This window comes from Hydrogenophaga sp. IBVHS1, from assembly GCF_002127265.1.
Taxonomy (GTDB): Bacteria; Pseudomonadota; Gammaproteobacteria; order Burkholderiales; family Burkholderiaceae_C; genus Hydrogenophaga.
This window is the reverse complement of sequence record NZ_NFUU01000001.1, coordinates 500,351-554,713: the sequence shown is the minus strand read 5'-3', so window position 1 is coordinate 554,713 and position 54,363 is coordinate 500,351. Positions and strand designations below refer to the sequence as shown.

Annotated in this window: 60 protein-coding genes, 1 tRNA gene and 1 riboswitch (2 of these 62 only partly in view); of the genes, 23 read left to right on the top strand and 38 right to left on the bottom strand. The window is 64.2% G+C overall.

Annotated features, from left to right (window positions below):
* A protein-coding gene (gene nadB, locus CAP37_RS02800; RefSeq protein WP_086122769.1) for an L-aspartate oxidase crosses the window boundary here: on the top strand, positions 1–772 show its end. 836 nt of this gene lie to the left of the window's left edge; only the last 772 of its 1,608 coding nucleotides appear in the window; its start codon lies beyond the left edge, outside the window; it ends in the stop codon at positions 770–772.
* A 6-nt stretch (positions 773–778) separates the two neighbouring features.
* Here the strand turns inward: nadB and nadA are convergent, their stop codons facing one another.
* Positions 779–1,897: a quinolinate synthase NadA gene (gene nadA, locus CAP37_RS02795; protein ID WP_086122768.1), complete on the bottom strand. Its 1,119-nt coding sequence runs from the start codon at positions 1,895–1,897 to the stop codon at positions 779–781.
* A 29-nt stretch (positions 1,898–1,926) separates the two neighbouring features.
* Entirely contained in the window at positions 1,927–2,790 is an 864-nt protein-coding gene (gene nadC, locus CAP37_RS02790) for a carboxylating nicotinate-nucleotide diphosphorylase (protein WP_086122767.1), read from the bottom strand.
* Positions 2,791–2,862: 72 nt separating this feature from the next.
* Here nadC and panB point away from each other — a divergent pair, with 72 nt between their 5' ends.
* The 4 genes from panB to CAP37_RS02770 all read left to right on the top strand — a co-directional run bounded on the left by panB (position 2,863) and on the right by CAP37_RS02770 (position 5,724).
* The gene (gene panB, locus CAP37_RS02785; RefSeq protein ID WP_373271040.1) at positions 2,863–3,750 is read left to right on the top strand and encodes a 3-methyl-2-oxobutanoate hydroxymethyltransferase; all 888 of its coding nucleotides are present in this window, start codon (positions 2,863–2,865) and stop codon (positions 3,748–3,750) included.
* 83 nt (positions 3,751–3,833) lie between these two features.
* Positions 3,834–4,535, top strand: a complete 702-nt coding sequence (locus CAP37_RS02780; protein WP_086122766.1) for a hypothetical protein — start codon at positions 3,834–3,836, stop codon at positions 4,533–4,535.
* Positions 4,536–4,589: 54 nt separating this feature from the next.
* The gene (gene panC, locus CAP37_RS02775; RefSeq protein ID WP_086122765.1) at positions 4,590–5,441 is read left to right on the top strand and encodes a pantoate--beta-alanine ligase; all 852 of its coding nucleotides are present in this window, start codon (positions 4,590–4,592) and stop codon (positions 5,439–5,441) included.
* A gap of 16 nt (positions 5,442–5,457) precedes the next feature.
* Positions 5,458–5,724, top strand: coding sequence for a DUF1272 domain-containing protein (locus CAP37_RS02770; RefSeq protein ID WP_086122764.1), 267 nt, complete (start codon positions 5,458–5,460; stop codon positions 5,722–5,724).
* Here the strand turns inward: CAP37_RS02770 and CAP37_RS02765 are convergent.
* The 4 genes from CAP37_RS02765 to CAP37_RS02750 all read right to left on the bottom strand — a co-directional run bounded on the left by CAP37_RS02765 (position 5,721) and on the right by CAP37_RS02750 (position 8,039).
* Positions 5,721–6,743 carry an NAD(P)H-dependent glycerol-3-phosphate dehydrogenase gene (locus CAP37_RS02765; protein WP_086122763.1) on the bottom strand — a complete coding sequence of 341 codons (1,023 nt, stop codon included), beginning with the start codon at positions 6,741–6,743 and terminating at the stop codon, positions 5,721–5,723. The genes CAP37_RS02770 and CAP37_RS02765 overlap by 4 nt on opposite strands.
* A 27-nt stretch (positions 6,744–6,770) precedes the next feature.
* Positions 6,771–7,229 carry a protein-export chaperone SecB gene (gene secB / locus CAP37_RS02760; RefSeq protein ID WP_086122762.1) on the bottom strand — a complete coding sequence of 153 codons (459 nt, stop codon included), beginning with the start codon at positions 7,227–7,229 and terminating at the stop codon, positions 6,771–6,773.
* Positions 7,230–7,336: 107 nt separating this feature from the next.
* The gene (gene grxC, locus CAP37_RS02755) at positions 7,337–7,594 is read right to left on the bottom strand and encodes a glutaredoxin 3 (protein ID WP_086122761.1); all 258 of its coding nucleotides are present in this window, start codon (positions 7,592–7,594) and stop codon (positions 7,337–7,339) included.
* A 34-nt stretch (positions 7,595–7,628) separates the two neighbouring features.
* Entirely contained in the window at positions 7,629–8,039 is a 411-nt protein-coding gene (locus tag CAP37_RS02750; protein ID WP_086122760.1) for a rhodanese-like domain-containing protein, read from the bottom strand.
* Positions 8,040–8,122: 83 nt separating this feature from the next.
* On the opposite strand from CAP37_RS02750, the gene gpmA reads away from it, so the two are divergent.
* The 3 genes from gpmA (at position 8,123) to CAP37_RS02735 (ending at position 11,291) form a co-directional block, all read left to right on the top strand.
* On the top strand, positions 8,123–8,866 hold the full coding sequence (gene gpmA / locus CAP37_RS02745; RefSeq protein ID WP_086122759.1) for a 2,3-diphosphoglycerate-dependent phosphoglycerate mutase: 744 nt from the start codon (positions 8,123–8,125) through the stop codon (positions 8,864–8,866).
* A 150-nt stretch (positions 8,867–9,016) separates the two neighbouring features.
* Positions 9,017–10,492, top strand: coding sequence for a S41 family peptidase (locus CAP37_RS02740; protein ID WP_086124785.1), 1,476 nt, complete (start codon positions 9,017–9,019; stop codon positions 10,490–10,492).
* Between the two features lie 46 nt (positions 10,493–10,538).
* Positions 10,539–11,291, top strand: a complete 753-nt coding sequence (locus tag CAP37_RS02735; RefSeq protein ID WP_086122758.1) for a HesA/MoeB/ThiF family protein — start codon at positions 10,539–10,541, stop codon at positions 11,289–11,291.
* 10 nt (positions 11,292–11,301) lie between these two features.
* Here CAP37_RS02735 and CAP37_RS02730 read toward each other — a convergent pair whose 3' ends face one another.
* From CAP37_RS02730 to CAP37_RS02610, 25 genes are all read right to left on the bottom strand, one after another.
* Positions 11,302–11,808: a thermonuclease family protein gene (locus CAP37_RS02730; protein WP_256926859.1), complete on the bottom strand. Its 507-nt coding sequence runs from the start codon at positions 11,806–11,808 to the stop codon at positions 11,302–11,304.
* A 4-nt stretch (positions 11,809–11,812) separates the two neighbouring features.
* Positions 11,813–12,034 carry a hypothetical protein gene (locus tag CAP37_RS02725; protein ID WP_086122757.1) on the bottom strand — a complete coding sequence of 74 codons (222 nt, stop codon included), beginning with the start codon at positions 12,032–12,034 and terminating at the stop codon, positions 11,813–11,815.
* A gap of 89 nt (positions 12,035–12,123) precedes the next feature.
* The gene (locus CAP37_RS02720; RefSeq protein ID WP_086122756.1) at positions 12,124–12,567 is read right to left on the bottom strand and encodes a VOC family protein; all 444 of its coding nucleotides are present in this window, start codon (positions 12,565–12,567) and stop codon (positions 12,124–12,126) included.
* 74 nt (positions 12,568–12,641) lie between these two features.
* Positions 12,642–13,481 (bottom strand): helix-turn-helix domain-containing protein, encoded by an 840-nt coding sequence (locus CAP37_RS02715; protein ID WP_086122755.1) that lies wholly within the window; start codon positions 13,479–13,481, stop codon positions 12,642–12,644.
* A 51-nt stretch (positions 13,482–13,532) separates the two neighbouring features.
* Positions 13,533–14,039 (bottom strand): 6,7-dimethyl-8-ribityllumazine synthase, encoded by a 507-nt coding sequence (locus tag CAP37_RS02710; RefSeq protein ID WP_086122754.1) that lies wholly within the window; start codon positions 14,037–14,039, stop codon positions 13,533–13,535.
* Positions 14,040–14,129: 90 nt separating this feature from the next.
* Positions 14,130–14,321: riboswitch (FMN riboswitch) on the bottom strand.
* 74 nt (positions 14,322–14,395) lie between these two features.
* Positions 14,396–15,229, bottom strand: a complete 834-nt coding sequence (locus tag CAP37_RS02705) for a DUF429 domain-containing protein (protein WP_086122753.1) — start codon at positions 15,227–15,229, stop codon at positions 14,396–14,398.
* 8 nt (positions 15,230–15,237) lie between these two features.
* Positions 15,238–15,660: a BLUF domain-containing protein gene (locus CAP37_RS02700; RefSeq protein ID WP_086122752.1), complete on the bottom strand. Its 423-nt coding sequence runs from the start codon at positions 15,658–15,660 to the stop codon at positions 15,238–15,240.
* A 25-nt stretch (positions 15,661–15,685) separates the two neighbouring features.
* The gene (folE, locus tag CAP37_RS02695) at positions 15,686–16,414 is read right to left on the bottom strand and encodes a GTP cyclohydrolase I (RefSeq protein WP_086122751.1); all 729 of its coding nucleotides are present in this window, start codon (positions 16,412–16,414) and stop codon (positions 15,686–15,688) included.
* 69 nt (positions 16,415–16,483) lie between these two features.
* Positions 16,484–18,256 carry an ATP-dependent DNA ligase gene (locus CAP37_RS02690; RefSeq protein ID WP_086122750.1) on the bottom strand — a complete coding sequence of 591 codons (1,773 nt, stop codon included), beginning with the start codon at positions 18,254–18,256 and terminating at the stop codon, positions 16,484–16,486.
* Complete coding sequence (locus tag CAP37_RS02685; RefSeq protein ID WP_256926858.1) at positions 18,253–19,281, bottom strand: ligase-associated DNA damage response exonuclease; 1,029 nt, start codon at positions 19,279–19,281, stop codon at positions 18,253–18,255. Before CAP37_RS02685 ends, CAP37_RS02690 begins: the two co-directional genes overlap by 4 nt.
* Positions 19,278–20,543: a cardiolipin synthase ClsB gene (gene clsB / locus CAP37_RS02680; RefSeq protein ID WP_086122748.1), complete on the bottom strand. Its 1,266-nt coding sequence runs from the start codon at positions 20,541–20,543 to the stop codon at positions 19,278–19,280. Before clsB ends, CAP37_RS02685 begins: the two co-directional genes overlap by 4 nt.
* A 47-nt stretch (positions 20,544–20,590) precedes the next feature.
* Positions 20,591–21,319, bottom strand: a complete 729-nt coding sequence (locus tag CAP37_RS02675) for an endonuclease/exonuclease/phosphatase family protein (RefSeq protein ID WP_086122747.1) — start codon at positions 21,317–21,319, stop codon at positions 20,591–20,593.
* Positions 21,320–21,342: 23 nt separating this feature from the next.
* Positions 21,343–21,801, bottom strand: a complete 459-nt coding sequence (nudB, locus tag CAP37_RS02670; RefSeq protein WP_086122746.1) for a dihydroneopterin triphosphate diphosphatase — start codon at positions 21,799–21,801, stop codon at positions 21,343–21,345.
* Between the two features lie 7 nt (positions 21,802–21,808).
* On the bottom strand, positions 21,809–22,111 hold the full coding sequence (locus tag CAP37_RS02665; protein WP_086122745.1) for a YqjK family protein: 303 nt from the start codon (positions 22,109–22,111) through the stop codon (positions 21,809–21,811).
* Positions 22,108–22,479 (bottom strand): phage holin family protein, encoded by a 372-nt coding sequence (locus tag CAP37_RS02660; protein WP_086122744.1) that lies wholly within the window; start codon positions 22,477–22,479, stop codon positions 22,108–22,110. Before CAP37_RS02660 ends, CAP37_RS02665 begins: the two co-directional genes overlap by 4 nt.
* A gap of 20 nt (positions 22,480–22,499) precedes the next feature.
* On the bottom strand, positions 22,500–22,820 hold the full coding sequence (locus CAP37_RS02655; protein ID WP_086122743.1) for a YqjD family protein: 321 nt from the start codon (positions 22,818–22,820) through the stop codon (positions 22,500–22,502).
* A gap of 141 nt (positions 22,821–22,961) precedes the next feature.
* Positions 22,962–24,761: an aspartate--tRNA ligase gene (gene aspS / locus CAP37_RS02650; protein WP_086122742.1), complete on the bottom strand. Its 1,800-nt coding sequence runs from the start codon at positions 24,759–24,761 to the stop codon at positions 22,962–22,964.
* A gap of 48 nt (positions 24,762–24,809) precedes the next feature.
* Complete coding sequence (locus tag CAP37_RS02645; RefSeq protein ID WP_086122741.1) at positions 24,810–25,490, bottom strand: DUF502 domain-containing protein; 681 nt, start codon at positions 25,488–25,490, stop codon at positions 24,810–24,812.
* Between the two features lie 8 nt (positions 25,491–25,498).
* Positions 25,499–25,858, bottom strand: coding sequence for an FmdB family zinc ribbon protein (locus CAP37_RS02640; RefSeq protein ID WP_086122740.1), 360 nt, complete (start codon positions 25,856–25,858; stop codon positions 25,499–25,501).
* A gap of 137 nt (positions 25,859–25,995) precedes the next feature.
* On the bottom strand, positions 25,996–27,561 hold the full coding sequence (gene ubiB / locus CAP37_RS02635) for a ubiquinone biosynthesis regulatory protein kinase UbiB (RefSeq protein WP_086122739.1): 1,566 nt from the start codon (positions 27,559–27,561) through the stop codon (positions 25,996–25,998).
* The gene (locus CAP37_RS02630; RefSeq protein WP_179190114.1) at positions 27,558–28,166 is read right to left on the bottom strand and encodes an SCP2 domain-containing protein; all 609 of its coding nucleotides are present in this window, start codon (positions 28,164–28,166) and stop codon (positions 27,558–27,560) included. Before CAP37_RS02630 ends, ubiB begins: the two co-directional genes overlap by 4 nt.
* A 31-nt stretch (positions 28,167–28,197) precedes the next feature.
* The gene (locus tag CAP37_RS02625; RefSeq protein WP_086122738.1) at positions 28,198–29,193 is read right to left on the bottom strand and encodes a Tim44 domain-containing protein; all 996 of its coding nucleotides are present in this window, start codon (positions 29,191–29,193) and stop codon (positions 28,198–28,200) included.
* 45 nt (positions 29,194–29,238) lie between these two features.
* Entirely contained in the window at positions 29,239–29,970 is a 732-nt protein-coding gene (gene ubiE / locus CAP37_RS02620) for a bifunctional demethylmenaquinone methyltransferase/2-methoxy-6-polyprenyl-1,4-benzoquinol methylase UbiE (RefSeq protein ID WP_086122737.1), read from the bottom strand.
* Positions 29,971–29,987: 17 nt separating this feature from the next.
* Positions 29,988–30,401, bottom strand: a complete 414-nt coding sequence (locus CAP37_RS02615) for a gamma-butyrobetaine hydroxylase-like domain-containing protein (protein WP_086122736.1) — start codon at positions 30,399–30,401, stop codon at positions 29,988–29,990.
* Between the two features lie 22 nt (positions 30,402–30,423).
* Positions 30,424–34,302, bottom strand: a complete 3,879-nt coding sequence (locus CAP37_RS02610) for a DUF3683 domain-containing protein (RefSeq protein ID WP_086122735.1) — start codon at positions 34,300–34,302, stop codon at positions 30,424–30,426.
* Positions 34,303–34,477: 175 nt separating this feature from the next.
* On the opposite strand from CAP37_RS02610, the gene ugpB reads away from it, so the two are divergent.
* The 5 genes from ugpB to ugpQ all read left to right on the top strand — a co-directional run bounded on the left by ugpB (position 34,478) and on the right by ugpQ (position 39,376).
* A complete protein-coding gene (gene ugpB, locus CAP37_RS02605; RefSeq protein WP_086122734.1) occupies positions 34,478–35,794 on the top strand; it encodes a sn-glycerol-3-phosphate ABC transporter substrate-binding protein UgpB in 1,317 nt (438 codons plus the stop codon).
* Positions 35,795–35,882: 88 nt separating this feature from the next.
* Complete coding sequence (gene ugpA, locus CAP37_RS02600; protein ID WP_086122733.1) at positions 35,883–36,770, top strand: sn-glycerol-3-phosphate ABC transporter permease UgpA; 888 nt, start codon at positions 35,883–35,885, stop codon at positions 36,768–36,770.
* A 2-nt stretch (positions 36,771–36,772) separates the two neighbouring features.
* A complete protein-coding gene (ugpE, locus tag CAP37_RS02595; RefSeq protein ID WP_086122732.1) occupies positions 36,773–37,624 on the top strand; it encodes a sn-glycerol-3-phosphate ABC transporter permease UgpE in 852 nt (283 codons plus the stop codon).
* A gap of 19 nt (positions 37,625–37,643) precedes the next feature.
* Positions 37,644–38,648, top strand: a complete 1,005-nt coding sequence (locus CAP37_RS02590; protein ID WP_086122731.1) for a sn-glycerol-3-phosphate import ATP-binding protein UgpC — start codon at positions 37,644–37,646, stop codon at positions 38,646–38,648.
* A complete protein-coding gene (gene ugpQ, locus CAP37_RS02585; protein WP_086122730.1) occupies positions 38,645–39,376 on the top strand; it encodes a glycerophosphodiester phosphodiesterase in 732 nt (243 codons plus the stop codon). The genes CAP37_RS02590 and ugpQ overlap by 4 nt, the downstream gene beginning before the upstream one ends.
* 12 nt (positions 39,377–39,388) lie before the next feature.
* Here ugpQ and CAP37_RS02580 read toward each other — a convergent pair whose 3' ends face one another.
* On the bottom strand, positions 39,389–39,658 hold the full coding sequence (locus tag CAP37_RS02580) for a hypothetical protein (protein WP_086122729.1): 270 nt from the start codon (positions 39,656–39,658) through the stop codon (positions 39,389–39,391).
* Positions 39,659–39,706: 48 nt separating this feature from the next.
* On the opposite strand from CAP37_RS02580, the gene hemA reads away from it, so the two are divergent.
* The 5 genes from hemA to CAP37_RS02555 all read left to right on the top strand — a co-directional run bounded on the left by hemA (position 39,707) and on the right by CAP37_RS02555 (position 44,555).
* Positions 39,707–41,005, top strand: coding sequence for a glutamyl-tRNA reductase (gene hemA, locus CAP37_RS02575; protein WP_086122728.1), 1,299 nt, complete (start codon positions 39,707–39,709; stop codon positions 41,003–41,005).
* 71 nt (positions 41,006–41,076) lie between these two features.
* On the top strand, positions 41,077–42,165 hold the full coding sequence (prfA, locus tag CAP37_RS02570; RefSeq protein WP_086122727.1) for a peptide chain release factor 1: 1,089 nt from the start codon (positions 41,077–41,079) through the stop codon (positions 42,163–42,165).
* Positions 42,162–42,995: a peptide chain release factor N(5)-glutamine methyltransferase gene (gene prmC, locus CAP37_RS02565; RefSeq protein ID WP_086122726.1), complete on the top strand. Its 834-nt coding sequence runs from the start codon at positions 42,162–42,164 to the stop codon at positions 42,993–42,995. The genes prfA and prmC overlap by 4 nt, the downstream gene beginning before the upstream one ends.
* Positions 42,996–43,047: 52 nt before the next feature.
* Positions 43,048–43,371 (top strand): Grx4 family monothiol glutaredoxin, encoded by a 324-nt coding sequence (grxD, locus tag CAP37_RS02560; RefSeq protein ID WP_086122725.1) that lies wholly within the window; start codon positions 43,048–43,050, stop codon positions 43,369–43,371.
* A 179-nt stretch (positions 43,372–43,550) separates the two neighbouring features.
* Positions 43,551–44,555: an AAA family ATPase gene (locus tag CAP37_RS02555; RefSeq protein WP_086122724.1), complete on the top strand. Its 1,005-nt coding sequence runs from the start codon at positions 43,551–43,553 to the stop codon at positions 44,553–44,555.
* 82 nt (positions 44,556–44,637) lie between these two features.
* On the opposite strand, the gene CAP37_RS02550 is transcribed toward CAP37_RS02555, so the two are convergent.
* Positions 44,638–45,267 (bottom strand): lytic transglycosylase domain-containing protein, encoded by a 630-nt coding sequence (locus CAP37_RS02550; RefSeq protein ID WP_086122723.1) that lies wholly within the window; start codon positions 45,265–45,267, stop codon positions 44,638–44,640.
* Positions 45,264–47,009 carry a proline--tRNA ligase gene (locus CAP37_RS02545; RefSeq protein ID WP_086122722.1) on the bottom strand — a complete coding sequence of 582 codons (1,746 nt, stop codon included), beginning with the start codon at positions 47,007–47,009 and terminating at the stop codon, positions 45,264–45,266. The genes CAP37_RS02550 and CAP37_RS02545 overlap by 4 nt, the downstream gene beginning before the upstream one ends.
* 179 nt (positions 47,010–47,188) lie before the next feature.
* Here CAP37_RS02545 and CAP37_RS02540 point away from each other — a divergent pair, with 179 nt between their 5' ends.
* Together CAP37_RS02540 and CAP37_RS02535 are read left to right on the top strand one after the other, a co-directional pair.
* Positions 47,189–47,833 (top strand): RNA pyrophosphohydrolase, encoded by a 645-nt coding sequence (locus CAP37_RS02540; protein WP_086122721.1) that lies wholly within the window; start codon positions 47,189–47,191, stop codon positions 47,831–47,833.
* Positions 47,830–48,366 carry a CNP1-like family protein gene (locus tag CAP37_RS02535; RefSeq protein ID WP_086122720.1) on the top strand — a complete coding sequence of 179 codons (537 nt, stop codon included), beginning with the start codon at positions 47,830–47,832 and terminating at the stop codon, positions 48,364–48,366. Before CAP37_RS02540 ends, CAP37_RS02535 begins: the two co-directional genes overlap by 4 nt.
* Positions 48,367–48,390: 24 nt before the next feature.
* On the opposite strand, the gene proB is transcribed toward CAP37_RS02535, so the two are convergent.
* From proB to rplU, 4 genes are all read right to left on the bottom strand, one after another.
* Positions 48,391–49,524, bottom strand: a complete 1,134-nt coding sequence (gene proB / locus CAP37_RS02530; RefSeq protein ID WP_086124783.1) for a glutamate 5-kinase — start codon at positions 49,522–49,524, stop codon at positions 48,391–48,393.
* 73 nt (positions 49,525–49,597) lie between these two features.
* Entirely contained in the window at positions 49,598–50,671 is a 1,074-nt protein-coding gene (gene cgtA, locus CAP37_RS02525; protein ID WP_086122719.1) for an Obg family GTPase CgtA, read from the bottom strand.
* A 140-nt stretch (positions 50,672–50,811) separates the two neighbouring features.
* Complete coding sequence (gene rpmA, locus CAP37_RS02520; RefSeq protein WP_086122718.1) at positions 50,812–51,069, bottom strand: 50S ribosomal protein L27; 258 nt, start codon at positions 51,067–51,069, stop codon at positions 50,812–50,814.
* A 13-nt stretch (positions 51,070–51,082) separates the two neighbouring features.
* Positions 51,083–51,394, bottom strand: coding sequence for a 50S ribosomal protein L21 (gene rplU / locus CAP37_RS02515; protein ID WP_086122717.1), 312 nt, complete (start codon positions 51,392–51,394; stop codon positions 51,083–51,085).
* Between the two features lie 252 nt (positions 51,395–51,646).
* Here rplU and CAP37_RS02510 point away from each other — a divergent pair, with 252 nt between their 5' ends.
* From CAP37_RS02510 to pilB, 3 genes are all read left to right on the top strand, one after another.
* Positions 51,647–52,576 (top strand): polyprenyl synthetase family protein, encoded by a 930-nt coding sequence (locus tag CAP37_RS02510; RefSeq protein WP_086122716.1) that lies wholly within the window; start codon positions 51,647–51,649, stop codon positions 52,574–52,576.
* A gap of 49 nt (positions 52,577–52,625) precedes the next feature.
* Positions 52,626–52,702, top strand: a tRNA-Pro gene (locus tag CAP37_RS02505).
* A gap of 211 nt (positions 52,703–52,913) precedes the next feature.
* A protein-coding gene (gene pilB / locus CAP37_RS02500; protein ID WP_373271039.1) for a type IV-A pilus assembly ATPase PilB crosses the window boundary here: on the top strand, positions 52,914–54,363 show its 5' portion. 242 nt of this gene lie beyond the right edge of the window; 1,450 of the gene's 1,692 nt are visible here — the first part of the coding sequence; the start codon lies at positions 52,914–52,916; its stop codon lies off the right edge, out of view.

The following is a 54,363-nucleotide window of genomic DNA, read 5'->3' as shown; positions in this document are numbered from 1 at the left end:
GCCCGACCACGATCCGCGCGCCGAACTGGCACCGCGCGACGTGGTGGCCCGCGCGATCGACTTCGAGATGAAGAAGCATGGCCTGGACTGCGTGCACCTGGACATCTCCCACCAGTCGCCCGAATTCCTGCGTGAGCACTTTCCCAACATCCTGGCGCGCTGCGCCGAACTGGGCATCGACATCACGAAGGAGCCGATCCCCGTGGTGCCTGCGGCGCATTACACCTGCGGCGGCCTGGTGACCGACCTCACCGGCAGCACCGGCATCGCCGGCCTGTACGCCGTGGGCGAGACGACCTGCACCGGCCTGCACGGTGCCAACCGCTTGGCCAGCAATTCGCTGGTGGAGTGCATGGTGTTCGCTCAGGGTGCCGTGGGCGCGATTCGCAGCGCATCGGGCGCCCCGGCCCCCGCCATGCCCTTGTGGGACGACAGCCGCGTGACCGACGCCGACGAGCTGGTGGTGATTTCCCACAACTGGGACGAGTTGCGCCGCTTCATGTGGGACTACGTGGGCATCGTGCGCACCGACAAACGCCTGGAGCGCGCCGCGCACCGCATCTCGCTGCTGCAGGCCGAAATTCACGAGTTCTATTCCAGGTTCCATGTCACACGCGATCTGCTGGAACTGCGAAATCTGGTGCAGGTGGCCGACCTGATCGTGATGTCGGCCATGATGCGGCACGAAAGCCGCGGCCTGCACTTCAGCCGCGACTACCCAGAGCTGTTGCCGGAAGCGAAGCCGACCATCCTGGTGCCGCCGGCGAGGTAAACGCGGTCAGGCAGCGCCGATGTTCGGCACCAGTGCCCCTGGGTTCTGGCCACCGCGCTGCGCGGCCGTGAAGGCCAGCATCCGGTCGATCGGCAACCTCGCCCGCTCGATCAGCGCGGCATCCACCTCGATGCGGTTCAGCCCTTTCTCCAGCACCTGAGCCACCCCCGCCAGCCCGTTCATCGCCATCCACGGGCAGTGCGCGCAGCTCTTGCAGGTGGCACTGTTGCCGGCGGTCGGCGCCTCGAAAAACACCTTGCCGGGATTCTGCTGGCGCAGCATGTGCATCATGCCGTTGTCGGTGGCGACGATGAATTCGGTGGCGTCCATCTCGCGTGCGGCCTTGAGAATGGCCGAGGTGGACCCCACCGAGTCGGCCAGCGCAATCACGTCGGCAGGGCTCTCGGGGTGCACCAGCACCTTGGCCCCGGGGTGTTCTTTCTTGAGCGCCTCCAGTTCGAAGGCTTTGAACTCGTCGTGCACGATGCATGAGCCGGTCCACATCACCATGTCGGCCCCGGTTTCGCGCTGGATGTAGGCACCCAGGTGCTTGTCGGGTGCCCAAAGAATCTTGTGACCCTTGTCCTTGAGAGCGCTCACGATGTCGAGCGCACAGCTCGACGTAACCAGCCAGTCAGACCGCGCCTTCACCGCCGCGCTGGTGTTGGCGTACACCACCACCGTGCGGTCGGGGTGCGCATCGCAGAAGGCGCTGAATTCGTCGATGGGGCACCCCAGGTCGAGCGAACAGTTCGCATCCAGATCGGGCATGAGCACGGTCTTTTCGGGGCTGAGTATCTTGGCCGTCTCGCCCATGAAACGCACACCCGAAACCACCAGCGTGGTGGCGGGATGGTCGCGTCCGAAGCGCGCCATCTCCAGCGAATCGCTCACGATGCCGCCCGTCTCCATGGCGAGATCCTGCAGGTCGGGATGTACGTAGTAGTGCGACACCATCACAGCATTGCGCTCTTTGAGCAACGCGCGGATGCGTTCCTTCAGCGCGGCGCGCTGCTTTGGCCCCGGCTCCACCGGCACGCGCGCCCAGGCGTGCTGCGTGGGGCAGGCGGGTTGTTCGTATTCGACGTCGATCACGTCGCTGCTGGATTCGGTCGTGGGGTTCATGTCGTTCTGCCTGTCGGGGAAGGGTGGCTTCAGATCGCCTCGAAGCGCATGGAGAAATCGATCGCCCGGATGTCCTTGGTGAGGGACCCGATGGAAATGCGATCGACGCCGGTTTCTGCAAGGGCGCGCACGGTCTGCAGGTTCACGCCGCCGGAGATCTCGAGCACAGCGCGTCCGGCGTTTCGGCGCACCGCCTCATGCAGATCGGACGTGGCCATGTTGTCCAGCAGCACCATCGTGGCGCCGTGGGCCAGCGCTTCATCGAGCTGCGCCAGCGTCTCCACTTCGATCTCGACGAAGCGGGCTGCGGGTGCGGTGTCGCGCACGCGCTGCAGCACCTGGGCCACACCACCCGCCGCAGCAATGTGGTTCTCCTTGATCAGCACCGCATCGTAAAGACCGATGCGGTGGTTCACGCCACCACCGGTCGTCACGGCGTACTTCTGTGCCAGCCGAAGGCCCGGCAGAGTCTTGCGCGTGTCCACGATGCGTGCGCGCGTGCCGGCCACCGCATCGACATAGGTCGCGGTCTGCGTCGCCACAGCCGAGAGCAGTTGAAGAAAATTGAGCGCCGTGCGTTCGGCCGTCAGAAGCTGCTGCGCGCGGCCCTCGATGGTGAGCACCGTCTGGTCGGCCGCGCATCGCTGGCCTTCGGCTACGTGCCATTGCAGGCGGGCTTGCGGGTCCAGCGCGTGCACCGCCGCCTCCACCCAGGGCGTGCCGCAGATCACCGCCGATTCTCGCGCCAGGATGCGCGCGCGCGCCGTGCGAGCGCCATCGACCAGCGCCGCCGTCAGATCACCGTCGCCCACGTCCTCCGCCAGCGCTCTGGCCACGTCCGCACGCGCCAGTTCTTCAATGTCGAAAGAAGTGAATTCGGAGAGGTGTTTCATGGGCCGCAAGCATAACGGGATGGTCTATAGTCCCGCATTCTCACCCACCCCTGAAACACGCGGGAACCACGCATGAGCACCCCCACCACCACCGAGCCCATGGCCACGCCGTATGGCACGCTGCCCACTGCATCGCCCCTGCCCCAGCGCAAACCGGTGAGCCTGCCGCGCCTGAATGAAATGCGCGAGCGCGGTGAAAAAATCACCATGCTGACGTCCTACGACGCCACCTTTGCCGCCGTGGCCGATGCAGCTGGCGTCGAGTGCATTCTGGTGGGCGACTCCCTGGGCATGGTGTGCCAGGGTCTGGCCAGCACCGCCGGCGTGACACTGGAGACCATGGCGTACCACGTGGAGAGCGTGGCACGAGGCCTGCGCCGCGTGCAGGGCACCGCCTGGCTTCTGGGCGACCTGCCGTTTGGCAGCTACCACGAATCGAAAGAGCAAGCCATGCGCAGCGCTGCGCAGCTGGTGCACGCGGGCGCGCACATGGTCAAGCTGGAGGGCGGTGGCTGGACGGCAGAAACTGTGCGATTTCTGGTTGAACGCGGCATCCCTGTCTGCGCGCACCTCGGGCTGACGCCGCAAACGGTGCATGCACTCGGCGGTTACCGCGTGCAGGGTCGCGGAGACGCAGCCGCACTCACGCTCAAACGCCACGCCCTCGAACTGCAAGACGCCGGCGCCACCATGCTGGTGCTGGAAATGGTCCCCGCCGCCCTCTCCACCGAGATCACGCAGCAGCTCCCACACTGCCACACCATCGGCATCGGCGCGGGCAAGGGCACCGCGGGTCAGGTGCTGGTGATGCACGACATGCTGGGCGTGAACCTGGGCAAGAACCCGAAGTTCGTGCGCAACTTCATGGATGGTGCGAGCGGCGTGCGCGAGGCCATGGCGGCCTACGTGGCCGCTGTGAAGGACGGGAGCTTTCCGGACGACCAGCTGCACGCGTGGTGAGAGGCGCCACTGTTCGGTCCCGATCATGGGCGGTCGGGCATCTGCGGGCGCGGCTGGAGCGCGACTCATGGCCCCGACTGCAGATGGCTCTGCTGGTCATGCTCACCGGTGCGAGCGGGTTCCTGGCTTCCTATCTGCTTTTGCAAACTGGCCTGCAGGCCATGTGGGTGCGGTACCCGGTGTCGGTCGCTTTCGCGTACGGGGTGTTCCTCCTGCTGCTCTGGCTGTGGATGAAGACGCGGGCGTCCGACTACGCAGAGGTGCCCTCGGGGGATGGGTCCTCGAACGGCGGTTGTGAGGCAGCGAGCCCCACCGACCTGCACAGCGGTGGCGGTGGAGACTTCGGAGGGGGCGGCGCTTCAGCCAGCTTTGATGCGCCTTCAGGGTACGGCGATCTGCCTCTCCCCGGCTCCGGCTTGGTGAAAGATGGCCTGGCCTCCGTGGGCAACGCCGAGGAAGCGGCTTTGCCGTTGCTGGCGTTGCTGCTCGTCGCCGCTCTGGTCGTGGGCCTGCTTGGCGTAGCGGTCTCTTCCTTCTACATCCTGTATGCGGCACCAAGCCTGTTCGCCGAACTGCTGCTCGACGGCGTGCTGGCAGCAACCCTGTACCGGCGGCTGCGCCACTTCGAATCGCGGCACTGGCTGGAGACCGCGCTGCGGCGCACTGCCGTGCCGTTCGCCCTGACCGCTGCGCTGCTGGGTGTCGGCGGAGCCGCCATGCAATGGTATGCACCCCAGGCGCATTCAATTGGCGGCGTGCTGCAACGAGCCGCCAGCCATCCCTGAGGGCCGAAGCGATAATGCCCCGGCCGATCGCTTCGGCTACCACCCGACCATTCCATGAAAATCGTCCACACCATCGCAGAGCTGCGCGCCACGCTGCAGCCGTTCAACAGCCCCGCCCTGGTGCCCACCATGGGCAACCTGCACGACGGTCATCTGGACTTGGTGCGCGCCGCGAAGCCGCTGGGCGACGTCACCGTGGCGAGCATCTTTGTCAACCGCCTGCAGTTCGCGCCGCACGAGGATTTCGACACCTATCCCCGCACCTTGCAGGCCGACTGCGACAAACTCGCGGCCCAGGGTTGTGATGTCGTTTTCGCCCCGTCGGAAAAAGAGATGTACCCCGAGCCGCAAGGCTTCAAGGTGCATCCCCCCACCGAGCTGGCTGACATCCTGGAGGGGCATTTCCGACCCGGTTTCTTCACAGGCGTCTGCACTGTGGTGATGAAGCTTTTTCAGACCGTGCTGAGTGAAGCCAAAGGCCCACGCTTCGCGGTCTTCGGCCAGAAGGATTACCAGCAGCAGATGGTGATCCGTCGCATGGTGCGGCAGTTTGCACTGCCCGTCACCATCGTGAACGTACCCACCCAGCGCGCTGCCGATGGATTGGCCCTGAGTTCGCGCAATGGTTACCTGAGCGAAGCCGAGCGCGCCGAAGCGGTGCAGCTCTCGCTGGCACTGCGCGCGCTGGGGCGAGATGCGCTGGCGGCTGCGGATGGCCTTGTGCGCCACCTGCCGGCGCTGGAGACACGGGCCATGGAGGCACTGGCTGCGCGCGGCTGGCAGCCCGACTACCTCACCGTGCGCCGCCGGGTCGACTTGCAGGCGCCACAGCCAGGCGATGCCCTGGTGGTGCTGGGCGCAGCCCGGCTGGGCAAAACGCGCCTGATCGACAACTTCGATATCTGATGCCTGGGAGCTCGCCATGCTTCAACTGCGCCCGAATTGCGAATGCTGCAACAAGGACCTGCCCAACGAGAGCGTTGAAGCGCGAATCTGTACCTTCGAGTGCACGTTCTGCAGTGATTGCGCTGACGCTCGCCTGAACGGAATCTGCCCGAATTGCGGCGGTGAGCTGTTGCGCCGCCCGCGCCGGCCAGCTGCCGCGCTGGCCCGCAATCCAGCCTCGACAGAGCGCGTGTTCAAGCCCGAGGGCTGTGTCGCCGCCAGCTCGGCTGAAGCCAGGCCTTAGCGGCTTTCTTCCTTGGGGTCGCGCCCCATGAGCGCGGCGACCGCCTGCGCCGGCTTCAGCCGACCTTCGAGCAGAGCAACCACGGCCTCGCTGATCGGCATGTCCACGCCCAGCAGGCGGGCCCGCTGCACCGCAGTGCGCGCGGTGTACACGCCCTCGGCCACATGGCCCAGCGAATCCACGGCCTGCCGCAGGTTCATGCCTTCAGCCAGCAACAGGCCCACCCTGCGATTGCGCGACAGATCGCCCGTCGCCGTGAGCACCAGATCGCCCAGGCCCGACAGCCCCATGAAGGTCTCGGCGCGAGCGCCGAGCGCCAGCCCCAGGCGTGTCATTTCGGCCAGGCCACGCGTGATCAACGCAGCGCGCGCATTGAGGCCCAGTCCGAGTCCATCGCAAAGGCCCGTGGCAATGGCCAGCACATTTTTCACCGCGCCCCCCACCTCCACGCCAATGATGTCGTCGTTGGCGTAGACGCGCAGCGTCGGGCTGTGAAAGGCGGCCACCAGCATGTCGCGCACACAGGCGTGCTCGCTGGCGGCCACCAGCGCGGTCGGCTGCCCGCGCGCCACTTCCTGTGCGAAGCTGGGTCCGCTGAGCACACCGGCCTTGAGCCGGGGCGCCATCTGGGCACGGATCTCGTGCCCCAGCAACCCGACAGACCGCGCATCTTCCTGCGGCGCCTCGAAGCCCTTGCAAAGCCATGCCACCGGGGCCGGATGGTCCTTCAACTGGCCCAACAACCCCCGCAGCCCCGCCATGGGTGTGCCGATGACCAGCAGGTCGGCAGCGAGCCATTCGTCCGCATGGGCGTCCATTGGCCCGTGGCTGATTGCAAGGGTGGGGGGCAGCGCCACGCCCGGCAGGTAGCGGCGGTTTTCGCGCTGGGTGCGCATGTCGTCGGCCTGCCGCACGTCGCGCGCCCACAGGGTGACCTGGCGGAATTCACCCTCCTGGGAGGCCGCGCTCACCGCCAACGCGGTGCCCCAGGCACCCGCTCCGAGCACGACGATGTTCATCAGGTCTGCGTCGGCGAGCGAATCTGCTTACTGGGTGACGATGCGAGGAGCGTCCTGCTCGGCCTGCGCCTGCTGCTGTTCGTACATGGCCTGGAAGTTGATTTCGGCCAGGTGGACCGGCGGGAACCCGCCACGCTGCACCAGATCAGCGACGTTGCTGCGAAGGTAGGGATAAACGATCTGAGGGCAGGCGATGCCCATGATCGGGCCCATCTGGTCCTGCGGCAGGTTGCGGATTTCGAAGATCCCGGCCTGCTTGGCTTCCACGAGAAACACCGTGCGATCCTTGATCTTGGTGGTCACCGTTGCGGTCACGCAGACTTCGAAGATCCCCTCCGCGACCGGGCTGGCTTCCACGCCGAGCTGGATGTCCACCGAGGGCTGCTCCTGTTCCAGCAGGATGGCCGGGGAATTGGGCTGCTCCAGCGATGCCTCCTTGAGGTAGACGCGCTGGATCTGGAAGGTAGGTTCCTGGTTTTCTGCCATGGTATGTCTCGATGAAGAGGGGAAAAAGTCAAGCCCGCCGGGGCGTCGATCCCGCAGCGGGCAAAGAGGCGATTATGGCAGCCTCGCCACGGCGAAAACCTGCTGGCTCAACCCTGCAGAAGGGGCTCCAGACCGCCGCGGCTGTCGAGTGCGTACAGGTCGTCGCAGCCGCCCACGTGCGTGTCACCAATGAAGATCTGCGGCACGCTGGTGCGCCCGGTGAGCTGGGTCATTTGCGAGCGCAGGCCGGGCTGACCGTCCACATGGATTTCCTCCAGGTCGGCCACGCCGCGTTGCTCCAGGAGTGCTTTAGCGCGGCTGCAATATGGGCAGTACGCGCTGGTGAACATCTTGACCTTGGCCATGGGGCAGTTTCCAGAAAACCGAAAGACCCGATGATCAGGCTTTTTCCACCGGCAGGCTGGCCGCACGCCAGGCACCCATGCCCCCGGTCAGGGATTGGGCATCGGCGTAGCCCAGCTTCTTGGCGATGGCCACAGCCCGATTGGCTTTTGCCCCGGTGGCGCACACCATGATGAGCGGCACGGCCTTGTTCTTGACCGCCGTTGGCAGCTTGGCTTCGAGTTCGTCCAGGGGCAGGTTCTTCGCCCCGATCACGTGCCCGGCGGCGAATTCCTTCGACTCACTGACATCGATGACGACCGCCTTTTCCCGGTTCATTCGCTGCACCGCCTGCACAGTGTTGAGCGTGCCGGCGCGTCCGCCCGCAGAGACCGCTGGCCAGACCAGCATGGCGCCGGCGGCGAAGGCCACGGCGATGAGAACCCAGTTTTCGATGAAGAAACTCACGGAGACACCTTTCGAGTAAGCCCGGGATTTTAGAATGCCAGCTTGCTCGCCTGTCTTCCGCTCCCTAAAACGCCCGATTTCCCATGCACAAACTCGTCCTGATCCGCCACGGCGAATCCACCTGGAACCTCGAAAACCGCTTTACCGGCTGGACCGACGTGGACCTGACCCCGACCGGCCTGGAGCAGGCCAAGGCCGGCGGCCGGCTGCTCAAGGCAGAGGGCTACGACTTCGACCTGGCCTACACCAGCGTGCTCAAACGCGCCACACGCACGCTGTGGCATGTGCTCGATGAAATGGACCGCACCTGGCTTCCAGTGGTGCACAGCTGGCGACTCAACGAGCGCCACTATGGAGCACTGCAAGGCCTGAACAAGGCCGACATGGCGCGTCAGTATGGTGACGAACAGGTGCTGGTCTGGCGCCGCAGCTACGACACCCCGCCGCCGCCGCTGGAACCGGGCGACCCACGCAGCGAGCGCGGCGACCGGCGGTACGACCGCCTCAAACCCGAAGAAATTCCGCTCACCGAGTGCCTCAAGGACACCGTGGCGCGTGTGCTGCCGTTCTGGAACGAGGCCATGGCACCGGCCATCCGCTCCGGCAAGCGAGTCGTTGTGGCGGCGCACGGCAACAGCATCCGCGCCCTGGTGAAGTACCTCGACGGCATCTCTGACGCCGACATCGTCGGCCTGAACATCCCCAACGGCATCCCTCTAGTTTACGAACTCGATGCCGAGTTGCGCCCCCTGAAGCACTACTACCTGGGCGACGCCGAGGCGGTGGCCAGGGCTGCGGCCTCGGTTGCGGCGCAAGGCAAAGCGTGATCGGGTGATCCGTCACGCCCGCTTCAAATAACCAATACGCGACTTGGGGAACCGACCCATCCCGCCTTGCTCCAAGGTGTATATTGGCCCGAGAGGGTCTTGCAGGCCCTGCACGGGCGTCTTAATTGGGGTATCTCGATGGCAAAACAGGTGAGTCACAAGCTGAAGATTGCAGGCTGGGTGGCCATTGGTGCGGTGGCTGGAGCGCTCACCACGGTTCAACTCCAGGCGGTCGCGCGCGGCACGCTCGCGCCTCTGCCGCTGGAAGAGTTGCAACAGCTCGCGGCTGTCTTTGGCATGGTCAAGACCGACTATGTGGAACCGGTCGATGAGAAGAAGCTCATCTCCGAGGCCATTTCCGGCATGGTGGCCAGCCTGGATCCCCATTCCCAGTACTTCGACAAGAAGTCCTACAAGGAATTCCGCGAAGGCACGAGTGGCCGTTTTGTTGGCGTGGGCATCGAGATCTCCATGGAAGACGGCCTGGTCAAGGTGGTCTCACCCATCGAAGACTCCCCCGCCTTCCGCGCTGGCCTCAAGTCGGGCGACCTGATCACCAAGATCGACGACACCGCGGTCAAGGGCCTGACGATCAACGACGCCGTCAAACTCATGCGTGGCGAGCCGCGCACCAAGGTGCTGCTGACCATTTTCCGCAAGGACGAGGATCGCACGTTCCCGGTCACCATCACGCGCGAGGAAATCAAGACGCAGAGCGTGAAATCGCGTGTGGTCGAGCCTGGTTACGCCTGGGTGCGTGTGTCTCAGTTCCAGGAACGCACCATCGAAGACTTCGCCCGCAAGCTCGAAGACATCTACAAGGCAGAACCCAACCTCAAAGGCCTGGTGCTGGACCTTCGCAACGACCCGGGTGGCCTGCTCGATGCCGCCGTGGCCTTGTCTGCGGCGTTCCTGCCCGAGAACGTGACCGTGGTGTCCACCAATGGACAGCTCGAAGACAGCAAGTTCGTCTACAAGGCGATCCCGCAGCACTACCTGCGCCGTGGCGGCACCGATCCCATCAAGCGCCTGACCGAAAACACCAAGGGTGCGCTCAAGCGCGTGCCGATGGTGGTGCTGGTCAACGAAGGCTCGGCCTCGGCCAGCGAGATCGTCGCTGGCGCCCTGCAGGACCACAAGCGGGCCATCATCCTGGGCAGCCAGACCTTCGGCAAGGGTTCGGTGCAGACGGTGCGTCAGCTCACGCCGGACACCGGCCTGAAGCTCACCACCGCGCGCTACTACACGCCATCGGGCAACTCCATCCAGGCGAAGGGCATCGTGCCAAACGTGATGGTCGACGAGACCGTGGAAGGCAACGTGTTCGCAGCGCTTCGCACGCGTGAGGCGGACCTCCAGAAGCACCTGGGCAATGGCAAAGACCCGGCCGAAGCGCCAATGACGGATGCACGGCGTGCCGAAGAGCAGCAGCGCGACGAAGCCCGAGAGATCGCACGCAAGCGTGTGGAAGAAGAAGCCCGCAAGAACCCCGGACAGCGCCTCGTGCCCGAGTTCGGCAGCGACAAGGACTTCCAGCTTCAGCAGGCGCTCAACCAGCTCAAGGGTCGCCCGGTGCTGGTGAGCAAGACGCTGGAAGTGCGTACACCCGAGAAGAAGGAAAACTGACGCCCACGCAGGGCGGCTGCCTGCGGGCACGCCCTGGGACACTGCCTTGGACGACGCCCAGCTCCTGCGCTATTCGCGCCACATCCTGCTCGACGAGCTCGGCATCGAGGGTCAGGAAAAACTGCTCACTTCGCATGCGCTGATCATTGGCGCAGGTGGATTGGGTTCGCCGGTGGCGCTGTACCTGGGCAGCGCTGGCGTAGGCCGCATCACCGTGGTGGACCACGACGTGGTCGACGAGACCAACCTGCAGCGGCAGATTGCGCACAATCTGGCCCGCGTGGGCCACCCCAAGGCCGAGTCGGTGCGCGATGCCATCGCGGCCATCAATCCCGACGTCCGCGTGACGCCCCTGGTGCAACGCGCCGACGAAGCGCTGCTCGATGCGCTGGTATCGCAAGCCGACGTGGTGCTGGACTGCACCGACAACTTCGCCATCCGGCACGCCATCAACCGCGCTTGCGTGAAGCACGCCAGGCCGCTGGTCTCCGGCGCGGCCATCCGCATGGACGGACAGCTCAGCGTGTACGACACCCGCGATGCCGATCGACCATGCTACGCCTGCGTGTTTCCCCACGACGCCGGACTGGAAGAAACGCGCTGCGCCACCCTGGGCGTGTTCGCGCCGCTGGTCGGCATCGTGGGCAGCATGCAGGCGGCCGAGGCACTCAAGCTGCTCACCGGCCTGGGTTCTCGGCTCGCTGGCCAGTTGCTCATGCTGGATGCTCGCGACATGGGCGTGCACCAGATCGCATTGCCCCGCAATCCGCATTGCAAGGTCTGCGCGGCACGTCCCTGATATTTCGCCATCAGGGCAAGTGGCACGGCCCGTGGCGACGACGAAAGTCGCGCGGCAACTCGGACGCCGCGTCGGCCACCACACCCAGCCCAGCCTTGCGCGACGCCTCTTCCTGCCGGGCATAGGGTCCGGGGCTTCGGCCCCAGCGGTACGACCAGGCAAGCCCGCGCGAGACCAGCCAGCCGCCCACATCTTCGTCGCCGTGGCTGATGCGCGCCAGCCCGCGTCCGTAGTCGTCGTGGCTCCTCACGCGCACCTGCACCACCTGGTTCAGCACGCGAGAAGCCAGCGCATCGCGTGCCAGCTCACCTCCCGCCTGGCAGATCTCGGGGGCGTCAATGCCGTCCAGGCGAAGCTTGCGGTAGCGCCCGCCCGACACCGGTTTGACCCAAAGGGTGTCGCCATCGAACACGCGGCTCACGCGCGCTGCATAGACATCGCCTTCGCTGGGCGCGCTTGCCTGCGCGCCGGCCGCGCCACAGGTGAAGAGCCACAGGTACAGGACCAGCCTGCGCAACCTTTCAACCCTTCTTGCCGCCCATGACCAGCAAAAGGCCGCCGACCACGATGGCGCCCACACCGGCCCACACCGGCACGTTGACGGTTTCCTTTTCCTTCACGGTCAATTCAACCGGGCCGAGTTTCACGGCCGAGGTGTCCTTGGTGTAGCTGAAGCTGCCATAGACCAGACCGATGACGCCGGCTGCGATGAGGATGATGCCGACCAACTTGGCTGTGTTCATGGAGATTTCCTATTTGTTCATGCGCTTCCGTGGTGCGTCCGGTATGGCCGCCACGCAGCGCAGTGCCGATGATGCATCAAACGCCGTGCTCAGGTGGCGTCGAACAGACGCGTGTACCTGCGCTGCATTTCGTCGGTGCTCACGTCTTCAATGGCGTGGCCGATCAACCAGCGATGGCCGAACGGATCGCGGACCACGCCCGAACGCTCACCGTAGAACGCGTCCTGGGCCTCACGCTCCAGCGTGGCGCCCGCCGCCAGCGCGTGTTCGATCATGCGATCGGCGTTGTCCACGTGCAGGTGAATGGACACCGGTGTCGCACCGATGGACGACGCACTGCGGATGCCGTATTCCGGAAACTCGTCGCACACCATCACTGTCATGGCGCCAAACGCCATCTCGGCGTGGCCGATGCGGCCACTGGGTTCGGTCAGGCGAAATTTTTCGCTCGCGCCGAACGCGCGCTGGTAAAAATCGATGGCGGCTGCGGTATCGGACACGCACAGGTAGGCAAAAACTTCTTCAATTTTCATGAGTCACCTCGGGAAGTTGTAGAAAGCCGGCATCTTCCCCATGCACTGCAGAGACGTATAGAAAAAAATTGACCTCAAATCCGTCGCGCGGGCAAGCTCTCAACAGGCAGGTGGTTGGCATGTGGAGGCGAGACGCGGCGATAGGCCTGCGGCGTAACACCGGTGAACGCCAGAAAATCGCGGTTGAAATGCGATTGATCGCTGTAGCAGGCATCCGCCGCCAGAGCGGCCAGCGGCTCGTGTACGCCCCGCCCGAGGGCCGAGAGCACCTGCTGGAAACGCTGCACCCGAAGCCAGGTCTTGGGTGGCAAGCCCACAGACTGCCGGAACAGCTCGATGAAGCGTCGGTGGCTCACGCCGCTGTGGCGCACGGCATCCGCGACGCTCCATGCGCCGGGCCTTTCAGCCAGAGCGGCGGCGATCGCGGGGTGCAGGCCTCGCACTCGCGGAAGGCGGGTCTCAAGCGCGGCCTCAAGCAAGGCCAGACGGTCTTCGGCACGATGGCTCTCCTGCAAACGTGACCGCAGGCGAGGAGCATCGGCGTTCCAAAGATCTTCCAGCGGCGTGTGGCGCTCGGCGAGTTCGTCCGCACCCACGCCAAACAGACACTGTGCCGCGCCCGGGCGCAGCACGGCACCCACCGAGCACGCGCGACCAGAAAACTCCCGCACATAGAAACTTGAGCGCGCACCCCCCACCAGCGCAGTGGCCACGGGCTTGGCCACGCCGTCGCGTTGAGGGTCTGCGATGTGCAATGGGCTGTCGGTCATGCGCAGGACGAGGTGCATCAGGCCGGTGGGCAATGTGTGTTCGCGCGCCCATGGTTCGCCGCCACTTGTGGCACCGCCTTCGCTCGACCACACCATGGCCACGAAGGGCCGCAGGGCGGGCGTGGGAAGGCGCTGCAATGTCATGGCGGAGGCCTCTCAACAGGCCGCATCAACGGCCCCGGAAGCGCCAGCGTATCAGGCGCTCAGGCGCTCGTCGAGCCGCCGCAGCCCGGCCACGGTCTGCAGGCAGGCCTGCGCGGCTTCGGTGCCCTTCACGGCAAAGTGCCGCAGGAAGTACTTGCGGTGCTCGGCGTGCTCGTGAAAGTGGTGCGGTGTGAGCACGGCCGAGATCATGGGCACGCCGGTACCGAGCTGCACGTCCATCAGCGCCTGCACCACCGTCTGCGAAACGAAGTCGTGGCGGTAGATGCCGCCGTCGACCACCAATGCGCTGCCGACCACGGCGGCGTAGCGGCCCGAACGGGCCAGCCGCTGCGCGTGCAGCGGGATCTCGAACGCACCGGGTACGTCGAACACGTCGATGGCATGGGTGTCGAAGCCGTTTCGAGCCATTTCTGCAAAAAAGGCGTCGCGCGCCTGGTGCACGATATCGGCGTGCCAGGACGCTTCGACGAAGGCAAAGCGCAGATCGCCCGGCAGTTGAACGGTGGGAGGAGTAAGGGAAGCTTCTGACTGATTCATGGTGTCCTCGAGTCGGGATTGGCCAAAAAATCAGGGCGCACAAGCGCGAATGCCAGCCGGCGGCGCGCAAGCACCACCGGGGCAAACGGCTCGCGCTCTCTTTTATCCGGACTCTGGAGCCTGTTGCCAGACACCTTACCGTCGGTCCCGGGATCTCACCGGGTCTGCTGACCCCAGGCACCGAAATGAATCGGCACATGGGCGCTCGCGGCACTCGTGTGGTCGTGTCGCCACGCCACCATCACCGCCGGTGGGGAATCTCACCCCGCCCTGAGAACGCTGTTGTCCGGCACGCTGGCCGGACCCGCGAATTGTAGGCAGGGGTGGCCGACCCCACTGTCGCGCGGGTTGAAGGCTCAGGCGCTGACGATCCAGCCCTCCAGCGGATCGAACGCCGGCAAGCCCCATTGCGGATGCCCCGCACCGTGTTGATGCCGTGCCCACGCCGCCTGCAGCAGGCACAGCACGGCGTCCAGGCTGTCGCCGCTGGCGTCGTCGGCGAGCGCATCGCGCTGGCCGTGGGTGAGACGCAGGCGCAAGCCACAGGCGACCAGCAGCGGCGCCTGGCCGTTCTCCAGTGCATTGATCAGCGTCTTGCGTGCGATCAGGCGATCTGGCGTCTGGCGGGCTCTATCGTCGCTCTTGTACGAAACCGTGCCCAGCACACTGCGCGCGAGAAGGCCCGGATACGCCTCCAGTCCCACGCGCTTGCCGTCGCCGGGCCACAGGCCAGGCAGCGTCACGCCGGCGGCCATGAGCCGCGGTACACCGGCGTGCAGCATGTAGGCCACCGGTGGGTTGACCCATTTCATGCTCGGGCTGGAGCCGGCCGGGCCGTCGGTGGCGCGGTGGGCGAACTTGCCACCCACGGGCCGCGCATGGCAAAACGCCGAGAAGGCGTCGCGAATATCGGGGCGTGACATCGCAGCGTAGTGAGCCATGCAGGCGGCCCATTCGGTGGGCCAGCCCAGCGTGGTGACGAGTTCACGCGGAAGTCCGAAGGGAAGATCGAAGCCGCCGACCCATTCACCCGGAGCGGCCAGGCGCTGGCTCCAGGCTTCGAGCGTTTCAAACCGCTCCACGGCGTCGAGCCAGACGCGGCCCCGATCGACATGGCCTACGGCCAGCGTGATGGGTTTTCGGCGGCTCGGTGCGCTGGTGAAATCGCACCCGAGCAGAAGCGGATTCACGTCGCCGCTCAGGCGCGACCGATGATGCTGGCCGTGGCCATCAGCTCTTCGAGCAACGCCAGCGAAACCTTGCCCGAAACGGCATAGGGATCGAACTCAGGTCGCTCGGAATACTTCAGCACGATGGACGTGTTGAGCTTGGAGAGGTTCACCTGGCCCATGGTCCAGCCACCAAACCGGCGCTCTGAAATTTCTTCGTAGTGCAGCAGCTCCACGCCCGCATGGCGAGGGTCGGCCACGATGTGGTTGTAGAGCGTGTTGACGGCAGTGCGGCCACCTTCGATGGCTTGCAGGAACACGCCACCGCCGTAACACAGCACACCGGTGATGCCGTTGCCCATGTTGTGCGAGCGCGAGGCTTCCAGGATGGATTCAATGGCCTTGGCGTCTTTGTCGACCGCGCGACTGACGTAGAGCAGGCGTACAAGCATGGGGTTCTTCTTCGCAGGGTGGGGTTCAGCGGGGAATGAGCGCGAGGAATTCTCGCCGGAGGTTGGAGTCCTTGAGGAACACGCCGCGCATGACCGAATTGATCATCTTGCTGTCCATGTCCTTCACACCTCGCCAGGCCATGCAGTAGTGGCTGGCCTCCATCACGATGGCCAGGCCATCGGGCTGGGTTTTTTCCTGGATCAGGTCGGCCAGCTGCACCACCGCTTCTTCCTGGATCTGCGGCCGGCCCATGATCCACTCGGCCATGCGTGCGTACTTGGACAAGCCGATCACGTTGGTGTGCTCGTTGGGCATGACGCCGATCCAGATGCGGCCAATGACAGGACAGAAGTGGTGGCTACACGCGCTGCGCACGGTGATCGGGCCCACGATCATGAGCTCGTTCAGGTGCTCGGCATTGGGGAACTCGGTGACGCTCGGGCCGTGCACGTAGCGGCCGTTGAACACTTCCTTGAGGTACATCTTGGCCACGCGGCGCGCGGTGTCGCCGGTGTTGTGGTCGTTCTCGGTGTCGATCACCATGGCATCGAGCACGCCCTGCATGTGCACGGTCACTTCCTCCAGCAACTGGTCGAGCTCACCCGGCTGGATGAATTCGGCGATGTTGTCGTTGGAGTGAAAACGCTTGCGAGCGGCCTTGACGCGCTCCCGGATCTTCACAGAAACGGGCACGCCGATGTCGTCGTCTGAAGGGGCGGCGGGGGTCATGTCGGATTCGGCTTTCATCAGCATGGCGCATGCTAACACCGGACTTATGACCACACCGCATGGGAAAAATAGCGCCCTGCAAGCAGGGGGTTTTCAGCCCGAAGGGGCCAACAACAGGCGCTCCAGGGCCTGCAGGGTGTCGGCCTCGTGCAGCGGTTTGTCAGGCCGCAGACGCTGCATGCGCGGGAAGCGCAGGGCGACACCACTCTTGTGGCGTGCGCTGCGCGCGATCCCCTCAAACGCCAGCTCGAACACCAGCGTGGGCCGCACACTGCGCACCGGGCCAAACTTCTCCAGTGTGGTCTTGCGGATCACCGCGTCGACTCGATCGAACTCCTCGTCGCTCAGCCCCGAGTAGGCCTTGGTGAAGGCCACGAGTTGAAGGCCCTCGGGGTCGGCCGGCCGGCGCTCCGCGATCGCCGCGACCACGGCTTGCGCTTCGGCCGCATCGACGGGCGCACGGTTCCAGACGGCAAACGTGTAATCGGTGTACACCGAAGCGCGGCGGCCATGGCCGGCCTGAGCGTAGATCAGCACACCGTCCACGGTGAGCGGATCGAGCTTCCACTTCCACCAGGCCATTAACCCACCCTCGCCAGCACGCTTCTGGCGACCCGTTCCATAGACGCTGTCGCGGTGCTTGAGCATGAGACCTTCGACACCCAGTTCGCGGGCCTGCACGCGCAGCGCGGCGAGCGCCTCCCATGTGTCGGCTCCAAGCACGGGCGACAGCCACATGCGCGGCCCTGGCACGTCATCCACAGAACGCGCAAACACCTCCAGCCGCGAACGGCGCTGGTGTTGCGGCAGACCACGAAGGTCTTCGCCCGCCGCCTCCAGCAGGTCGTGAGCCATGAAGCTCACGGGCGCGTCGGCCAGCACCTTGGGGCCAAGAATCTTGCGGCCGATGCGCTGCTGCAGCAAGGCAAACGGCGCGGGTCGCCCGGGTCTCTCGCTGCCGGGCAGCAGAGGCTCGTCGGAGGAACCGTCCCACACCAGGATTTCACCGTCGACCACGGTGCCATCGGGCCAGCGCTGCGCCAGCGCAAGCAACTCGGGAAAGCGCTCGCTCATCAGTTCCTCGCCGCGCGACCACACCCATACCCGCCCGGCCCGCTTGACGATCTGACCGCGGATGCCATCGAACTTCCACTCGGCAAGCCAATCCCCCACCGCCCCCTGCGCGCGCAGGTTCACGGCGGCGTCGGCATCGAGCGCGCTGGCGAGGAAAAAGGGGTACGGCTGGCTGGGCTCCGCCTCGTGGGCCTCTGCACCCGAGATGAGCGCGCGGTACATGGCCGCGCTGGGCGCGCGCTGGCTGTCGGTGTAGCCCATCATGCGGGCGGCCACGTGGCGGGCATCGAGCCCCGCATGGGCGGCGATGGCGCGCTGCACCAGCAGCTTGCTCACTCCCACCCGGAAGCCGCCACCCACCAGTTTGACCAGAAGGAAGCGCCCCACAGGATTGAGCTCGCCCCACCAGGCCTCCAGGGCGCGGGCCACGGTGTCGTCGTCCTGACCTCGCAGCGGCAGCAGGCGCTCGTTCATCCATTGACTCAGCGGGACTTCCATGCCGCCAGCATCGGCCGCATCGGGCAGCACCAGCGCGATGGTTTCGGCCAGATCGCCTACGGTCTGGTAGCAAGCTTCAAACAGCCAATCGGAAAGACCGGCCGCTTTGGTGGCCAGCGCTCGCAAACGGGCCGTCTTGATGAGCTGGCGGGGCTTGCCGCCCGAGAGAAAGTACACCGCCCAAGCCGCATCATCATCGTCCACCTCAGCCAGGTAGCGCTGCAGCGCGGCCAGCTTGGCGCTGGTGGCGGTGCTGGCATCGAGCTCGGCAAACAGCGCGGCAAAGCGGTTCATGCGGTTTCGGCGCGAGCTTCTTGATCGTCGCCGTACTCGGTGTGGAACTCTTCAGCCCGAAGGCCTTGCTCGCTCAGGTGTCGCACCAGTTCGACCGCGCTGCCATGGGTGACGACGACGCGCTCGGCACCAGTGGCCTCGATGGCGCCGAGCAGACCCGGCCAGTCGGCATGATCGCTGAGCACGAATCCGCGGTCGTGCCCGCCGCGCCGGCGCATGCCACGCACCTGCATCCAGCCGCTGGCAAAGGCATCGGAAAAATCGCCGAAGCGGCGAATCCACGGCGTACCCAGCGCGCTACCCGGCGTCAGCACCAGCGCGCGGCGCAACAAGGCCGGGTCCGCAATTTCGGTGACCGCCACCGTCTCAGGCAGCGCCACACCAGCCGCTCGGTAAGCCCGGTTGAGCGGCTCGACGGCGCCATGGCACACGATGGTGCCGATGGAGGGGTCCACCCCGCCCAGAATGCGCTGCGCTTTTCCCAGGCTGTAGCACACCAGCACGCTGGCGCGCCCGGCGGCGGCGTTGTCGGCCCACCACTGGTTGATCTGCGCGAACAGTTCGGCGTCGGGGCGCCAGCGGTAAATGGGCAGGCCGAACGTGGACTCGGTGATGAAGACATGGCAACGCACCGGCTCGAAGGGTGCGCAGGTGTGATCGGGCACAGCGCCCGCGGGGGTGGGCCGGTAGTCGCCACTCGCCACCCACACTTGGCCTTCATGCTCCAGCCGCACCTGCGCCGACCCCAGCACGTGGCCCGCCGGGTGCAACGAAATGCGCACGCCGTTGTGCACCACCTCCTCGCCATAGGCCAGGCCTTGCAGGGTGATGTCCGATCCCAGCCGCGAGCGCAGCAAACCTTCGGACACCGCAGTGGCCAGGTAGTGTGCGTGCCCCACGCGCGCGTGGTCGGCATGCGCATGCGTGATCACGGCCCGGTCCACACGACGCCAGGGATCGATGTAGAAATCTCCCGGCGGGCAATACAGCCCCTCGGGGCGCTGGACGATGAGGTCGGGCTTCAATATCGGTGGCCGGTGAGGAAGAGCGTGGTTCGCATGATGCCGAAGGCCACGCGGTCCAGCAGTCGCTGGTGCCATGGCCGGCTGCTGAGTGTCTTGACGTCCAGGGTGTGTCCGGCATTGAGCATGATGCTGTCCAGATAACCCAGCAGCAGGCTGGCAAAGCGGCGGTCGTTGGTCATGACGTTGGCCTCGCGGGCCAGCAGCATGGACAGCGGGTCCAGGTTGGTGGACCCCACGGTGGACCAGCGATCGTCGACCACGGCGACCTTGGCGTGCAGCGCGCTGGGGGCGTACTCGTGGATCTCGATGCCGGCTTCCAGCAACGGCGCATACACCGGACGCGCCGCGCGGTACTGCAGGAAATGCTCGTACTTGCCTTGCAGCAGCAGCCGCACCCGCACACCCCGCGCAGCAGCCATCATCAAGGCCCGCCGCAGCTTGCGCCCGGGTATGAAATAGGCGTTGGCGATCACGACATCGTGCCGCGCCTCGCCGATGGCCTTGAGGTAGGCGCGTTCGATGTCGTGGCGGTGGCCGACGTTGTCGCGCAGAAGCAGGCAGGCGCGTGCGCTGTCCACACCCAGGGGAGCTGGCCCGGATTCGTCGGCGAGCCCGGTGGCGTCCCGCTCTCCCAGTGCGCCGGCCCGCGATTCAATCTTGCGCAGCACGCGCGAAAAATCGCCCGCCGGTCGGGACTCACGCAGGGCGTCCCATGCCGCCTTGAACTCACGCTGCCGCGCCTTGCTCGCCGCGCGCAGGCGCCACCAGAGCTGCTCCATGGTGTCCGACATGTCCTGCACCAGCGGACCTGCCACACGCAGGCAGAAATCCAGTCGCGGCTCGCTGAGCCGACCGAGCGCCACGTCGTCCTGATCGTCGATGATGTTGATGCCGCCACAAAACCCCACGGTTCCATCCACCACGCAGAGCTTGCGGTGCAGGCGCCGCCAACGGCTGGGGAGCAGCAGGCCGAAGCGGCCCAGGGGCGCGTAGATGTACAGCATCACGCCCGCTCGCTCGAAGCGCTCGCGCCATTCGGCTGGCACACGGGGTGAGCCGACCCCATCAATCACGAGGCGCACCACCACGCCGCGGCGGGCCGCGCGTTCCAGTGCCTCGGCCACCATGAGCGCCGAGCCCGCAAATTCAAAGATGTACGTTTCGAGGTGAACCACCTGGCGCGCCGCGTCCATTGCATCGACCAAGGCTGGAAAGAATTCGGCGCCGCCCTGCAGCAACAACAACTGATGGCCGCCGCGCATGCCACCGGGTGTGGCTCTTCGAGCCTGTTGATCAGCAGGGTCGGTGCTCACAGCTCCAGCTCGGCAATCAGTGGAAGGTGATCGGACATGCGCGACCACACCTTGCCGTGCGGCACTTGTGCCGAGAGCGGACGCAGGCCACGCACAAAAATGCGGTCCAGGTGCAACAGGGGCAGGCGCGAAGGGTAAGTGGGCAGGCGGATGCCCTCGAAAGTGCGAAGGCCGAGCGCCGCCATGGGTTTGAGCAACTGGGCGCCCCAGTCGTTGAAATCACCCGCCACGATCAGCGGAGCGGTCTCGGGCAGCTCGGTGGCGATGTAATGGCCCAGCCGCTGAACCTGGCGTTCCCGACTGGCGTGGATCAGTCCCAGGTGCACCACCACCACATGCACGTCGACACCATCAATGAAGAGTTGCACGTGCAGCAGGCCACGCTGCTCGAAGCGGTGGTCGGACACGTCGGAATGCTTGCTGTCGAGCACCGGCCAGCGCGAGAGCAAGGCGTTGCCGTGTTCGCCATGGCGGGTGGTGGCATTGGTGCGGTAGACCGACTCGTAGCCATCGGGCGTCAGGTAGTTGGCCTGGTCGAGATCGGGCCAGCGGGTGAAGTGCTTTTCGAGCTTGCGGTGATGGCGGCGCACTTCCTGCAGACAGACGATGTCGGCATCGAACTGCTCCACCGCGTGCGCCAGGTTGTGAATCTCCAGCCGGCGCGCCGGGCCAAGGCCCTGGACGCCTTTGTGGATGTTGTAGGTGGCGACACGGAGAATGGTCATGGGCAAATCATGCCATCAGGTCGTTAACCGACGGTGAACGCACGCGCAAAGCGCGGGAGCCATGTGATGGCCTCGGCGTTGGACGGGGAGAAACAACGCTCGGCCGCTTCGGCCCAAGGCAGCCACATCTGGGCACGGTGCTCGCGCGGGCTGAGCAACACCGGCATCGCATGCGGAATGCAGAGTCCGAACAAGTGCTCAGTGTTGTGCGTGATGCCGGGCGCGTAGCGATGGCGCCATTGCGGGTAAATTTCATACACGTTCTCAAGCGCCCAGTCGCTCAGAACATGGCCAGGTGCCCGCGCGTCAAGCCCCGTTTCTTCCCGCACTTCGCGCACCGCGGTCTCTTCGAACGCTTCCTCTTCCGTGTCCTTGGAGCCCGTGACGGATTGCCAGAAGCCCGGGGCATCTGCCCGCTCGATCAGCAACACCTCGAGCGCTGGCGTGTGGATCACCACCAGCACCGACTGGGGGATCTTCATGTGGCGTTCAGCGCGGTGGCATGAAAGCAGCACGCAGCGCGATCACCCGGCGCGCCAGGCGCCACATGGACCAGGCCCGCAGACCCAGCCCGAGAGCGCGCCTGGGCCGCCAGAGCGCAAGAGCGCCCACGCCACCGGCCACCGCCAGCGGGTTGGCGCGCAACCAGTGCCAGGCGTCCTGAATCCGGTCGATCCAGGTGAACGCTTTTTGCAGCCCAAGCACTTCGAATTCGGTCTGCTGGCGCAGGAAAGAGGAGCGCCTGACGAGACGCTCGCGGCGGTGTGCCAGCACCCGGGCGCGCGGATTCATGAACCCAGTCCCTCGCGATCCTGCCGCAGCTCTTCAATGCTGGCCGAGAACAGCCGGGTGCCGTTTCGCACCCGTTCGCGTGCCAGCCAGGCGGCCACACCACCGGTCAGCAGGAACAGTGCCGTGAAGATCCCCAAAGCCAGCAGACGATGGCTGTCCCACAGGGCAACGGTGATAAACAATGCCAGGAAGGTCAGGCCCAGGCTGAGGAAAGTGACGGCCACGGCACCGTAGACCATCAAGGCGCCCACGCGCAGCACCTCTTCCTGCGCCTCCACGCTGAAGAGCTCCAGGCGAACCTGGAGCAGCTCGAGCACGGTGCTGGCGAGACCGCGCAGCGACGAAGACAGGCGTTGCGGCGAAGCCATGGGAGATCCCGGCGGCGGGTTCAGCGGCGCCCGATCAACAGACCAATGACCAGGCCCACACCGGCGGCCGTGCCGATGGCTCGCCAGGGGTGCTCGTGCACGTAGTCGTCGGTGGCGCGGGCCACTTCACGCGTCTTTTCCTTGATGGCGTCTTCCGCATCGGCCAGCTTGTGGCGCGCGGTGCGCAGGTTCTCGTTGATGCGATCTCGCAATTCGGCCACTTTGCCCTCGGTCTGGTGGGCGGTGGCCTGCATCAGCTCTTCGGCGTCGGCAATGACGCGCTGGAGATCGGCAACGAGCTTCTCTTTGGGGTCGATGGATTCGGTGTTGCGGCTGCTCATGGCGGACTCCTTACAAAAGGTCATCCTAACAAACCCGCTCTGTTCGAAACAAATACCGGCAGATAACCGGCCAGACCGGTGCGATACCAGACAAAAAGGGCGCCCCTTTGGCGCCCTTTTTGCCAATCCGCACGCGAATCGTCAGGCTTTGACCGCCTCGGTGTTGCGCAGGCGGATGTGAAGCTCGCGCAGTTGCTTTTCGTCGACCGGGCTTGGTGCCTGGGTCAGCAGGCACTGGGCGCGCTGGGTCTTGGGGAAGGCGATCACATCGCGAATGGATTCCGCACGGGTCATGAGCGTGACGATGCGGTCCAGACCGAAGGCCAGGCCGCCGTGGGGCGGCGCGCCGTATTGAAGCGCGTCCAGCAAGAAGCCGAACTTGAGCTGAGCTTCTTCGGGCGAGATCTTGAGGGCGTCGAACACCTTTTGCTGCACCGCCGCAGTGTGAATGCGCACCGAACCACCGCCGATCTCCCAGCCGTTGAGCACCATGTCGTAACCCTTGGCAATGCACTTCTCGGGTGCGGTGACCATCCAGTCCTCGTGGCCGTCCTTGGGTGCGGTGAAGGGGTGGTGCACCGCCGTCCAGCGGTCGGCTTCCTCGTCGTGCTCGAACATCGGGAAGTCCACCACCCACATCGGGGCCCAGCGGTCTTCAAACAGGCCGTTCTTGCGGCCGAGTTCGCTGTGACCGATCTTCAGGCGCAGCGCGCCGATGGCGTCGTTGACGATCTTGGCCTTGTCGGCGCCGAAGAAGATGATGTCGCCGGCCTTGGCGCCCGTGCGTGAGAGCACATCGGCCACGGCCTTGTCGTGCAGGTTCTTCACGATCGGGCTCTGCAGCCCGTCGCGGCCCTTGGTGGGATCGTTGACCTTGATCCAGGCCAGGCCCTTGGCTCCGTAAATCTTCACGAACTCGGTGTAGGCATCGATCTCGCTGCGGCTCATGTCGCCACCGCCGCGCACACACAGCGCCACCACACGGCCACCCTTCATGGTGGCGGGTGCCGAGAAGACCTTGAAGTCTACATCGCCCATCACGTCGGTGAGTTCGGTGAACTCGAGCTGCACGCGAAGGTCGGGCTTGTCGGAGCCGAAGCGGTGCATGGCTTCGCTGTACGCCATGATGGGGAACTCGCCCAGGTCCACGCCCAGCGTGTTCTGGAACACCGTCTTGATCATCCCCTGGAACATCTCGCGAATATCCTCTTCGGTCAGGAACGAGGTCTCGATGTCGATCTGCGTGAACTCAGGCTGGCGGTCAGCGCGCAGGTCCTCGTCGCGGAAGCACTTGGTGATCTGGTAGTAGCGGTCGAAACCGGCCACCATGAGCAGCTGCTTGAAGAGCTGAGGGGACTGCGGCAGGGCGAAGAAATGACCTGCGTGAACCCGGCTGGGCACCAGGTAGTCGCGGGCACCCTCAGGCGTGCTCTTGGTCAGCATCGGCGTCTCGATATCGATGAAGCCATTGGCATCGAGGAACTTGCGCACTTCCATGGCCACGCGGTAGCGCAGCATGAGGTTGTTCTGCATGTAGGGACGGCGCAGATCGAGCACACGGTGGGTGAGGCGTGTGGTCTCGGACAGGTTCTCGTCGTCGAGCTGGAACGGCGGCGTGACGGAAGGGTTGAGCACCTTGAGTTCATGGCACAGCACCTCGATCTGGCCGCTCTTCAGCTTGTCGTTGGTGGTGCCGGCCGGGCGTGCGCGCACGAGGCCCGTGACTTGCACGCAGTACTCGTTGCGAACATCCTCGGCGGTCTTGAACATCTCGGCGCGGTCGGGGTCGCAGACCACCTGCACATAGCCTTCGCGGTCGCGCAGGTCGATGAAGATCACGCCCCCGTGATCGCGCCGACGGTTCACCCAGCCACAGAGCTTGACGGTTTCGCCCAGCTGGGCTTCGGTCACCAGACCGCAATAGTGGGAACGCATGGCCATTTGATTTTTTCTTTCAACAGAGTCGCAGGAAGGGCCTGCCGGGAAACATCAGGGAGACGGATGGCTGGCGCCAGGGGCAGCCAGCTTGAGGTTCGGATTCTTCGGACCACCGGGCACGATCACACCCATGGAGACGATGTAGGTGAGGGCTTCGTCCACGCTCATCTGCAACTCCACACAGGCGCTCTTTCGCACCATCACGAAATAGCCACCGGTGGGGTTGGGGGTGGTGGGCACGTAAACGCTGTGGAATTCATCGAACTCGCCCATGCCACCGGGTTTGGCCTGCAGATGGCGCAACACGTCGCCAGCGGGCGAGCCGGTGAGAAAGGCGATGGTCCACATCCCCTCGTGCGGCCACTCCACCAGCAAGGCCTTGCGGAAGGCGTTGCCCTTCTCCGAGAACAAGGTGTCGGACACCTGCTTCACGCCCGAGTAAACCGAGCGCACCACGGGAATGCGGTGCAGCAGCGCGTGCCACCAGTGCACGAGTTTGTTGCCGATGATGTTGGAAGCCAGTGCACCGATGGACAGCACGACCACCAGCGCAAACACCACGCCCAGCCCCGGAATGTGCACACCCAGCAACTGGTCGGGCTGCCAGCTTGAGGGCAGGATGCGCAGGGTCTGGTCGAGCGTGCTCACGACCCATTCGAGCACCCACAGGGTGACGATCAAGGGGACCAGCACCAGCAGGCCCGAGAACAGCCACTTGCGAATGGACGGCATGAGGGCGCTCAGGTGGATGAGGGGGGCGCGGCCGGCGTGACTGCGGGCGCCGCGGGGGCGGCAGCAGCCGGCGCGGGCGCAGACGCAGGTGCGGCCGATGTGTCGGTTGCGCCTGGGGTTGCGGATTCACCGGCGGGCTTGGGGGTTTCGGTGGCCGCGCTCGTGGCGTTCGCAGCTGGCTTCTGCCCTTCGCGAAAATCGGTGACGTACCAGCCCGAGCCTTTGAGCTGGAAGCCGGCGGCGGTCACCTGCTTGCGGAATGTGGCATTGCCGCATGCGGGGCAGACGCTGAGCGGATCGTCCGACATTTTCTGCAACACATCCTTGGCATGGCCGCAGGACTCGCACTTGTAGGCATAGATGGGCATGACATGAACCGGTTGAGGTGCGGGAGCGCCGCGAGAGGAGGCGCGAATGGCGCGCCAGACGTCCCCGCGCGGGGCGTGGAACAAAACCCGTCATTATAAATTGAGGGCCCTCCCCCGCCCCGCCCGGGTGTCGGGTATTACCAGAGCTGCACGCGCACAAGCACCTGCATGGCCAGCAGACCCAGCAAAAAGCCGAGGCCCGCGTAAATGATGCCTTGCAGCAGGCGGTTGGTGCGGCGCTGCTCGGCCACCAGCTGGTCGATCTCCCGGCGCAGTTCGTGCGGCTTGTGCTGCAGGAAGTCGTGGAGAAGGCGCGGCAGTGCCGGCAGCAGCTTGGCGTACTGGGGGGCCTCGGCCTTGAGCTGCTGGAGCAGCTTCCTGGGCCCCACCTGCTCGATCATCCAGCTCTCCAGGAAGGGCTTGGCAGTGTTCCAGAGGTCAAGTTCGGGGTCCAGCTCGCGGCCCAGGCCCTCGATGTTGAGCAGGGTCTTCTGCAACAGCACCAGTTGCGGCTGGATCTCCACATGGAACCGCCGCGAAGTCTGAAACAGCCGCATCAGCACGAGTCCGAGCGAAATTTCCTTCAGCGGACGGTCGAAGTAGGGCTCGCACACCGCGCGGATCGCCGACTCCAGCTCATCCACCCGGGTGTCGGCGGGCACCCAGCCCGATTCGATGTGAAGCTCGGCCACGCGCTTGTAATCGCGCCGGAAGAACGCGGTGAAGTTCTGCGCCAGGTACTCCTTGTCGAACTCGGTGAGCGTGCCCACGATGCCGAAATCGAGCGAGATGTAGCGGCCGAAAGTGCCCGGTGCAAGGCTGACCTGGATGTTGCCCGGGTGCATGTCGGCATGGAAGAAACCGTCGCGGAACACCTGGGTGAAGAAGATCGTGACGCCATCGCGCGCCAGCTTCGGAATGTCCACCCCCTGGCGGCGCAGCTCATCGACCCGGTTGATCGGGATGCCATGCATGCGCTCCATCACCATCACGTCGGTGTGGCAGTAGTCCCACAGCATCTCGGGAATCAGCACCAGATCCAGACCCTGCATGTTGCGCCGCAGCTGGGCGGCATTGGCCGCCTCGCGCAACAGATCCAGCTCGTCGTGCAGGTACTTGTCGAACTCTGCCACCACCTCACGCGGTTTCAGACGCTTGCCATCGGCTGAAAGCCGCTCCACCCAGCCGGCCATCATGCGCATGAGGCCGATGTCCTTGTCGATCACCGGCAGCATGTTGGGCCGCAAGACCTTCACCGCGACCTCGCGGCCACCATGGCGGCCGTCGCGGAGGGTGGCGAAGTGCACCTGGGCGATGGACGCGCTGGCCACCGGCACCTGCTCGAAATGGGTAAACACCTCCGACAGCGGCTTGCCGAAGGCGCGCTCGATCGTGGCCACCGCGATCGCGCTGGAAAAAGGGGGCACCCTGTCCTGCAAATGGGCCAGCTCGTCGGCGATGTCGCTGGGCAGCAGGTCGCGTCGGGTGGAGAGCACCTGGCCAAACTTGACAAAGATCGGTCCCAGCCGTTCGAGCGCCTCGCGCAGGCGCTGACCGCGCGGCGCATCCAGGTTTCGGCCGATCGAGACGATGCGAGTCAGGAGACGCAACGTCGGTCGCTGAAAACTGGAAAGCACCAGTTCGTCGAGCCCGTAGCGCAACACCACCCAGACGATGAAGGCGCCGCGAAACAGCCGCGTCATGCCGAAGGGCCGTCGGGGCGTTCGCTGGCGGGGGCAGCGGCGTTGGGTGGCTTGGGCGGGAACCCCGCAGGGAGGCGATCGACAAAGGCCTTGACGGCCTGAGCAGCAGAGCGCGCGAACCGCGACAAAGTATGGGCCGTGGCATCACCGACCACGCGGGAGAGATCTTCTTCCACGTCCCAGCGCACGTTGTCCACCAGCCAGGCCACTTCCGCCGCCAGTTGCACGTCGCCCTGAATGTCCACGCCCGGCTTGTCTCCAGCCAGCAGGCTCTGCGCAAGGTCGAACGGCGAGGTCTGGGTCAGCGTCACGCTGAGCTCTGGTTTGGTATCAGGCGCACAGCGCTCCAGCAGGCCAGCGGCGGTCGGCGCGAGCGTGAGGTGGAAGTCGCCCCACTGGATGCGCACCGGCTTGCCCTTCTGGCGACGCAGCCGATCCTGCGCAACCTTCTCCTGCATCAGCACGTGGTTGAGAACGAGCACCAGCCGGTTCTGCAGTTCATCCACCACCCATTCGGGCGGGCGGATCTCACCCAGCAGGGACTGCAGGAAGTTCAGCGGCCTGGCGCCGGGAGCGGGCGGGGAAACGGGCGGTTCATGGTTCATGGCCGCCCGATTTTGACACCTCTTGCGAGTCCTACTGGAGCGCCTGCACACCGGCCACGAGCCAGCCGCCGTTGCCGCTCTTGGGACGGGTGATGTTCCAGACCTCGCGGAAAGGGTTCGGCCCGGCGGAAGCTTCCTCACGGATCAAGCCGGAGAATTCAACGCTGGCCATGTACTCCTCGTCCATTTCCTCGATGCCCAGCAATTGCGCATCCAGCATGACGACTTCGGTCTTGTTCTGAGCACCCACGCTGGCCTGCTCCCGCTCGGCGAGCTGGCTGCGGATCTGCTCCAGCATGCCGTCGGTCATCATGGCGCGAAGGCTGGGGATGTCGGAGCGGTCCCAGGCGTCCTGGAGGTTCACAAAATTCTTCTTGGACGCGCTGAGAAAGCCGTCCACATCGAAGCCAGCTGGCACACCCCAGGACTGGCTGCCGCCGAGCGCGGAACCGATCAGTGAACCGCCGCCGCTGTGCACGTTGCGGTTGTCCAGCGCCACCGGGCCACTGCGCTCCCACGGGCGCGCTGAGGCATCGTTGCCCACGTTCTGCGGCAGGTAGCTGCGTGGCGTGGCCGGGTCGTACTGGGAATTGCCAGTCTGACCGGCTGCCTGGTAGGCCAGGCCTTGAGAAGCGGAAGCACGGCGACGCATCACCATGCCGATCACGGCCATGACCACCATGGCCAGCAACCCGAAGAGCAGGATCTGGCCGAAAGCTTCACCCAGGCCCAACGAAGAGGCCAGCCAGGCCAGGCCCAGGCCGGCAGCCAGGCCGCCCAGCATGGCGCCCCAAGGGCGCTTGGGCGCGGCCGCTGCAGCGCCGGCAGGCGCAGCGTTGGCCGGGCGCGCAGCATTCTGAGCCGGCGCAGGGGTGGCCTGCTGTGCAGGCGGCACGGTGTTGCGCTGCTGCGTGACATTGCCCGACTGCTTGCCGAAGGAAATGCCGCCACCCATGCGCTTGGCCCACACATCCTGCGACCCGAGCGCCATGGCGCACACCAGAACCATCGACCACAACTTGTTCATGCCCTTGTCCCCTACAAATTTCAAACACTAAGAATCAAACTCGAATCAACACTTGATGCCGACGTGCAACGCGACCACACCGGCCGACAGATTGTGCACATCCACATGACCGAAGCCCGCCTCGCGCATCAATTGCCTCAGCGCTTCCTGCCCCGGATGCATGCGGATGGACTCAGCGAGGTAGCGGTAACTGCCCTCGTCGTTGGCCACCAGTTTGCCCAGTTTGGGAAGCACGTTGAACGAGTACCAGTCATAAGCTTTTTCGAGCGGCTTCGCCACCCGGGAAAACTCCAGCACCAGCAACTTGCCCCCCGGTTTGAGCGTGCGATACATCTCACCCAGCGCAAGTTCCTTGTGAGTCATGTTGCGCAGGCCAAAAGCCACCGACACCAGATCGAAGGAATCGCTGGCAAACGGCAGGTGCTCGGCATCACAGACCAAGGTGGGGAGGACCACGCCTTTATCAAGCAAGCGGGTACGGCCTTCGCGCAGCATGGCTTCGTTGATGTCGGTGTGGACAACCCGGCCGCTTTCACCCACCTTGCGCGCAAACGCCAGGGCCAGGTCGCCGGTTCCACCGGCAATGTCGAGCACCTGATCGCCCGGCTGCGGGTTGGCCACGGCGATCGTGTACCGCTTCCAGAGCCGGTGCAGGCCCGCCGACATGAGGTCGTTCATCACGTCGTATTTGGGCGCTACCGAATCGAAAACGCTGCGCACACGCTGCGCCTTCTCGCCTTCGTCAACCGACTTGAATCCGAAATGAGTCGATGCCATGGTTTGCTCCGTTGCGCTCAATGGCTGCCACAGGCGTGGCCGCCTTTTTCCGGCATGGGCGCATCGCGCTCCACCCCGGCCGCCACCAGCCGCGCGTTGTAATCAGCCCACAGTTCGGTCTGCTTTGAGCCCAGGAAATGCAGGTAGTCCCAGGAAAAGATGCCGGAGCTGTGGCCGTCGCTGAAGGTGGGCTGTACCGCGTAATTGCCCACCGGCTCGAGCGCGACGATGTCCACCTCACGCTTGCCGGTCTGCAGAACTTCCTGGCCCTTGCCATGGCCCTGGACCTCGGCAGAAGGCGAGAACACCCGCATGAGCTCGAACGGAATGCGGTACTCGCTGCCGTCTGAGAAGCCGACCTCGAGCACGCGCGACTGCTGGTGCAGCGTGATCGATTCCGGGGTGGGGGTGGTTTTGTTGAGTCCGGCCATGGTGGTCTCCGTGCGGGGGTGGTCAGACGAGCACGCGCTCGATGCCGCCTTCGTTGGCCTTGGCCACGTACTCGGGCAGCCACTGCTCGCCCAGAATCTGGCGCGCCATTTCCACGACGATGTAATCGGCTTCCAGCAACCCGTTCTGAAGGTCGTCCGTGTAGCGCGAGAGCCCCTGCAGGCAGCTCGGGCACGAGGTCAGTATCTTCACGTTGTCTTGTTCACCCACGGTGCCTGCTTCGCGCAATGCCGTCTCGCCCTTCTGAATCTCTTCTTCCTTGCGGAAGCGAATCTGGGTGGAGATGTCGGGCCGGGTCACGCCCAGCGTGCCCGACTCCCCGCAGCAGCGCTTGCTCTCGATGACGTTGTCGCCCATCAACCCCTTGACCGTCTTCATGGGATCCTGAAGCTTCATGGGCGTGTGGCAGGGGTCGTGGTAAAGGTAGCCGCCCTGCCCCGTGGCCAGCGTGATGCCTTTTTCGAGCAGGTATTCGTGGATGTCGATGATTCGGCAGCCGGGAAAGATCTTGTCGAATTCGTAGCCCTGAAGCTGGTCGTAGCAGGTGCCGCAGCTGACCACCACCGTCTTGATGTCGAGGTAGTTGAGCGTGTTGGCGACACGGTGAAACAGCACCCGGTTGTCGGTGATGATCTTTTCTGCCTTGTCGAACTGGCCGCTGCCGCGTTGCGGATAGCCGCAGCACAGATAGCCCGGAGGCAACACGGTCTGCACCCCGGTATGCCAAAGCATGGCTTGCGTGGCCAGGCCCACCTGGCTGAACAACCGCTCGGAACCACAGCCCGGGAAATAAAACACCGCCTCGGTCTCGGCCGTGGTGGCCACCGGGTTGCGAATGATGGGGACGTAGTCCTTGTCCTCGATATCGAGCAAGGCGCGCGCGGTGCGCTTGGGCAGGCCACCCGGCATCTTCTTGTTGATGAAGTGAATCACCTGCTCCTTGATGGGAGCGGGACCCAGCGTGGCCGGCGGGGCGCTGGTCTGCTTGCGCGCCAGGCGCTTGAACAAGTCGTTGGCCAGGCGCTGGGCTTTGAAGCCCACGCCCACCATGGCACCACGCATGAACTTGATGGTCTCGGGGTTGGTCGCGTTCAAAAAGAACATGGCCACCGCGTTGCCGGGCCGAAAACTCTTCTGACCCATCTTGCGCAACAGGTTGCGCATGTTCATGGTCACGTCGCCAAAGTCGATCTTCACGGGGCACGGCGAAAGGCACTTGTGGCACACCGTGCAGTGGTCGGCCACGTCCTCGAACTCTTCCCAGTGCTTGATGCTGATGCCCCGGCGCGTCTGTTCTTCGTACAGGAAGGCCTCGATCAGCAGCGAGGTGGCCAGGATCTTGTTGCGCGGCGAATAGAGCAGGTTGGCGCGCGGCACATGGGTGGCGCACACCGGTTTGCACTTGCCGCAACGCAGGCAGTCTTTCACGCTGTCGGCAATGGCGCCAATGTCGCTTCGCTGCATGATCAGCGATTCGTGGCCCATCAGGCCGAAGCTGGGCGTGTAGGCGTTGGAGAGGTCTGCGCTGCGCAGGCTGGCATCGCCCACCGGCCCCTGGCGCAGCAGCTTGCCCTTGTTGAACCGGCCCTCGGGATCAACCCGGCTCTTGTAGTCTGCGAAGGGCTGGAGCTCCGCGTCGGTGAGGAATTCCAGCTTGGTGATGCCGATGCCGTGCTCACCTGAAATGACGCCATCCAGCCGGCGCGCCAGCGCCATGATGCGGGCCACTGCCTCGTGCGCCGTCTGCAGCATCTCGTAGTCGTCGCTGTTGACCGGGATGTTGGTGTGCACGTTGCCATCACCCGCATGCATGTGCAGCGCCACCCAGACACGGCCCTTGAGCACGCGCTGGTGAATGGCATTGACTTCTGCCAGGAGCGGACCAAAGGGGGCGCCGGCAAAAATCTGCTGCAGCGGCGCGCGGATCTGCGTCTTCCAGCTGGCACGCAGCCGGTGATCCTGCAACTGCGCAAACAGCGCATCCACATCGCGCAACCAGCCTGTCCATTGCGCACGCACCTCGCGCACCAGCGCCAGCGCCTGCTGCACACGGTCTTCGAGCAGTTCGGCAGTGGGGATGTCGTTGGCGTCATCGGTCTTGCCCAGCGGCAGGTTGCCGCGGGTGAAGAACGCCTCCAGCGCATCGCACAGCTTGATCTTGTTGCGCAACGAGAGCTCGATGTTGATGCGCTCGATGCCTTCGGTGTACTCGCCCATGCGAGGCAGCGGTATCACCACGTCTTCGTTGATCTTGAAGGCGTTGGTGTGCTTGCTGATGGCCGCCGTGCGCTTGCGGTCGAGCCAGAATTTCTTGCGTGCCTCGGGGCTGATGGCGATGAAGCCTTCGCCGCTGCGCGAGTTGGCCAGGCGGATCACCTCGCTGGTGGCACGGGCCACGGCGTCGGCATCGTCGCCCACGATATCGCCCACCAGCACCATCTTGGGCAACGTGCCGCGCTTGCTCTTGGTGGCGTAGCCAACGGCCTTGAGGTAGCGATCATCCAGGTGCTCCAGGCCGGCCAGAATGGCGCCGCCCGAGCGCTTCATCTCGCCGAACATGAAATCCTTGATGTCGACGATGGAGGGGACGCAGTCGCGCGGGTTGCCGAAGAATTCCAGGCACACGGTGCGCACGTGCTGCGGCATGCGGTGAACCAGCCACCGCCCACTGGTGATCAGGCCGTCGCAACCTTCCTTCTGGATGCCGGGCAAGCCGCTCAGGAACTTGTCGGTCACATCCTTGCCCAGGCCTTCCTTGCGGAAGGTCTTGCCGGGGATCACGAGCTGCTCGGTGCGCACCGGCGTCTTGCCGTCGGCCTCGAAGTACTTCAGCTCGAAGCTGGCCACGTCGGCGTCGTGGATCTTGCCGAGGTTGTGGTCGGTGCGCGTGACTTCCAGCCACTGCGCCTGCGGGGTCACCATGCGCCAGCTGATCAGATTGTCCAGCGCCGTGCCCCAGAGCACCGCCTTTTTGCCGCCCGCGTTCATGGCGATGTTGCCGCCAATGCACGACGCTTCAGCGCTGGTGGGGTCCACCGCAAACACATGCCCTGCCCGCTCGGCCGCATCGGCCACGCGCTGCGTGACCACGCCAGCCTCGGTCCAAATGGTGGGCAATGGCTTTTCGTGCCCGGGCACGCTGACCCATTCCACCTCGGTCATGGCTTCGAGCTTCTCAGTGTTGATCACCGCGCTCTTCCAGGTGAGTGGAATCGCGCCGCCGGTGTAGCCTGTGCCGCCGCCACGCGGGATGATGGTGAGGCCCAGTTCGAAGCAACCTTTGACCAGCAAGGCCATCTCGGCTTCGGTGTCGGGTGTCAGCACGACAAAGGGGTATTCAACGCGCCAATCGGTCGCATCCGTCACGTGCGAGACGCGCGAGAGGCCGTCGAATTTGATGTTGTCACGCGCCGTGAGCTTGCGCAGCACCTTGTTGGCGCGCTGGCGCAGCGCGGCCATGTCTTCAAAGGACCGGGCAAAACTGTCGACTGCGCCGCGCGCGGCGGCCAGCAGTTCCACCACCAGCGCATCTCGCGCGCCATCGTCCTGGGGGGTGCGTCGCTTCTGCACCTCTGCCAGGCGGTGGTGCAGTGCGTCTACCAACTGCTGGCGGCGCTTGGGGCTGTCGAGCAGATCGTCCTGCAGATAGGGATTGCGCTGCACCACCCAGATGTCGCCCAGCACCTCGTACAGCATGCGGGCCGAACGCCCGGTGCGGCGTTCGCCACGCAGACCGTCCAGCAACGACCAGGCTCGCTCGCCCAGCAAACGCAGGACGATTTCACGATCCGAGAAAGAGGTGTAGTTGTAGGGAATCTCGCGCAGGCGCGGCGCTTCGTCAGTGGAGGTGGCGAGCAGCGAGAGCGGCGTGGGAGCGTTCATTGGTGTGGCAGTCGCCAGCATGACAGTAATGAGCCCAAGATGGTACCGCAGCGCAACATACACCCACCCCCCCTATGGAAACCCCTGTTGTCATGGGCGGGAAACGCCGTTGCAATCGTTTTGTCATACAAGACCCATACGCTACCCCGTTCCCGACACCCTCTTAGGAGCATTCATGCAAAAGCGACTTCTTCCCCTGTCCGGCGCTCTGGCGCTCGCCGCGCTGTTGAGCGGCCCGGCCCACGCCCAGACGGAAATTCAGTGGTGGCACTCCATGACCGGTGGCCTGAACGATTGGGTGACAGGCCTGGCGAACGGATTCAATGCCAGCCAGAAGGAATACAAGATCGTGCCCACCTACAAGGGCACCTACGACGAAACCATGCCGGCCGCCGTGGCCGCCTTCCGGGCCGGCAATGCCCCCCACATCCTGCAGGTTTACGAAGTGGGCACCGCCACCATGATGGCGGCCAAAGGCGCCATCGTCCCCGTGGGCAAAGTGCTGGCCGATGCAGGCTACAAGTTCGATCCCAAGGCCTACATACCCGCTGTTGTTGGCTACTACACGGCGCCCAACGGCCAGATGCTGAGCTTCCCGCTCAACAGCTCCACCACCGTCTTCAACTACAACAAGGACCTGTTCAAGAAGGCCGGTCTGGACCCGAACCAGCCGCCCAAGACCTGGCCTGAAGTGGTGTTGGCCGCAGCCAAACTCAAGGCCTCTGGCGTGAGCTGCCCGTTCACCACCAGCTGGCAAGGCTGGACCCAGCTGGAGAGCTTCTCCACCTGGCACAACACCGAGTTCGCCACCAAGGGCAACGGCTTCGGCGGCACCAGTTCGCGCCTGGCCTTCAACAGCCCGCTGCACGTGCGACACATCGAGAACCTGGCCAACATGGCCAAGCAAGGCCTGTTTGTGTACCGCGGTCGCGGCAACGCGGCCGACGCTCCGTTCTACTCGGGCGAGTGCGCCATGGCCACCGCGTCTTCGTCCACCTACGCCAGCATCAAGAAAAATGCCAAGTTCGACTTCGGCATTGCTCCGCTGCCTTATTACCCCGATGTGGCCGGCGCTCCGCAAAACACGGTGATCGGTGGCGCTTCCCTGTGGGTCATGGCGGGCAAGAAAGCCCCCGAATACAAGGGCGTGGCCGAGTTCTTCAACTACCTCACGAACGCCGAGATCCAGGCCAAGAGTCACCAGACCACCGGCTATCTGCCGATCACGCTGGCTTCTTTCGAAGCCACGGAAAAGTCGGGCTTCTACAAGCAGAACCCCGGTACCGACGTGGCGGTGAACCAGATGATCCGCAAAACCACGGAAAAGTCGCGCGGCATCCGCCTGGGCAACTTCGTTCAGATCCGTGCGATCGAAGACGAAGAGCTCGAGCAGGTCTGGGCGGGCAAGAAGACCGCGAAGGAAGCCCTGGACAGCGCGGTCAAGCGGGGCAACGAACTGCTGGTTCGGTTCGAGGCAGCCAACAAGAACTGAGTATGCTTGCCGGGGCGGCATGGCTCATGCCGCCCCTTTTTGCGTGCACAGCGCGTGAATTCGACCCAACCCTTCGCCTCTGGCACGCATGGCCTCTGAAAAACGCGTTGTCTTTCGTTCCAGCTGGTTGCCATGGGCCTTGCTCGCGCCCCAGGTCGCCGTCATCCTGGTTTTCTTCTTCTGGCCAGCAGCACAGGCGCTGCTTCAATCGTTTCAGCAGTCGGATGCGTTTGGAATTTCTACCGAGTGGGTGGGCTTGCAGAACTTCCGAAACCTGCTTGACGACGAAACCTATCTCGCTTCGTTCAAGACCACGGCCGTCTTTTCGGTTCTGGTGGCGGGCCTGGGCATCAGCATCTCGCTCGTGCTGGCCGTGTTCGCAGACCGTGTGGTCAAGGCCACGCTGATCTACCGCACCTTGCTGATCTGGCCCTACGCGGTGGCACCCGCTGTGGCGGGTGTGCTGTGGCTGTTCATGCTGGCGCCGTCCATCGGGGTCATCTCGTACGCCCTGCGCGCCATCGGCATCGAGTGGAACAGCCTGCTCAACAGCAACCACGCCATGACGCTGATCGTGCTGGCCTCGGTGTGGAAGCAGATCTCCTACAACTTCCTGTTTTTCCTCGCTGGCCTGCAAAGCATTCCCAAGTCCTTGATCGAAGCCGCCGCCATTGACGGGGCGCGGCCGTGGCGCCGCTTCTGGAGCATCCAGTTCCCCCTGCTCTCACCCACCACGTTCTTCCTGTTCGTCATCAACGTGGTCTATGCCTTCTTCGACACCTTCGCCATCGTGGACGCGGCCACACAAGGCGGCCCGGGCAAGGACACCGCCATCCTTGTGTACAAGGTCTACTACGATGGCTTCAAGGCACTGGATCTGGGTGGCTCGGCCGCGCAGTCGGTGGTGCTGATGGTGATCGTCATTGCGCTGACCGTGGTTCAGTTCCGCTTCGTCGAGAAGAAGGTTCAATACTGATCATGATCGAACGTCGCCCAGGTCTCACGCTTCTCTCCCACGCAGTGCTCATCCTGGGCGTGCTGGTGGTGGCCTTCCCGCTCTACCTCACCTTCGTGGCGTCGACCCAGACCGCAGACGCCATCGTACAGGCGCCCATGTCGCTTCTGCCGGGCAACCAGCTGATTGAAAACTACACAGCGGCCCTCAAGGGCACGGGCATGGGCGCGGCGTCGAACGCACCGGTCGGCCGCATGATGATGGTGAGCTTGATCACCGCGCTGGTGATCGCCATCGGCAAGATCGCGATCTCGCTGCTGTCGGCCTTTGCCATCGTGTACTTCCGCTTCCCGTTCCGCATGCTGTTTTTCTGGGCGATTTTCGTCACGCTGATGCTGCCGGTGGAAGTGCGCATCGGGCCCACGTATGCCGTGGTGGCCAACCTCGGCATGCTCAACACCTATGCCGGTCTCACGGTGCCGCTCATCGCTTCGGCCACCGCCACGTTCCTGTTCCGTCAGTTCTTCCTGACCGTGCCCGACGAACTGGTGGAAGCCGCTCGCATGGACGGCGCCGGACCCATGCGGTTCTTCAAGGACGTGCTGTTGCCGCTGTCGGTGACCTCCATCGCCGCCCTGTTCGTGATCCAGTTCATCTACGGATGGAACCAGTACCTGTGGCCCCTGCTTGTCACCACTGAGGAAAGCATGTACCCGGTGGTGATCGGCATCAAACGCATGATCAGCGGCGGCGACGCGGCGACCGACTGGAACATCGTCATGGCCACCGCCATTCTGGCCATGATCCCGCCTGCGCTGGTCGTGATGCTCATGCAGCGCTGGTTCGTCAAGGGCCTGGTGGACACCGAGAAGTAAGCGAAAGACCGAAAACAACATGGCCTCCATTTCCCTGCGCAACGTCGTCAAACGCTACCGCACCGGCAAGACCGAGCTGCAGGTCATCCACGGCGTGAATGCCGAAATCGCCAATGGTGAATTCATCGTCATCGTCGGCCCCTCTGGCTGCGGCAAGTCCACGCTGCTGCGCATGGTGGCCGGGCTGGAAGAAATCAGCGGCGGCGACATCTGCATTGGCGATCGGGTGGTCAACCAGCTCGAGCCGGCCGAGCGCGACATTGCAATGGTGTTTCAGAACTACGCGCTCTATCCCCACATGACGGTCTTCGACAACATGGCCTATGGCCTGAAGATCGCCAAGGTGCCAATCGCCGAAATCAAGCAACGGGTGGACAAGGCCGCGGGCATTCTCGAACTGGGTCACCTCCTGACCCGCAAGCCGCGCGAACTCTCAGGCGGCCAGCGTCAGCGCGTGGCCATGGGGCGTGCCATCGTGCGCCAGCCGCAGGTGTTTCTGTTCGACGAGCCGCTGTCCAACCTGGACGCGAAGCTGCGCGCACAGACCCGGCTGGAGATCCAGAAACTGCACCGTGAGCTGGGTATCACCTCGCTGTTCGTCACGCACGATCAGGTCGAGGCCATGACGCTGGCCGAACGCATGATCGTGATGAACGCCGGCCGCATGGAGCAGTTCGGCACGCCGGAAGAGGTGTATTCCCGCCCGGCCACCACTTTCGTCGCCAGCTTCATCGGCTCGCCGCCCATGAACCTGCTCAAGAACGCTCCAGGCGGGCGCCCGGGCAGCATCCTGGGCATCCGCCCAGAGCATCTTGACATCGGTACGGACGGTTGGGCGTTGCAGGTGGAAACTGTGGAATTGCTGGGCGCCGAGCGTCTGGTGCACGTGCGGCTGGGGGAAGAACAACTCATCATCCGCACGCATGAGGACCAGGGTGCACCGGCCATCGGCAGCACGATCCACGCCAAGCCGCGCGAAGACCGTGTGCACTGGTTCAACGCAGAGACCGGCCAGCGAGCATGAACTTTCCCCGGTGGATCGCTCACCGCGGCGCGGGCAAGCTGGCACCTGAAAACACCCTCGCCGCATTCCGGCTCGGCGCGGCCTGCGGCTACCGCATGTACGAATGCGACGCCAAGCTCAGCGCCGATGGCGTGGTGTTCCTGCTGCACGATGCCACGCTGGAGCGCACCACGAACGGCCAGGGCGTGGCCGGTGACCAGCCCTGGAGCAGGCTGAGTCAGCTTGACGCGGGCAGCTGGCATTCGCGCGCGTTCGCCGGTGAGTCACTGGCCACGCTGGCAAGCGTGGCGCGGCATTGCAAGGCTCACGGCCACAGGCTCAACATTGAAATCAAGCCAACGCCGGGACTGGAAGCCCAGACCGGACGCGCAGTGGCCAGCGAAGCGGCCCGCCTTTGGGCCGATGACAGCGGGAACCCGCCTTTTCTGACCTCGTTCCAGCCTGCGGCGCTTCAAGCGGCAAAGGAAACCGCAGCCGACATTCCCCGTGGTCTGCTGCTGGACACGCTCTGGAATGGCTGGCTTGAGGCCGCCCGCCAGCTCGGCTGCGTGGGCCTGGTGTGCAACCACGCGCTGTGGGACGCTTCCACGGTGGCCCAGGCGCGAGGTGCTGGTCTGAAAACCCTGGCCTACACCGTCAACGACGAGTGGGCCGCCCAGCGGCTGTTGCAGTTGGGGCTCGACGGCATCATCACCGACCGGGTCGACCTGTTCGCGCCGGTCGACTGACCGACCCGGGCATCAGCGTCGACGGTGCAGCCACCAGGCGAGCGTGCCTTGCACCAGCACCAGGGCGGCGTAAGTGGCCATCTTTCCGTCGCGGCCGAAGAACACCAGACCCGCCAGCAGCACCCCTACCCCGGCCACCAGCAACATGAAGGCCTCCAGCCGTGCCCCCGGTGCGGAACGTCCGGCGCGTCTCAGGCGGGGCACGCCCCAGAGGATCAAACCCACCGCCATGGCGGGCGCGATGAACCCCGCCAGGTGCCCAAGGAACGCTAGAGGTGTCATTTCAAGTTGACAGTGACATGCATAAGGGTTCAATTTTATAATCAGCACATGTCTGTCTGGGCTCTTGGCATCAACCACAACACGGCTCCGCTCGATCTGCGGGGCCGTTTTGCGTTTGCGCTTGACCAGATCCAGCCCACCTTGCATGGGTATCGGCAGAGCCTGGCGCGCCAGCCCGAGGCCACGCTGCTGTCCACCTGCAACCGCACCGAGCTCTATGGAGCAGGTGATCAGTCGGCGGTGGATCCCACGCTGGAATGGCTGGCACAAACCGGCGGGGTGAGCAGCCACGTGCTGCGGGACCACGCCTATGTACTCCGGGACGATCAGGCCGCACGCCATGCCTTCCGCGTGGCCAGCGGCCTGGACAGTATGGTGCTGGGTGAAGCGCAGATCCTCGGCCAGATGAAGGACGCGGTGCGCGCGGCCAGCGATGCCGGCGCCCTGGGCACCACACTGCATCAGCTGTTCCAGCGCTCGTTCGCGGTGGCCAAGGAAGTGCGGAGCTCCACCGAGATCGGGGCCCACTCCATCAGCATGACCGCCGCCGCCGTGCGCCTGGCTTCGCAGTTGTTCGAGGACTTGCGCGATATCAAGGTGCTGTTCGTCGGCGCGGGCGAAATGATTGAACTGGCCGCCACGCACTTTGCCGCCAGAACACCCAAGAGCATGGCGATTGCCAACCGCACACTCGAGCGGGGTGAAAAACTGGCCAGCCGCTTCGGCGCCCAGGTGATGCGTCTGGCCGATGTGCCCGATCGGCTGCACGAATTCGACGCCATCATCAGTTGTACCGCCAGCACGCTGCCCATCATTGGCCTGGGTGCGGTGGAACGCGCAGTGAAGAAGCGCCGTCACCGCCCGATGTTCATGGTGGATCTGGCGGTGCCGCGTGACATCGAGCCCGAAGTCAAGGCACTGTCCGACGTGTACCTCTACACCGTGGACGACCTGGCGACCGTGGTGCAGACCGGCAAGGACCACCGCCAGGCGGCCGTGGCGCAGGCGGAGGCCATCATCGATGCCGGGGTGCTCAGCTTCATGCACTGGCTGGAACAACGCGACCCGGCCAATGGGCTGGTGCCGCTGATCCAGCAGATCAACGCGCAAGCGGACGAGTGGCGCGCGGTAGAACTGGCGCGCGCACGCCGCTTGCTGGCGAAGGGTGAGCCGGTGGAAGCGGTGCTTGAGGCCCTTTCGCGTGGCCTCACGCAAAAGATGCTGCACGGCACCCTGGCCGAGTTGCACACCGGCGACAGCGCCGCGCGCGCCGCCACGGCGCAGACTGTGTCCCGGCTGTTCCTGCGCGACGAACCGCCCAGATCCCCGCGCGACGCGCAACCCTAGCTTGTCGGTCCGGCGTCTGTCCACTGCGGGCTGGCGCCTGCACTCGCTCGCTCGGCTCATCCTCACTCCCCATGAAAAACTTTGTCCGCGATACCCTGCTGCGCCAGCGCGCACGGCTGCATGAACTCGACGCGCTGCTGTCTGCCCCCGACGTGGTCGACGACATGGACCGCTTTCGCTCATTGAGCCGCGAGCACGCTGAGGCCTCCACCGTGGTCGAGGTGTTCAACCGGTACCTGCAGCGCGAATCCGACGCCGCCTCGGCAAAAGACATGCTGAACGATGCCGACATGGCCGAGATGGCCCAGGAAGAGATCAAGAGCGCTGAAGCCGATCTGGAACTGCTGGATGGCGAACTGCAGCAACTGCTGCTGCCCAAAGACCCTGACGACGAACGCAACGCGTTCGTGGAAGTGCGCGCAGGCACCGGGGGCGACGAATCCGCTCTGTTCGCCGGCGACCTGGCGAGGCTGTACACGCGCTACGCAGAGCGCCAGCGCTGGCAGGTCGAGATCGTGAGCGAATCACCCAGCGAACTGGGCGGCTACAAGGAAGTGGTGTTGCGCATCGCCGGCCATGGTGCGTATGGGCGTTTGCGCTTTGAATCCGGTGGCCACCGCGTGCAGCGCGTGCCCGCCACGGAAACCCAGGGCCGAATCCACACCAGCGCGGCCACGGTGGCGGTGATGCCCGAACCAGATGAAACGCAGGCGGTGCAACTCAACCCGAGCGAGTTGCGCATCGACACCTACCGCGCCAGTGGCGCAGGCGGCCAGCACATCAACAAAACCGACTCGGCCGTGCGCGTGACACACCTGCCCACCGGCATCACCGCCGAATGCCAGGACGGCCGCTCGCAACACAGCAACAAGGCCAAGGCGCTGCAGGTGCTCACCGCGCGGCTTCAGGAGAAGGACCGCAGCGAACGCGCCGCCGCTGAAGCCGCCACCCGCAAGGGGCTGATTGGCAGCGGCGACCGCAGCGACCGTATTCGGACCTACAACTTTCCGCAGGGCCGGCTGACCGATCACCGCATCAACCTCACGCTCTACAAGGTGCTGCAGGTGATGGAGGGCGACCTGGACGAGGTGATCCATGCATTGCAGGTGGCGCGTGGCACGGAACTGCTGGCGGAGCTCGAACAGCGCAACGGCTCATGACCCTCGGTGACACACTGGCGCAGTTGCAGCGGAATGGCCTTGAAAGGCTGGACGCCCAGATGCTGCTGCTCATGGCCGCGCAGCGCGGCCCCCACGACCGCGCCTGGCTGATGGCGCATGAGGAAGAGCCACTGAGCGCTGAAACCGCGACTGTTTTGAGCGATTTGGCGCAGCGACGCCTGATGGGCGAACCCATGGCCTACCTGCGCGGAGAACAGGAGTTTTTTGGACTCACCTTGCAGGTCGATTCGAGGGTTCTGGTGCCGCGCGCCGACACGGAAACGCTGGTGCATTGGGCCCTCGAGGTGGCCGGCCGCAGTGCAGGCACCAGGAGCCTGCTCGACCTGGGCACTGGCAGCGGCGCGATCGCGCTGGCCCTGAAGTCGGCCCGCCCTTCTTGGTCGGTCACCGCCACCGACGCCAGCGAACCTGCGCTGGAGGTGGCACGAGCCAACGCACAACGGCTCGGACTGGCGGTGGCGTTCCACGCCGGACACTGGCTGGCGGCCGTGCCCGGTCAGCGCTTCGATGTGATCGTGAGCAACCCCCCATACATTGCCGCAGAAGACCAGCATCTGGCCGCGCTCACGCACGAACCTGCAACAGCCTTGGCCTCGGGATCCGACGGCCTGGACGACATCCGCACGCTCGTGGCCACCGCCCCCAAAGCGCTCCGGCCGGGCGGCTGGCTGCTGCTGGAGCACGGGTACAACCAGGCCAGTGCCGTGCGCTCCCTGCTGCAAAACGCGGGATTCGAGCAGATCGACAGCCGCACCGACCTGGCGGGCATCGAGCGCTGCAGCGGCGGCATCTGGCCTCTGCAGCGATAATGTGAAACGACTCCGGGCCTTGCTGGCCCATCTGCAAAAGGACTCTTCAGCCATGAGCGACGCACAAACCCGCATCGACCAACTGGTCAAATCCAACGACATCGTGCTGTTCATGAAAGGCAGCGCGAGCTTTCCCATGTGTGGCTTCTCGGGCCGCGCGATCCAGATCCTGAAAGCCTGTGGCGTGGAAACCAAAACCCTCAAGACGGTCAACGTGCTCGAAGACGAAGGCATCCGCCAGGGCATCAAGGAATACAGCAACTGGCCCACCATTCCTCAGCTCTATGTGAACGGCGAGTTCGTGGGCGGCTCGGACATCATGATGGAGATGTACCAGTCGGGCGAGTTGCAGCAGGTCATTAGCGGCCAGGCCTGAACCGTCGAACGCCATCCTCCAGCCACCTTCGGGTGGCTTTTCGCTTTCTGGACTGCGTCATTTCACACATCGCACGCCAGTCCGTTGGAATGCAGGCAACAACTGTGGCTATTCGGCATTGAGATCGGGCACGTCTTGTGCTTGAATGAATTCGTCACTGAACCCCACAGGAGAACCGCATGAGCTCTCGCAGCCTGGTCGCTTCACCCTCCCTCGGTCTGCCCATCGCCCAGATGCGCAGCGTGTTCAGTGCCGACGACGTCGAGCGCAAGCTGGCGCACCTGCAGGCCAGCGGCAACGAACGCGACTACGAGGGCCTGCGCAACACCTGGCAGCGCATGCTCGAACGGGGTCCCCAGCGTTTTGCGGTCAAGCCATCGGGCGTGCCCGATATGGCGCCGCTCTACGACCTGCTGCCCAATTTTGGTGAGGTGCTCGACGACGTGAAGCGCCATGTGGCGCTGAGCCAGGACAGCCGTGACAGCCTGGAGGTGACGCCCATCCTGCTGCTCGGGCCGCCAGGCGTGGGCAAGACACACTTCGCCCGCCAGCTCGCCGACCTGCTGGGCACCAGCATGAGTCTGGTGCCCATGAGCTCCATGACCGCCGGCTGGCTGCTTTCGGGATCGTCTTCTCAATGGAAAGGCGCCAAACCTGGCAAGGTGTTCGAGGCGCTGGTAGACGGCCAGTACGCCAACCCCGTGATCGTGGTGGATGAGATCGACAAAGCCAGCGCGGACGCGCAGTACGACCCCCTCGGCGCGCTATACAGTCTGCTGGAGCACGACACGGCGCAGAACTTTGTGGACGAATTTGCCGAGGTGCCGATCGATGCCAGCCAGGTGATCTGGGTCACTACGGCCAACCACGAACGGAGCATCCCCGAGCCCATTCTCAACCGCATGAATGTGTTCGAGATCGCGCCTCCCACGCCGGACGCGGCACGCAAGATCGCGGCACATCTTTACCGCAGCATCCGTGGCGAGCACGACTGGGGCCAGCGCTTCGATCCCGAACCGGCCGACGACGTGCTGGATGCACTGGCCACGCTGGCACCTCGGGAAATGCGGCGCGCTCTGGTCACGGCCTTCGGAAATGCGAGGCTGGACAACCGCTACAACCTGGAAGCGGACGACCTGCCTCGAGTGGGCGCGAGCAAGGGGCGCATCGGCTTCATGCAGTGAGCCGCCGCTGGGCCGCCCCAAGGCGAAACGCACCCCCTGGGGCAGCGACCCGCACAGCGACGCAGCGTGGGCGCGGCATGCTTCAGGCGTCGGGGTGCGCCCAGTTTTTCGCGGCTGCGTAAACCGCGTTGGGGTATTCGGCGCGTCCCCGGCTGCCGTTGTAACGGCCGAGCGCCATGTAGGTATCCCCGCGCTCGCGGTCCAGGTAATGGCGCAGGATCACGCAGCCAAATCGCAGGTTGGTCTGCATGTTGAACAGGCGCCCTACTTCTCCGTCGCCGATCAGGCGCGACCAGAACGGCATGATCTGCATGTAGCCTCGAGCGCCCACGCGCGAGATGGCAAATTTCCGGAACGCGCTCTCTACCTGGATCAAGCCCAGCACCGTGGTGGTGTCCAGCCCGGCGCGCTTGGACTCGTACCAGACGGTCTGCAGAAATTCGATACGGGTCTGAAAATCGGTCTTGCGCCGTTGCAGACGATCGCTCATGGCCCCCAGCCAGCGAAGATAGGCCAGGCGCCTGGCCTGATCGGTGAATTCAGGAACGGGCGGCGCAGTGTTGGCGATCGCCGCGCTCAGGGCGCCGCGCACGGAGTCGGCCAACGGTTCTTCGAGCTGGCCGCCGGCCACCACCCGACCCGACCAGCCCACCACGCCCAGCGAAGCCGCTCCCAGCAAGCAGCCCCGCCGCGACAAACCCGACAGGCTCATGCCTTCAGCTTGCTCTTTAGGAACGCGAGCAACTCGGGCGTGTTGACCTGAGTGGCGGCACTGTCACGGCGGTGCTGGTATTCCACCTGCCCCGCTTTGAGACCACGCTCGCCGATGGTCACCCGGTGCGGAACACCGATCAGCTCCCAATCGGCAAACATGGCGCCCGGGCGCTCGCCTCGGTCGTCCAGGATCACGTCCACACCGGCCGCCACCAGGTCGTCGTGCAGGCGCTCCGCAGCCTGCTTCACGTCCGCGCTGCGGTCCATGCCGATGGGGCAGATCACCAGCGTGAAGGGCGCCAGGGCATCGGGCCAGATGATGCCGCGCTCGTCGTGATTCTGCTCGATGGCCGCCGCTGGCAGCCGAGTGACGCCGATGCCGTAGCACCCCATCTCGAAGTACGCCGGCTTGCCGTCTTCGCCCAGAAAGGTGGCGTTCATGGCCTTGCTGTACTTGGTACCCAGGTAGAACACATGGCCCACTTCGATGCCGCGTTCGATCGCAAGCGCGCCCTTGCCATCGGGCGACGCATCGCCTTCAACCACGTTTCGCAGGTCGGCCACCACATCGGGCTCGGGAAGGTCGCGGCCCCAGTTCACGCCGGTCATGTGGAAGTCTGGTTCGTTGGCACCGCAGATCCAGTCGCCCAGCACAGCCACCTCCCGGTCCACCACCAGCTTCACCGGCTTCTTCAAGCCGATGGGCCCCAGGTACCCGGGCTTGCAGCCAAAGTGTTCTTCGATTTCGGTCACGGTGGCAAACCGGAAGCCGGCATCCAGACCCGCCACCTTGGCCACCTTGACCTCATTCATGTCGTGGTCGCCACGCAGCAGCAGCAGCCACACCTGGCTTTTCGCGATCTCACCCGCCTCGTTCAGCTCGTCGGTGGCCAGCACCAGCGATTTGACCGTGGTCGACAGCGGAACGCCGAGAAGCTCGGCGACGTCTGCGCAGGTGCTCTTGCCGGGCGTCGGCGTCTTGACCATCGGGTTCGCAGCAGCCTGGCGCGGCCCGGCCGGCGCCAGAGCTTCGGCCTTCTCCATGTTGGCGGCGTAGTCGCTGCCCGGACAGTAGACGATCGCATCTTCGCCTGTAGCGGCGATGACCTGGAACTCCTCCGACAGATCTCCACCAATGGCACCGCTGTCGGCCGCCACGGCGCGGTAGCGCAAACCAAAGCGGTCGAAGATGCGACGGTAAGCAGCGGCCATCACCTGGTAGCTTGCCTGCGCCGCTTCGCCATCACGGTCGAAGCTGTAGGCATCCTTCATGATGAACTCGCGCCCGCGCATGAGGCCGAAACGCGGACGGCGTTCATCACGGAACTTGGTCTGGATCTGGTAGAAATTCTTCGGCAACTGCTTGTAGCTGCGCAGCTCCTGGCGCGCGATGTCGGTGACCACCTCCTCGCTGGTGGGCTGCACCACAAAGTTGCGCTCGTGCCGATCCTGGATGCGCAGCAACTCTGGTCCCATTTTTTCAAAACGTCCGGTTTCCTGCCAGAGCTCGGCCGGCTGGATCACCGGCATGGTGAGTTCGACCGCGCCGGCGCGGTTCATTTCCTCGCGAACGATAGCCTCCACTTTCTGGATCACACGCAGGCCCATCGGCATGTAGCTGTAGATGCCGGCACCGAGCTTTTTGATCATGCCGGCGCGCGTCATGAGCTGGTGGCTCACCACCTCCGCGTCCGCCGGAGCTTCCTTGAGGGTCGAAATGAAGAACTGCGAAGCTTTCATGGAGGCACCAGGGTTCTGCCAACGGCAGGATGTGAAGATCGATCAGGGGGTTCGGGCGCGCCGCACAGCTCCCGTCGGGAACCGCCCGCACGCTCCAGAGATGCAACGGGTGTGTGGTCACTTCGCAAGTCGCACGCAGCGATGCATAATGAACACAGTTTAAAAATTTGGGGTTGATTATGCTTGACAGAGAAGGCTTCAGGCCCAATGTCGGCATCATTCTGCTCAACCAGCGAAACCAGGTGTTCTGGGGCAAAAGGATTCGTTCCCACTCCTGGCAGTTTCCGCAGGGTGGCATCGACCGGGGGGAAACTCCCGAACAGGCGATGTACCGCGAACTGCATGAAGAAGTGGGGCTCATGCCCGAACACGTGAGCATCGTCGCCCGCACGCGGGACTGGTTGCGCTACGAAGTGCCGGACCGCTTCATTCGCCGCGATGCGCGTGGCCATTACAAAGGTCAGAAGCAGATCTGGTATTTGCTGCGTCTGGTGGCGCAAGACTGGAACCTGAACCTGCGCGCAACCAGCCATCCCGAGTTCGACGCCTGGCGCTGGCACGACTACTGGGTGCCGCTGGACGTGGTGGTGGAATTCAAGCGGGGCGTCTACGAGCTCGCGCTCACCGAACTCTCGCGCTATTTGCCCAAAGCCGAAAATCGCAACCGATATCTCCGCGGAGGTGTGCGTCACCGTGGCAACGAAGACGGCCCGGCGCCCATCAGCATGTCACTCTCTCCCCATGGGCTGGAATTGCCACCCGGCGCCAGCTTCGATCCTGACCCGCAGAACGACAGCCGTTCTGCGCACTTCGAGCCCAAATGACCATCCGCAATTTCATGCTGCCGACTCGCACGGCGGCCTTGGTACGTTCGTGTCTGCTGGTGCTGACCTGTCTGAGCACGGCGACTCTGGCAACGGCCGACGATGACGAGCCCCAGTGGCAGGAGAAGGCGACCGAAGCGCCCAAGTCGTTCAGTATCGACAAGCTCCAGACATTCACGGTCTCGCAAAACTCTTCGCTCACCTATGGCATCGATCCTGAAACCCTGACGGTTGGCGAAGACTGGGTGGTGCGCTATGTGATGGTCGCCCGCAGCACCAGCGGCGCACTCAATGTGCTCTACGAAGGCATCCGTTGCCAGTCGGCAGAGGTCAAGACCTATGCGCGCTGGGACAACAACCGATCGGCCTGGAATTCCCCGGCCAACGCGGAATGGAAAGCGCTGGCATTCAGCGGTGCGACGCGCCCGGCCATGATTCTGGCCATGGAAGGGCTTTGCAACGGCAAGTCGGTCAACGGCAATCCGCGAAAGATGCTGGCCACACTCAAGACCGGCATGTACCTGCATCGTTGAAGACAGCAACCCGCTGCCTGCCCATCAAGCCCGTGCGGTCAGCACCAGGTTGTCGCGATGGATCATTTCCGGCTCTGCCGCATAACCGAGCAGGCGCTCGAAATCGACCGACGACTTGCGGCAAATGAGGCGAGCCTCCGAGCTCGCGTAGTTGGCCAGACCACGCGCGACTTCCTGCCCGCGCGCATCGTGAACCGCAATCACGTCACCACGCGAAAAATCGCCTGAGACCGCCGTCATGCCCACGGGCAGCAGGCTTTTGCCCTCGCCCACAATCTTGCCGACTGCACCGTCATCAACCACCACAGCGCCACGCAGCTGCAGGTGATCCGAAATCCAGCGCTTGCGCGCCTGGTTTTTCGCTGTCTGGGCCACCAGACAGGTGCCTATGGCCTCGCCGTCCACCAGGCGCAACAGCACTCGGGGCTCTCGGCCCCAGGCGATCACGGTGGAGGCTCCGGAGCCAGCGGCTCGCTTCGCCGCCAGAATTTTGGTGATCATCCCGCCCTTGCCGATCCCACTTCCCGCTCCGCCCGCCATCGCTTCCAGCCGAGGGTCGCCCGCTCGCGCGACGTGCACAAACTCGGCTTGCGGGTCGCGCCGCGGATCGGCGGTGTACAGGCCCTTCTGGTCCGTGAGGATCACGAGCACATCGGCCTCGACGAGGTTGGCCACGAGCGCGCCGAGCGTATCGTTGTCGCCAAATTTGATTTCGTCGTTGACCACGGTGTCGTTCTCATTGATCACCGGCACCACACCCAGTTGCAGCAGTGTGAGCAGCGTGGAGCGTGCATTGAGGTAACGCTCCCGATCGGCCAGATCAGCATGGGTCAGCAGCACCTGAGCGCTACCCACGCCGCAAGCGCGCAACTTGCTCTCGTACATCTGCACCAAACCCATCTGACCCACGGCAGCAGCCGCTTGCAGCTCATTGACTTCCTTCGGGCGGACGCTCCAACCCAGTCTCTTCATCCCTTCAGCAATCGCCCCACTGCTGACCATGATGACCTCGCGCCCTTGCTGAACCAGCGCCGCTAATTGCTCGCTCCATTGGCCGATGGCTTCTTCGTCAAGACCACGACCTTCGTTCGTTACCAGACTGGAGCCCACTTTGACCACGATACGGCGCGCCGACTGAAAGACGGCAGCAGGCGGCATGCCAAGCGCATTTGTCGAAACGTCGGTCTGCTGCATGTTGAGAGCAAGGTCCATGGATCGGAGAGGCTGGTGGTCAGGGAGCTTTCGAGGTGTCGACGAAACGCGGGTCGATGTCGACCGGCGGCAGCGAGTCTGTATGCACCTTGGCAATGTGCTGATACACCTTCTGCACCAGCAACTCGCATCCTTCGCGTGTAAGGGCTGATATCTCGAAGACAGGTCCCTTGTACTTAAGGCGTTTGACGACGTCCTGGATGCGCTTTGCGCGCTCATCGGCGGGCAGCATGTCCACCTTGTTGAGCACCAGCCAGCGTGGCTTGTCGTACAAAGCCTGATCAAACTTCTTGAGCTCGGCCACAATCGCTTTGGCTTGCGCCACTGGGTCCACCCCCTCGTCAAAAGGGGCAACGTCCACCATGTGGAGCAGCAGGCGGGTGCGCTGCAGATGACGCAGGAACTGGTGCCCAAGGCCAGCACCTTCGGATGCTCCCTCAATCAGGCCTGGCACGTCGGCCACCACGAAACTCTTTTCCGCCGCGACGCGCACCACACCCAGATTGGGGTGCAGCGTGGTGAAGGGATAGTCTGCAATCTTTGGCCGGGCGTTCGAAATCGCGGAGATCAGCGTCGACTTGCCAGCGTTGGGCATGCCGAGCAAGCCCACATCCGCCAGCACCTTGAGTTCCAGCTTCAGGGTGCGCTTTTCGCCAGCCCAACCCGGCGTTTTCTGCCTGGGCGCCCGGTTGGTCGAACTCTTGTAGTGCATGTTGCCGAAGCCGCCGTCACCGCCTTTGGCGATCGTCACCTGCTCGCCGGGTTGCAGCAGTTCATGCAGCACTTCGCCGGTCTCGGCATCGGCAATGATCGTGCCCACCGGCATTTTTAGGACGATGTCGTCGCCCTTGACACCAAACATGTCCGACCCTTTGCCGTGTTCGCCACGGTGAGCCTCGAAGCGACGCGTGAAGCGGAAGTCGACCAACGTGTTCAGGCTGGCATCGGCGAGCGCATAGACGTGGCCGCCCCGTCCGCCATCGCCGCCATCCGGACCACCGAACTCCTTGTACTTTTCGTGCCGGAACGATGCGCAGCCATTGCCGCCATCGCCCGCGGCGACATCGATCGTGGCTTCATCCACAAATTTCATGACACGCTTTCCAAGGAGGGATATCGAACCAATGATCCAAAACAAAAAGCCCGCACGGGCGGGCCTTCTGCAGTCGACTTTTCACGTGAGCCCCGTGCACCGCCCGGATTTTGCAACCGGGCATTGCCTGCGGCAACCGGTCAGACCGGTGTGATGCTGACGACGTGGCGGTTCAGTTCGCCCTTGACGGCAAACTTCACGTGCCCGTCGGTCGTCGCAAAGATAGTGTGGTCCTTGCCGAGGCCGACATTCAGACCGGGGTGGAATTTCGTGCCACGCTGACGCACGATGATGGAACCTGCCGTCACCAGTTCGCCACCGAATGCCTTCACTCCGAGCATTTTCGGCTTGGAATCGCGCCCGTTTCGCGTTGAGCCGCCGCCTTTTTTCTGTGCCATGTTGACTTACTCCTCAGGCTGCGATCGACGAGACCTGCAGTTCGGTGAAATTCTGACGGTGACCTTGGCGCTTCTGGTAGTGCTTGCGACGGCGCATCTTGAAGATGTGCACCTTGTCGTGCCTGCCATGGGCCAACACCGTGACCGTGACCGTTGCGCCGGAAACCAAGGGAGTGCCTACCTTGATCTCAGTGCCGTTACCGACAGCAAGAACCTGGTCAAACACGATCTCTTGGCCCACATCCGCAGCAATCTGTTCTACTTTAATTTTTTCGCCAGCAGCAACACGATACTGTTTGCCGCCGGTTTTTATGACCGCGTACATATGAACCTCTTGTAAAAATTCCACGAATGGAAATCCAGCGGACCAAATTCCCCTGAACCACGGATTTTAGCATGTCGGTTTTGGTGCTGCCAAGCCCACCCGTCCGGCAAAACTTGTGGAAATGGCATCCGGACGGCGCCTTCTGCCCGCTTTCTATAATTCGGGACTACCCGATGTGGCCCACCCACGAGCGACCTCTTCTTGACCTCTTCCACCCCCACTCGAACCATTCTGGAACTGATTCAGCCCGACATGCGGGAGGTGGATCGAGTTATCAGCGAACGGCTGACCACCGAAGTCCCGCTGGTCCGGGAAGTTGCCCAGTACATCATTTCCGCAGGGGGCAAGCGTTTGCGGCCCGCCTTGCTGCTGCTCATGAGCGGTGCGATCGGCAGCCAGCACCCGATGCGCCACACGCTGGCTGCCGTGGTGGAGTTCATTCACACCGCCACGCTGTTGCACGACGACGTGGTGGACGAGTCCACCATGCGACGAGGTCGCGAAACCGCCAACGAACGGTTTGGCAACGCCGCCAGCGTGCTGGTGGGCGACTTCCTGTATTCGCGCGCTTTCCAGATGATGGTGGATGTCGGCGACATGCGCGTGATGCAAGTCTTGTCGGACGCCACCAATGTGATCGCCGAGGGAGAGGTGCTGCAACTGGTCAACATGCACGATGCCTCCATCGACGAGAGCACCTATCTGCGTGTGATCCGGTCAAAGACGGCGAAGCTTTTTGAAGCAAGTGCCCGCCTAGCGCCCATCCTTTCGGGGTCCGATGAGCACACAGAGGCACTCTGCGCGCAGTACGGACAGGCGCTCGGCACCGCATTTCAGGTGATCGACGACGTGCTGGACTACGAGGGCAGCCCGGACGATCTGGGCAAGAACCTCGGCGATGACCTCCGGGAAGGCAAGGTCACCCTTCCCATCATCTGTGCTTTGCGTTCAGGTTCGGAGAGCCAGAAAAGCCTGATTCGACAAGCCATCGAGCAGGGTGATGTGGCCCACCTTGACGCCATCCGGGACATCATCCTGCAGACGGGCGCGCTGGAGGCAGCCCGCTCGAGCGCACACGCCGAGGCCAGTCGCGCGATAGACGCAGCGAGGCAGCTGCCCATCAATGCGCACAGTGAGGCTTTGCTACAATTGGCGGCTGGTCTGCTGGAGCGACGCTCCTGAGTCCTGAGGACGGCCCATGAGCCGTTGCTTGGTCGGTTGAACGACCCATCGGGGTGTAGCTTAGCCTGGTAGAGCGCTACGTTCGGGACGTAGAGGCCGGAGGTTCGAATCCTCTCACCCCGACCATTTCCCGGTCGTCATGTGCAGGCAGCTCGAGCAGCCCAAAGGCGAGCTCCGGGCGACGACCGGCGAGCACGCAACCTCGATACAACGCCAAATGCGGCATAAACCGCATTTTCAGCACAAGTTGCCTCAATACTGTCGGGCAAGTCCTTGATTTACGCTAGATTACGGGCTTATGGCGTCTGTCGAATCTGTCGTCCAAGATACACCTTCCATGGCCCTGCCGGGCCTTGGGCGGGCGCTCGTGTCTGCGGGCAAGCTCGGACAGAAGGCGGCTGAAGACCTTTACCGCAAGGCTCAAAGCGGGCGCACCAGTTTCATTGCCGAACTCACCGGGTCTGGCGCCGTTTCGGCATCCGATCTGGCGCACACGATGTCGGTTGCCTTTGCAGCACCTTTGCTGGACCTCGATGCCATCGATGTGCAAAGGCTTCCCGCCGGCCTGCTCGATCCGAAGATCTGCGCCGACTACCGCATCGTTGTACTGAGCAAACGCAACAACCGCCTCATGGTCGCCACGGCCGACCCGGCGGACCAGCAAGCGGCTGAAAAGATCAAGTTCGCCACGCAGATGGGCGTGGACTGGGTGATTGCCGAGTACGACAAGCTCAGCAAACTGGTGGAAACGCAGACCACCAGCGTCAACGAGACGATGGACAACATCATCGGTGGCGATTTCGAGTTCGACGAGGTGGCAACCGATGCGGTGAGCGATGTCACCGACAAATCGTCCGAAGTCGACGACGCGCCAGTGGTCAAGTTTCTGCACAAGATGCTGATCGACGCATTCAACATGCGGGCGTCCGACCTGCACTTCGAGCCTTACGAGCACAACTACCGGGTTCGCTTTCGCGTCGATGGAGAACTGCGAGAGATTGCGTCTCCACCCATTGCAATCAAGGACAAGCTGGCCTCCCGCATCAAGGTGATCTCCCGAATGGATATCTCCGAAAAGCGTGTGCCGCAGGACGGTCGGATGAAGCTCAAGATCGGTCCTGATCGGGTGATCGATTTCCGGGTCAGCACGCTGCCCACGCTCTTCGGCGAGAAGATCGTGATCCGTATTCTGGACCCCAGCAGTGCCAAGGTGGGCATTGATGCGCTGGGCTATGAGCCGGAAGAAAAAGAACGTCTGATGAGCGCCATCGTCCGGCCGTATGGCATGGTGCTCGTCACCGGGCCGACCGGTTCGGGCAAGACGGTGTCGCTCTACACCTGCCTGAACATTCTCAACAAGCCAGGCATCAACATTTCCACGGCCGAAGATCCCTCGGAAATCAACCTCCCCGGGGTCAACCAGGTCAACGTCAACGAGAAGGCCGGGCTGACGTTTGCGGCAGCGCTCAAGGCATTCCTGCGCCAGGATCCAGACGTGATCATGGTCGGTGAGATCCGCGACCTGGAAACGGCAGACATCTCCATCAAAGCCGCTCAGACGGGCCACATGGTCTTGTCGACCCTGCACACCAACGACGCGCCCACCACGCTCACGCGGATGATGAACATGGGGATTCCCACGTTCAACATCGCGTCCAGCGTCATACTGATCACGGCGCAGCGTCTTGCACGCCGTCTGTGCGGCACCTGCAAGGCGCCTCTCGACGTGCCGCGCAAGGCGCTTGTGGATGCGGGCTTCAAGTCCGAGGACCTCGACGGCACCTGGA

Excerpts from the sequence above, each read along its gene's own strand:
- nudB (WP_086122746.1), bottom strand. The coding sequence starts at position 21,801 with ATGAAGATCCCCCAGTCGGTGCTGGTGGTGATCCACACGCCAGCGCTC.
- proB (WP_086124783.1), bottom strand. The coding sequence starts at position 49,524 with ATGCCGCCTGCTGCCGTCTTTCAGTCGGCGCGCCGTATCGTGGTCAAA.
- folE (WP_086122751.1), bottom strand. The coding sequence starts at position 16,414 with ATGCTGATGAAAGCCGAATCCGACATGACCCCCGCCGCCCCTTCAGAC.
- CAP37_RS02510 (WP_086122716.1), top strand. The coding sequence starts at position 51,647 with ATGCGGGAGGTGGATCGAGTTATCAGCGAACGGCTGACCACCGAAGTC.
- CAP37_RS02765 (WP_086122763.1), bottom strand. The coding sequence starts at position 6,743 with ATGAACATCGTCGTGCTCGGAGCGGGTGCCTGGGGCACCGCGTTGGCG.
- nadC (WP_086122767.1), bottom strand. The coding sequence starts at position 2,790 with ATGAAACACCTCTCCGAATTCACTTCTTTCGACATTGAAGAACTGGCG.
- CAP37_RS02540 (WP_086122721.1), top strand. The coding sequence starts at position 47,189 with ATGCTTGACAGAGAAGGCTTCAGGCCCAATGTCGGCATCATTCTGCTC.
- panC (WP_086122765.1), top strand. The coding sequence starts at position 4,590 with ATGAAAATCGTCCACACCATCGCAGAGCTGCGCGCCACGCTGCAGCCG.
- CAP37_RS02675 (WP_086122747.1), bottom strand. The coding sequence starts at position 21,319 with ATGACCATTCTCCGTGTCGCCACCTACAACATCCACAAAGGCGTCCAG.
- hemA (WP_086122728.1), top strand. The coding sequence starts at position 39,707 with ATGTCTGTCTGGGCTCTTGGCATCAACCACAACACGGCTCCGCTCGAT.
- gpmA (WP_086122759.1), top strand. The coding sequence starts at position 8,123 with ATGCACAAACTCGTCCTGATCCGCCACGGCGAATCCACCTGGAACCTC.
- nadA (WP_086122768.1), bottom strand. The coding sequence starts at position 1,897 with ATGAACCCCACGACCGAATCCAGCAGCGACGTGATCGACGTCGAATAC.
- CAP37_RS02535 (WP_086122720.1), top strand. The coding sequence starts at position 47,830 with ATGACCATCCGCAATTTCATGCTGCCGACTCGCACGGCGGCCTTGGTA.
- CAP37_RS02770 (WP_086122764.1), top strand. The coding sequence starts at position 5,458 with ATGCTTCAACTGCGCCCGAATTGCGAATGCTGCAACAAGGACCTGCCC.
- rplU (WP_086122717.1), bottom strand. The coding sequence starts at position 51,394 with ATGTACGCGGTCATAAAAACCGGCGGCAAACAGTATCGTGTTGCTGCT.
- prmC (WP_086122726.1), top strand. The coding sequence starts at position 42,162 with ATGACCCTCGGTGACACACTGGCGCAGTTGCAGCGGAATGGCCTTGAA.
- ugpA (WP_086122733.1), top strand. The coding sequence starts at position 35,883 with ATGGCCTCTGAAAAACGCGTTGTCTTTCGTTCCAGCTGGTTGCCATGG.
- CAP37_RS02590 (WP_086122731.1), top strand. The coding sequence starts at position 37,644 with ATGGCCTCCATTTCCCTGCGCAACGTCGTCAAACGCTACCGCACCGGC.
- clsB (WP_086122748.1), bottom strand. The coding sequence starts at position 20,543 with ATGCGCGGCGGCCATCAGTTGTTGTTGCTGCAGGGCGGCGCCGAATTC.
- CAP37_RS02690 (WP_086122750.1), bottom strand. The coding sequence starts at position 18,256 with ATGAACCGCTTTGCCGCGCTGTTTGCCGAGCTCGATGCCAGCACCGCC.
- CAP37_RS02630 (WP_179190114.1), bottom strand. The coding sequence starts at position 28,166 with ATGAACCATGAACCGCCCGTTTCCCCGCCCGCTCCCGGCGCCAGGCCG.
- CAP37_RS02655 (WP_086122743.1), bottom strand. The coding sequence starts at position 22,820 with ATGAGCAGCCGCAACACCGAATCCATCGACCCCAAAGAGAAGCTCGTT.
- grxD (WP_086122725.1), top strand. The coding sequence starts at position 43,048 with ATGAGCGACGCACAAACCCGCATCGACCAACTGGTCAAATCCAACGAC.
- aspS (WP_086122742.1), bottom strand. The coding sequence starts at position 24,761 with ATGGCCATGCGTTCCCACTATTGCGGTCTGGTGACCGAAGCCCAGCTG.
- CAP37_RS02550 (WP_086122723.1), bottom strand. The coding sequence starts at position 45,267 with ATGAGCCTGTCGGGTTTGTCGCGGCGGGGCTGCTTGCTGGGAGCGGCT.
- grxC (WP_086122761.1), bottom strand. The coding sequence starts at position 7,594 with ATGGCCAAGGTCAAGATGTTCACCAGCGCGTACTGCCCATATTGCAGC.
- ugpE (WP_086122732.1), top strand. The coding sequence starts at position 36,773 with ATGATCGAACGTCGCCCAGGTCTCACGCTTCTCTCCCACGCAGTGCTC.
- ubiE (WP_086122737.1), bottom strand. The coding sequence starts at position 29,970 with ATGGCATCGACTCATTTCGGATTCAAGTCGGTTGACGAAGGCGAGAAG.
- CAP37_RS02610 (WP_086122735.1), bottom strand. The coding sequence starts at position 34,302 with ATGAACGCTCCCACGCCGCTCTCGCTGCTCGCCACCTCCACTGACGAA.
- CAP37_RS02640 (WP_086122740.1), bottom strand. The coding sequence starts at position 25,858 with ATGCCCATCTATGCCTACAAGTGCGAGTCCTGCGGCCATGCCAAGGAT.
- CAP37_RS02780 (WP_086122766.1), top strand. The coding sequence starts at position 3,834 with ATGGCTCTGCTGGTCATGCTCACCGGTGCGAGCGGGTTCCTGGCTTCC.
- ubiB (WP_086122739.1), bottom strand. The coding sequence starts at position 27,561 with ATGACGCGGCTGTTTCGCGGCGCCTTCATCGTCTGGGTGGTGTTGCGC.
- CAP37_RS02720 (WP_086122756.1), bottom strand. The coding sequence starts at position 12,567 with ATGAAAATTGAAGAAGTTTTTGCCTACCTGTGCGTGTCCGATACCGCA.
- CAP37_RS02625 (WP_086122738.1), bottom strand. The coding sequence starts at position 29,193 with ATGAACAAGTTGTGGTCGATGGTTCTGGTGTGCGCCATGGCGCTCGGG.
- CAP37_RS02715 (WP_086122755.1), bottom strand. The coding sequence starts at position 13,481 with ATGACATTGCAGCGCCTTCCCACGCCCGCCCTGCGGCCCTTCGTGGCC.
- cgtA (WP_086122719.1), bottom strand. The coding sequence starts at position 50,671 with ATGAAATTTGTGGATGAAGCCACGATCGATGTCGCCGCGGGCGATGGC.
- CAP37_RS02645 (WP_086122741.1), bottom strand. The coding sequence starts at position 25,490 with ATGCCGTCCATTCGCAAGTGGCTGTTCTCGGGCCTGCTGGTGCTGGTC.
- CAP37_RS02615 (WP_086122736.1), bottom strand. The coding sequence starts at position 30,401 with ATGGCCGGACTCAACAAAACCACCCCCACCCCGGAATCGATCACGCTG.
- ugpB (WP_086122734.1), top strand. The coding sequence starts at position 34,478 with ATGCAAAAGCGACTTCTTCCCCTGTCCGGCGCTCTGGCGCTCGCCGCG.
- CAP37_RS02580 (WP_086122729.1), bottom strand. The coding sequence starts at position 39,658 with ATGACACCTCTAGCGTTCCTTGGGCACCTGGCGGGGTTCATCGCGCCC.
- rpmA (WP_086122718.1), bottom strand. The coding sequence starts at position 51,069 with ATGGCACAGAAAAAAGGCGGCGGCTCAACGCGAAACGGGCGCGATTCC.
- CAP37_RS02700 (WP_086122752.1), bottom strand. The coding sequence starts at position 15,660 with ATGCTTGTACGCCTGCTCTACGTCAGTCGCGCGGTCGACAAAGACGCC.
- CAP37_RS02665 (WP_086122745.1), bottom strand. The coding sequence starts at position 22,111 with ATGAATCCGCGCGCCCGGGTGCTGGCACACCGCCGCGAGCGTCTCGTC.
- CAP37_RS02555 (WP_086122724.1), top strand. The coding sequence starts at position 43,551 with ATGAGCTCTCGCAGCCTGGTCGCTTCACCCTCCCTCGGTCTGCCCATC.
- panB (WP_373271040.1), top strand. The coding sequence starts at position 2,863 with ATGAGCACCCCCACCACCACCGAGCCCATGGCCACGCCGTATGGCACG.
- CAP37_RS02660 (WP_086122744.1), bottom strand. The coding sequence starts at position 22,479 with ATGGCTTCGCCGCAACGCCTGTCTTCGTCGCTGCGCGGTCTCGCCAGC.
- CAP37_RS02710 (WP_086122754.1), bottom strand. The coding sequence starts at position 14,039 with ATGAATCAGTCAGAAGCTTCCCTTACTCCTCCCACCGTTCAACTGCCG.
- prfA (WP_086122727.1), top strand. The coding sequence starts at position 41,077 with ATGAAAAACTTTGTCCGCGATACCCTGCTGCGCCAGCGCGCACGGCTG.
- CAP37_RS02545 (WP_086122722.1), bottom strand. The coding sequence starts at position 47,009 with ATGAAAGCTTCGCAGTTCTTCATTTCGACCCTCAAGGAAGCTCCGGCG.
- secB (WP_086122762.1), bottom strand. The coding sequence starts at position 7,229 with ATGGCAGAAAACCAGGAACCTACCTTCCAGATCCAGCGCGTCTACCTC.
- ugpQ (WP_086122730.1), top strand. The coding sequence starts at position 38,645 with ATGAACTTTCCCCGGTGGATCGCTCACCGCGGCGCGGGCAAGCTGGCA.
- CAP37_RS02725 (WP_086122757.1), bottom strand. The coding sequence starts at position 12,034 with ATGAACACAGCCAAGTTGGTCGGCATCATCCTCATCGCAGCCGGCGTC.